Source organism: Pinisolibacter sp. (assembly GCF_036782435.1).
GTDB lineage: Bacteria > Pseudomonadota > Alphaproteobacteria > Rhizobiales > Ancalomicrobiaceae > CALBKH01.
This window is the reverse complement of record NZ_DAIPZB010000001.1, coordinates 161313-212198: the sequence shown is the minus strand read 5'-3', so window position 1 is coordinate 212198 and position 50886 is coordinate 161313. Positions and strand designations below refer to the sequence as shown.

The 50886-nt window shown below is 68.1% G+C and carries 47 protein-coding genes and 2 pseudogenes; 12 read left to right on the top strand and 37 right to left on the bottom strand.

Annotated features, from left to right (window positions below; genetic code table 11):
- Window positions 1-173 precede the first annotated feature (173 nt).
- Window positions 174-809: a hypothetical protein gene (locus tag V7Q42_RS00915; RefSeq protein WP_333821731.1), complete on the top strand. Its 636-nt coding sequence runs from the start codon at window positions 174-176 to the stop codon at window positions 807-809.
- A gap of 302 nt (window positions 810-1111) precedes the next feature.
- Here V7Q42_RS00915 and V7Q42_RS00910 read toward each other — a convergent pair whose 3' ends face one another.
- From V7Q42_RS00910 to xylF, 3 genes are all read right to left on the bottom strand, one after another.
- Window positions 1112-2278: a sugar ABC transporter permease gene (locus tag V7Q42_RS00910; RefSeq protein WP_333821730.1), complete on the bottom strand. Its 1167-nt coding sequence runs from the start codon at window positions 2276-2278 to the stop codon at window positions 1112-1114.
- A gap of 24 nt (window positions 2279-2302) precedes the next feature.
- Window positions 2303-3841, bottom strand: coding sequence for a xylose ABC transporter ATP-binding protein (locus V7Q42_RS00905; protein WP_333821728.1), 1539 nt, complete (start codon window positions 3839-3841; stop codon window positions 2303-2305).
- A 245-nt stretch (window positions 3842-4086) separates the two neighbouring features.
- Entirely contained in the window at window positions 4087-5082 is a 996-nt protein-coding gene (gene xylF, locus V7Q42_RS00900) for a D-xylose ABC transporter substrate-binding protein (protein WP_442958153.1), read from the bottom strand.
- Between the two features lie 295 nt (window positions 5083-5377).
- Here xylF and V7Q42_RS21415 point away from each other — a divergent pair.
- Both V7Q42_RS21415 and V7Q42_RS21410 read left to right on the top strand, forming a co-directional pair.
- Window positions 5378-5824, top strand: a pseudogene (locus V7Q42_RS21415) (hypothetical protein); the annotation flags it as partial.
- Between the two features lie 5 nt (window positions 5825-5829).
- A pseudogene (locus V7Q42_RS21410) lies at window positions 5830-6024 on the top strand (Lrp/AsnC ligand binding domain-containing protein); the annotation flags it as partial.
- Between the two features lie 278 nt (window positions 6025-6302).
- Here the strand turns inward: V7Q42_RS21410 and V7Q42_RS00890 are convergent.
- From V7Q42_RS00890 to V7Q42_RS00865, 6 genes are all read right to left on the bottom strand, one after another.
- Window positions 6303-6605, bottom strand: coding sequence for a hypothetical protein (locus V7Q42_RS00890; protein WP_333821722.1), 303 nt, complete (start codon window positions 6603-6605; stop codon window positions 6303-6305).
- A 4-nt stretch (window positions 6606-6609) separates the two neighbouring features.
- Window positions 6610-6966, bottom strand: coding sequence for a hypothetical protein (locus tag V7Q42_RS00885; protein ID WP_333821720.1), 357 nt, complete (start codon window positions 6964-6966; stop codon window positions 6610-6612).
- Window positions 6967-7013: 47 nt separating this feature from the next.
- Complete coding sequence (locus tag V7Q42_RS00880) at window positions 7014-9335, bottom strand: nitric oxide reductase activation protein NorD (protein ID WP_333821718.1); 2322 nt, start codon at window positions 9333-9335, stop codon at window positions 7014-7016.
- A 118-nt stretch (window positions 9336-9453) separates the two neighbouring features.
- Window positions 9454-10260, bottom strand: coding sequence for a CbbQ/NirQ/NorQ/GpvN family protein (locus V7Q42_RS00875; protein ID WP_333821716.1), 807 nt, complete (start codon window positions 10258-10260; stop codon window positions 9454-9456).
- Window positions 10261-10373: 113 nt separating this feature from the next.
- Complete coding sequence (locus V7Q42_RS00870; protein ID WP_333821714.1) at window positions 10374-10727, bottom strand: ribulose bisphosphate carboxylase small subunit; 354 nt, start codon at window positions 10725-10727, stop codon at window positions 10374-10376.
- A gap of 33 nt (window positions 10728-10760) precedes the next feature.
- A complete protein-coding gene (locus V7Q42_RS00865) occupies window positions 10761-12179 on the bottom strand; it encodes a form I ribulose bisphosphate carboxylase large subunit (protein ID WP_333821713.1) in 1419 nt (472 codons plus the stop codon).
- Window positions 12180-12324: 145 nt separating this feature from the next.
- On the opposite strand from V7Q42_RS00865, the gene V7Q42_RS00860 reads away from it, so the two are divergent.
- Window positions 12325-13266, top strand: coding sequence for a LysR family transcriptional regulator (locus V7Q42_RS00860; RefSeq protein ID WP_333821712.1), 942 nt, complete (start codon window positions 12325-12327; stop codon window positions 13264-13266).
- Between the two features lie 228 nt (window positions 13267-13494).
- Here the strand turns inward: V7Q42_RS00860 and V7Q42_RS00855 are convergent, their stop codons facing one another.
- The 7 genes from V7Q42_RS00855 to V7Q42_RS00825 all read right to left on the bottom strand — a co-directional run bounded on the left by V7Q42_RS00855 (window position 13495) and on the right by V7Q42_RS00825 (window position 21068).
- Window positions 13495-14448: a 3-keto-5-aminohexanoate cleavage protein gene (locus V7Q42_RS00855; RefSeq protein WP_333821711.1), complete on the bottom strand. Its 954-nt coding sequence runs from the start codon at window positions 14446-14448 to the stop codon at window positions 13495-13497.
- 52 nt (window positions 14449-14500) lie between these two features.
- Window positions 14501-15799, bottom strand: a complete 1299-nt coding sequence (locus V7Q42_RS00850; protein WP_333821708.1) for a TRAP transporter large permease — start codon at window positions 15797-15799, stop codon at window positions 14501-14503.
- Window positions 15796-16326, bottom strand: coding sequence for a TRAP transporter small permease (locus V7Q42_RS00845; RefSeq protein ID WP_333821707.1), 531 nt, complete (start codon window positions 16324-16326; stop codon window positions 15796-15798). The genes V7Q42_RS00850 and V7Q42_RS00845 overlap by 4 nt, the downstream gene beginning before the upstream one ends.
- A complete protein-coding gene (locus tag V7Q42_RS00840; protein WP_333821706.1) occupies window positions 16323-17387 on the bottom strand; it encodes a TRAP transporter substrate-binding protein in 1065 nt (354 codons plus the stop codon). The genes V7Q42_RS00845 and V7Q42_RS00840 overlap by 4 nt, the downstream gene beginning before the upstream one ends.
- Before the next feature lie 61 nt (window positions 17388-17448).
- Window positions 17449-19131: an FAD-dependent oxidoreductase gene (locus tag V7Q42_RS00835; RefSeq protein ID WP_333821705.1), complete on the bottom strand. Its 1683-nt coding sequence runs from the start codon at window positions 19129-19131 to the stop codon at window positions 17449-17451.
- Window positions 19132-19165: 34 nt separating this feature from the next.
- A complete protein-coding gene (locus V7Q42_RS00830; RefSeq protein ID WP_333821704.1) occupies window positions 19166-20119 on the bottom strand; it encodes a VOC family protein in 954 nt (317 codons plus the stop codon).
- An 85-nt stretch (window positions 20120-20204) separates the two neighbouring features.
- The gene (locus tag V7Q42_RS00825; RefSeq protein WP_333821703.1) at window positions 20205-21068 is read right to left on the bottom strand and encodes a fumarylacetoacetate hydrolase family protein; all 864 of its coding nucleotides are present in this window, start codon (window positions 21066-21068) and stop codon (window positions 20205-20207) included.
- Between the two features lie 122 nt (window positions 21069-21190).
- On the opposite strand from V7Q42_RS00825, the gene V7Q42_RS00820 reads away from it, so the two are divergent.
- Window positions 21191-22102, top strand: coding sequence for a LysR family transcriptional regulator (locus V7Q42_RS00820; RefSeq protein ID WP_333821702.1), 912 nt, complete (start codon window positions 21191-21193; stop codon window positions 22100-22102).
- Between the two features lie 450 nt (window positions 22103-22552).
- Here V7Q42_RS00820 and V7Q42_RS00810 read toward each other — a convergent pair whose 3' ends face one another.
- The 6 genes from V7Q42_RS00810 to V7Q42_RS00785 all read right to left on the bottom strand — a co-directional run bounded on the left by V7Q42_RS00810 (window position 22553) and on the right by V7Q42_RS00785 (window position 28893).
- Window positions 22553-23305 carry an ABC transporter ATP-binding protein gene (locus tag V7Q42_RS00810; RefSeq protein ID WP_333821701.1) on the bottom strand — a complete coding sequence of 251 codons (753 nt, stop codon included), beginning with the start codon at window positions 23303-23305 and terminating at the stop codon, window positions 22553-22555.
- Window positions 23302-25068: a branched-chain amino acid ABC transporter ATP-binding protein/permease gene (locus tag V7Q42_RS00805; protein WP_333821700.1), complete on the bottom strand. Its 1767-nt coding sequence runs from the start codon at window positions 25066-25068 to the stop codon at window positions 23302-23304. Before V7Q42_RS00805 ends, V7Q42_RS00810 begins: the two co-directional genes overlap by 4 nt.
- Window positions 25065-25931 (bottom strand): branched-chain amino acid ABC transporter permease, encoded by an 867-nt coding sequence (locus V7Q42_RS00800; RefSeq protein ID WP_333821699.1) that lies wholly within the window; start codon window positions 25929-25931, stop codon window positions 25065-25067. Before V7Q42_RS00800 ends, V7Q42_RS00805 begins: the two co-directional genes overlap by 4 nt.
- 90 nt (window positions 25932-26021) lie before the next feature.
- Window positions 26022-27206 (bottom strand): ABC transporter substrate-binding protein, encoded by a 1185-nt coding sequence (locus V7Q42_RS00795; protein WP_333821698.1) that lies wholly within the window; start codon window positions 27204-27206, stop codon window positions 26022-26024.
- A gap of 131 nt (window positions 27207-27337) precedes the next feature.
- Complete coding sequence (locus tag V7Q42_RS00790) at window positions 27338-27859, bottom strand: hypothetical protein (RefSeq protein ID WP_333821697.1); 522 nt, start codon at window positions 27857-27859, stop codon at window positions 27338-27340.
- Window positions 27856-28893, bottom strand: coding sequence for a helix-turn-helix transcriptional regulator (locus V7Q42_RS00785; RefSeq protein ID WP_333821695.1), 1038 nt, complete (start codon window positions 28891-28893; stop codon window positions 27856-27858). Before V7Q42_RS00785 ends, V7Q42_RS00790 begins: the two co-directional genes overlap by 4 nt.
- Window positions 28894-29026: 133 nt before the next feature.
- On the opposite strand from V7Q42_RS00785, the gene V7Q42_RS00780 reads away from it, so the two are divergent.
- The 7 genes from V7Q42_RS00780 (at window position 29027) to V7Q42_RS00750 (ending at window position 38055) form a co-directional block, all read left to right on the top strand.
- Window positions 29027-29515, top strand: coding sequence for a 4-hydroxylaminobenzoate lyase (locus tag V7Q42_RS00780; protein WP_333821693.1), 489 nt, complete (start codon window positions 29027-29029; stop codon window positions 29513-29515).
- A gap of 157 nt (window positions 29516-29672) precedes the next feature.
- Window positions 29673-31226 (top strand): benzoate-CoA ligase family protein, encoded by a 1554-nt coding sequence (locus V7Q42_RS00775; protein ID WP_333821692.1) that lies wholly within the window; start codon window positions 29673-29675, stop codon window positions 31224-31226.
- Window positions 31223-32041, top strand: coding sequence for an alpha/beta fold hydrolase (locus tag V7Q42_RS00770; RefSeq protein ID WP_333821691.1), 819 nt, complete (start codon window positions 31223-31225; stop codon window positions 32039-32041). The genes V7Q42_RS00775 and V7Q42_RS00770 overlap by 4 nt, the downstream gene beginning before the upstream one ends.
- Window positions 32042-32209: 168 nt before the next feature.
- Window positions 32210-33892 carry a 2,3-epoxybenzoyl-CoA dihydrolase gene (gene boxC / locus V7Q42_RS00765; protein WP_333821690.1) on the top strand — a complete coding sequence of 561 codons (1683 nt, stop codon included), beginning with the start codon at window positions 32210-32212 and terminating at the stop codon, window positions 33890-33892.
- Window positions 33893-33972: 80 nt separating this feature from the next.
- A complete protein-coding gene (boxB, locus tag V7Q42_RS00760; protein WP_333821689.1) occupies window positions 33973-35421 on the top strand; it encodes a benzoyl-CoA 2,3-epoxidase subunit BoxB in 1449 nt (482 codons plus the stop codon).
- 353 nt (window positions 35422-35774) lie between these two features.
- A complete protein-coding gene (gene boxA / locus V7Q42_RS00755) occupies window positions 35775-36968 on the top strand; it encodes a benzoyl-CoA 2,3-epoxidase subunit BoxA (protein WP_333821688.1) in 1194 nt (397 codons plus the stop codon).
- 67 nt (window positions 36969-37035) lie between these two features.
- Complete coding sequence (locus tag V7Q42_RS00750; RefSeq protein WP_333821687.1) at window positions 37036-38055, top strand: zinc-dependent alcohol dehydrogenase family protein; 1020 nt, start codon at window positions 37036-37038, stop codon at window positions 38053-38055.
- 63 nt (window positions 38056-38118) lie between these two features.
- On the opposite strand, the gene V7Q42_RS00745 is transcribed toward V7Q42_RS00750, so the two are convergent.
- The 15 genes from V7Q42_RS00745 to V7Q42_RS00675 all read right to left on the bottom strand — a co-directional run bounded on the left by V7Q42_RS00745 (window position 38119) and on the right by V7Q42_RS00675 (window position 50809).
- Window positions 38119-38415 (bottom strand): ferredoxin family protein, encoded by a 297-nt coding sequence (locus V7Q42_RS00745; RefSeq protein ID WP_333821685.1) that lies wholly within the window; start codon window positions 38413-38415, stop codon window positions 38119-38121.
- Window positions 38416-39037: 622 nt separating this feature from the next.
- Window positions 39038-40345 (bottom strand): FAD-dependent oxidoreductase, encoded by a 1308-nt coding sequence (locus tag V7Q42_RS00740; RefSeq protein ID WP_333821683.1) that lies wholly within the window; start codon window positions 40343-40345, stop codon window positions 39038-39040.
- Between the two features lie 21 nt (window positions 40346-40366).
- A complete protein-coding gene (locus V7Q42_RS00735; protein ID WP_333821682.1) occupies window positions 40367-41470 on the bottom strand; it encodes an electron transfer flavoprotein subunit alpha/FixB family protein in 1104 nt (367 codons plus the stop codon).
- A 15-nt stretch (window positions 41471-41485) separates the two neighbouring features.
- Window positions 41486-42337 carry an electron transfer flavoprotein subunit beta/FixA family protein gene (locus tag V7Q42_RS00730; protein ID WP_333821681.1) on the bottom strand — a complete coding sequence of 284 codons (852 nt, stop codon included), beginning with the start codon at window positions 42335-42337 and terminating at the stop codon, window positions 41486-41488.
- Window positions 42338-42531: 194 nt separating this feature from the next.
- Window positions 42532-43065 (bottom strand): methylated-DNA--[protein]-cysteine S-methyltransferase, encoded by a 534-nt coding sequence (locus V7Q42_RS00725; RefSeq protein WP_333821679.1) that lies wholly within the window; start codon window positions 43063-43065, stop codon window positions 42532-42534.
- A gap of 343 nt (window positions 43066-43408) precedes the next feature.
- Entirely contained in the window at window positions 43409-43798 is a 390-nt protein-coding gene (nifW, locus tag V7Q42_RS00720) for a nitrogenase stabilizing/protective protein NifW (RefSeq protein WP_333821678.1), read from the bottom strand.
- Entirely contained in the window at window positions 43795-44637 is an 843-nt protein-coding gene (cysE, locus tag V7Q42_RS00715) for a serine O-acetyltransferase (RefSeq protein WP_442958152.1), read from the bottom strand. Before cysE ends, nifW begins: the two co-directional genes overlap by 4 nt.
- A gap of 26 nt (window positions 44638-44663) precedes the next feature.
- Window positions 44664-45827, bottom strand: coding sequence for a homocitrate synthase (nifV, locus tag V7Q42_RS00710; protein WP_333821677.1), 1164 nt, complete (start codon window positions 45825-45827; stop codon window positions 44664-44666).
- 17 nt (window positions 45828-45844) lie between these two features.
- Entirely contained in the window at window positions 45845-47050 is a 1206-nt protein-coding gene (gene nifS / locus V7Q42_RS00705) for a cysteine desulfurase NifS (protein ID WP_333821676.1), read from the bottom strand.
- Window positions 47051-47323: 273 nt separating this feature from the next.
- Complete coding sequence (gene nifU / locus V7Q42_RS00700; RefSeq protein WP_333821675.1) at window positions 47324-48346, bottom strand: Fe-S cluster assembly protein NifU; 1023 nt, start codon at window positions 48344-48346, stop codon at window positions 47324-47326.
- Window positions 48347-48374: 28 nt separating this feature from the next.
- Window positions 48375-48695: a HesB/IscA family protein gene (locus V7Q42_RS00695; protein ID WP_333821673.1), complete on the bottom strand. Its 321-nt coding sequence runs from the start codon at window positions 48693-48695 to the stop codon at window positions 48375-48377.
- Window positions 48696-48852: 157 nt separating this feature from the next.
- Entirely contained in the window at window positions 48853-49413 is a 561-nt protein-coding gene (locus tag V7Q42_RS00690; protein ID WP_333821672.1) for a hypothetical protein, read from the bottom strand.
- A gap of 114 nt (window positions 49414-49527) precedes the next feature.
- Entirely contained in the window at window positions 49528-50217 is a 690-nt protein-coding gene (locus V7Q42_RS00685; RefSeq protein WP_333821671.1) for a nitrogen fixation protein NifQ, read from the bottom strand.
- Window positions 50218-50291: 74 nt separating this feature from the next.
- The gene (fdxB, locus tag V7Q42_RS00680; protein ID WP_333821670.1) at window positions 50292-50609 is read right to left on the bottom strand and encodes a ferredoxin III, nif-specific; all 318 of its coding nucleotides are present in this window, start codon (window positions 50607-50609) and stop codon (window positions 50292-50294) included.
- Window positions 50606-50809: a CCE_0567 family metalloprotein gene (locus V7Q42_RS00675; protein ID WP_333821669.1), complete on the bottom strand. Its 204-nt coding sequence runs from the start codon at window positions 50807-50809 to the stop codon at window positions 50606-50608. The genes fdxB and V7Q42_RS00675 overlap by 4 nt, the downstream gene beginning before the upstream one ends.
- Window positions 50810-50886 lie beyond the last annotated feature (77 nt).

The following is a 50886-nucleotide window of genomic DNA, read 5'->3' as shown; positions in this document are numbered from 1 at the left end:
ACACCCCAATCCATTGTGTTGATTGAGTGAATCACGTCAGATGACGGTCGTCGAGGGCTATCCGCGCACAGGTCTCATGAGCCTCTTCCCCCGCACGTCATCGGCGGTCGCGGCGATGGTGTCCGCGACCGCCTTTCGTCGTATCCTCGTCCATCGCCCGGCCGGAGATCCTCATGCCTCGCCGCAATCGCGTGACCCCTTTCGGAACTCTCGAAGCCGTGCCCGAGCGCGGTCGTCTCCTCGGCAATCGCGGCGACCTGCACGCCCACGACGGGTCGATCCGCCACGACTATCATTCGACCGAGACGCGGTGGATCACCTGCCGACTGTCGCACGGCCTGCTCGATCCGATCGTCTTCGACACGCCCGGGCGCTACACGCCGCTGTTCTTCGCCGACGAGGCGGTGGCGCTCGCCGCCGGGCATCGGCCCTGCGCCAGTTGCCGACGCCCGGCCTTCCTGCGTTATGCGGCGGCGTGGCAGCGCTCGCGCGGGCAGGACGAGGACGTGACGCCGCGCGTCGCCGAAATCGACGGTACGCTGGCCGAGGCGCGGTTCGCGGACGGCGTCAGGCGCAGCCATCGCCGGCGCCTCGGCGATCTGCCCGACGGCGTGTTCTTCACCCGCGAGGGCGCCGCCCACCGGCCGTTGCTGCGCTGGCGCGGTGGTGCGCGGCCGTGGTCGCACGGCGGCTACGGGCCGGCGGAAGAGGTCCACCCGGACGAAGAGGTCATGGTGTTGACGCCGGAGCCGACCGTCGCGGTGCTGGCGGCCGGCTACGAGCCTGAGGTGGTGATCGATCTCTGCTGAGGCGCGATCGATCGCCTTTCGCCCTCCCCCGTCGACGCGCCGATCGCCGGGTCGGCGCGTCGTTTCGTGTCCGGCGCCGGCCGCCGCGCCCACGAAACCGAGCCCGAGACGAAGAAAAGCCCCGGCCGGTCGCCCGGCCGGGGCAGGCGAGCGCGATCCCGCGCGCTCGGGAGGTCAGACCGGGGTGAACAAGTTTCGATCCGTTCGAAACTTCTTCGGCGAAGGCGAGCCCGAACGGGCGCCGGCCGGTCGGGCCGTAATGCTCATGAAAGCCGGACCCACCGAATTTCATGAGCCCGGTATCAACGGGTGTTGCCGGAGGAGACGATGTCCATCCACACGGCGAGCACCAGGATCAGGCCCTTGACGATCTGCTGCCAGAAGGTTTCGACGCCGAGCATCGACATGCCGTTGTCGAGGCTCGCCATGATGAGCGCACCGACGAGGGCGCCGATCACCGTGCCGATGCCGCCGCGCATCGAGGTGCCGCCGATGAAGCACGAGGCGATGGCGTCGAGTTCGGCGCCGGTACCGGCCGATGGCGTGCCCGCGGCGAGACGAGCCGTCGTGGTCAGGCCGGCGAGCGCGCACATCAGGCCCATCAGCGCGAAGACCATCACCTTGACGAGGTTGACGTCGACGCCCGACAGGCGCGTCGCCTCGAGGTTGGAGCCGACGGCGTAGATGCGCCGGCCGAAGACCGTCTTGTTGCCGATGATGGTGAAGACGCCGAGGATGACCAGCAGGATCAACACCGGCACCGGCACGCCCTGATAGCTGTTGAGCGTCAGCACGAAGCCGAGGATGACGGCACCGATGGCGCCGAGACGGGCGATCTCCATCGGCATCGAGGAAACCGGCAGGTCGTTCTTCCGGCGGCCGGCGCGGGTGCGGAAGGCGAGAACGACGAGCAGCACGAAGAGCAGCACGGCGAGGGCGTTGCCCATGATGCCGGGAAGGTAGCCTTGGCCGATGTACTTCAACTCCTCGGAGGCCGGGGCGACGGTGATGCCGCCGGTGAGGCCGAGCACGGCGCCGCGGAAGACCAGCATACCGCCGAGGGTGACGATGAAGGACGGGATGCCCTGGTAGGCGGTCAGCCAGCCGACGAAGGTGCCGATGGTGATGCCCAGCAGGATGACCACGGCGATCGTGCCGGCGAGCGGCCAGTGAAACAGGACGTCGAGCACCGCTGCGATGCCGCCGAGCAGGCCGAGGAGCGAACCGACCGAGAGGTCGATCTCACCGGCGACGATGATGAACACCATCGCCGAGGCGAGCATGCCGGTGATCGCCATCTGGCGCAGCAGGTTGGAGAAGTTGCGTGCCGTGAGGAACTGCGAGCCACCGAGATCGGCATCGTAGGTCATGGCCCCGAAGAAGGTCCAGATCACCGCGATGATCATGAGCAACGCGACGATCTTGTAGGTGGAGAGGAAGGTCCTCAGGTCTTTGCTCGAAAAGGTCATGACGCTCGTCCGATGTTCGCGCCCTCAGGCGGCGACCTGATCCTGCTTGCCGAGAGCGGCGGCGAGAATCTTCTCTTGTGACAGTCCGGTGTTGGGGAAGTCGCCTCTGAGACGTCCCTCCCCCATCACCAGGACGCGGTCGGAGATGCCGAGCACCTCGGGCAGTTCCGAGGAGATCATCAGCACCGCGACGCCCTGCTTGGCGAGTTCGAAGATCAGCTTGTAGATCTCGTACTTGGCGCCGACGTCGACGCCACGGGTGGGCTCGTCGAGGATGAGGACGCGCGGGTTCGGCAACAGCATCTTGGCGACGACCGCCTTCTGCTGATTGCCGCCGGAGAGCGAAGCGATGGGCAGGAGCGGCTGAGCGGTCTTGATCCGCATGCGGCGGATTTCGCCCTGGATCGCCGCCATCTCGGTCTCGGCGTCGATCAGGCCGCGGCGGGTGAAGCGACCGAGCACCGACATGGTGATGTTGTGGCCCACCCCCATCAGCGGCACGATACCGTGGCGCTTGCGGTCCTCCGGCACCATGCAGATGCCCTGGCGCACCGCGTCCCGCGGCGAACGTATCCGGATCTCCTTGCCGTCGAGCACGATCGTGCCCTGGTGAGCGCCTTTCCAGCAGCCGAAGAGGTGAGAGGCGAGTTCGGTGCGGCCGGCGCCGACGAGGCCGGCGACGCCGAGGACCTCGCCGCGGCGCAGCTCGAAGGAGACGTCGTCGACGAGCTTACGCGCGGTGTTGGAGGTGTCCCAGACGGTGATGTTCTTCGCGGCGAAGACGACCTCGCCGATCTCGTGTTCCTCCCGCGGGAAGAGGTTCTTCATCTCGCGCCCGACCATCAGGGTGATGATCTTGTCGGTGGTGAGGTCCGCCATCGGACGGGTCGCGACGTGGGTGCCGTCGCGGATGACCGTGACCGTGTCGGCGATCTCGGCCACCTCGTCGAGCTTGTGGGAGATGTAGACGCAGGCCATGCCGCGCGCCTTGAACTCCTTGACGAGGGAGAGCAGCGTCTCGGTCTCGGCGGCGGTGAGCGCCGAGGTCGGCTCGTCGAGGATGAGCAGCTTGGCGTTTTTGTTCAACGCCCTGGCGATCTCGATCAGCTGCTGCTTGCCGCCCGAATAGGCCATCACCGGCAGAGCGACGTTGATGTCCGGCATCTTGAGCTGCTTCATCAGCTCGGCGGCGCAGGCGTTCATCGCGTCGTAGTCGACGAAGCCGGCGCGGGTGGTCGGCTCGGAGCCGAGGAAGATGTTCTCGGCGACCGACAGATGCGGCACCATCATCAGTTCCTGATGGATGATGACGATGCCGGCCTCCTCCGTCTCGCGGATGTTGCGGGCGTGGAGTTCCTTGCCTTCCCAGAGGATGGTGCCCGACCAGGTTCCGGGCGGATAGACCGCCGAGAGCACCTTCATCAGCGTCGACTTGCCGGCGCCGTTCTCGCCGCACAGCCCGACACACTCGCCGGGACGCACCGCGAGATCGATGCCGTCGATCGCCTTGACGCCGGAGAATTCCTTGGTGATGCCGCGCATCTCGAGAAGATAGTCGGCCATGATCGCTGTCCTTCGCGTCGGCCCACGTCCGAAGATCCCCGAACCGCTCGCCCCCTCCACGGGACCACGATCTCGATCCCCGACACAAGCGGTGCCGGCGGAATCCGGCTCGGCCGTCCACCATCTTCGTCGCTGCGGAGCGGACGGCGGCGGTCGGTGGAGGCGGGACGACCGCGCGGGTCGCCTCGCCGTCCACCCGAAGAGGCCCACGACGGCCGGGAGGGCCGCCGCGGGACGCGGTTCACTCACTTACCGTCGACCTGTTCCTTGGTGTAGAAGCCGTCGGTGACGACCATGTCGACGTTGTCCTTGGTCAGCGGGACCGGGGTCAGCAGCAGGCTGTCGACCTGCTTCTTGCCGTTGTCGAGCTTGGCGTTGAAGGCCGGGGCCTGCTTCCTGACCATCTGGACCGTCAGCTTGGCCGCCTCGGTGGCAATCAGCTTCAGCGGCTTGTAGATGGTGACCGTCTGAGTGCCGGCCTTGACGCGCTTGATGGCGGCGAGATCGGCGTCCTGACCCGAGATCGGAACCTTGCCGGCCAACCCTTGCGCCGCCAGCGCCTGGATGGCGCCGCCGGCGGTGCCGTCGTTCGAGGCGACGATCGCATCGATCTTGTTCTGGTTGGCGGTCAGCGCGTTCTCCATGATCGACAGCGCGGCGGTCGGGCTCCATTCCGGCACCCACTGCGAACCGACGATCTTGACCTTGCCGGCATCGACGGCGGCCTTCAGCGCCTTCTCCTGGCCGGCGCGCAGCAACTTGGCGTTGTTGTCGGTCGGCGAGCCGCCGAGCATGTAGTAGCGGCCTTCCGGCTTGGCCTTCAGCACCGCCTCGGCCTGGAGATAGCCGACGCGCTCGTTGTCGAAGGAGATGTAGGCGTCGACGTCGGCATTGAGGATCAGGCGGTCGTAGGAGAGCACCTTGATGCCCGCCTTGTGCGCCTCGTCGACCACGGCGGTGAAGACCTTGGAGTTCATCGGAACGATGACGATCGCGTCGACCTTCTGCGCGATGAGGTTCTCGACCTGCTTGATCTGCTTCTCCTCGTTCGCATCGGCCGACTGCACGGAGACGGTGGCGCCGAGCTCCTTGGCGGCGGCGACGAAGTAGTCGCGGTCGCGAGCCCAGCGCTCGACGCGCAGATCGTCGATGGAGAACCCGATCACCGGCGCCGCCTCGCTGGCGTTGGCCAGGGACAGAGGCAAGCATACGGTCAGAGCCGTGAGAGAGCCGGTCAGCATGTGGATGAGTTTCATCGTCAGTCCTCCTGATGCCCTCTCGCGGGAGGGCGGATCCGCCGTTGACCGGCGGGCTCTTCGGATGTCGAGGCATCGCCGCCCGGCGGGCGCGGTGTCGTCGGAAGCGTCGGTCACGCGGAACGGAGCGAGGTGGGCCTCGGCCCTGGTGAGTGCCGCCTTCGGGGTCCACAGATTCCTCTATTTTTTGAGGTGCGCAACTCGAATTCGTTGCTGCATCGCGAAAATTCGGCGGTCTACCGGCAAAAATCAGGGGCTTTTCGTATGATGTTCGCCCCTCATGAGACATTTCGGCATGACCGATAGGTCGAAATCGAAGCGATCGACAGTCACGAAACGCGGGATTCGGCAGGACCGCTCGAGGTCCCTCGAGGTGCGTCACCTCGCCACCAGGGCCATCGTCCCTCTGCGCATGAGGCGCGCCCACCACGGCGGTACGACAGCTCTGCTTCGCGGACGCCCCTCTCGCCCGCGACGGCGCGCAGCGCCACCCGGCCCGGCTCCCGACACTCCGATCGTCGCGAACCCGAGCCTGCGCGAGGTGATCGCCGACATCGACGTGATCCGCGCGCTGGAGGCGCCGTCGGGGGAACCGGCGTGCCGCAACGCCACGGTCGAAGAAATCGGGGTGATCGCCGAGATACAGCATCGCTCGGACGGCGCACCGCCCGACGTCGACCCTCTCGATCTGTTCGAGATCGACATGGAGATCCACCGGGCGATCGCCCGAGCCTCGGCCACTCGCTCCGCGCCATCGACGACGTCGTCGGTTGCTGGATCGGCTCCGGCGACTGCGACGTCCAGATCGAGGTGGTGGCGCACGACATGGCGCATTTCTCGCAGATCATGCCGGCGCGGGTGCAGAACGTCCCCGGTGTGGCGGCGACGCGCTCGACCTTCATCCTCGAAGCTCTCGAGGATGGTTGAGCCGACGCCGATGCGGCGACGTCCGATGCGATCTCGGCGTGCCGAGTCGCTGCGGGCGGCGACCGGCAGCCGGTTCGACGGAAGCGGACGGCTCTCTCGGGACCGCCCGGGGCGATCGGACCGAAAACTCCAACTCCGAATGTTCCGGTGTTCAGGGACCGGACCACCCATGCCGGCACTTCATCGGCCGGCACGATCCTGTCGTCGTGACATGCGCGAGGTTCGCGAAAGAGGCGGGCGTCGGGATGGGCACCGTCGCTCGGACGGGAAATCGCCGATCAATCCTCGTCGCGCAGTTCGGGATCCCAGCCGGCGGCGCGAGCACGGGAGATGGCCTCCGCATAAATGCGACCATGGAGATCCCGTTGCGCATCGGGCAGGAGGCTCGGCAGGCCGCGATAGGGGGCCCAGGCCCGGCTCACCTGATCGGCGAGGCCCTGCAGCCGCCCCACCTCCCAGCCGGCACAGGTCTCGGTCTCGGGAATGAACCCGAACACGCGCGCGTCCATGACCGTGCGGCCGAAATCGGTGAGGCCACCGTCCCGATCGTCCAGGAGGCCGGGGTAGCTGCGTTCACTCATGGCGTCACCTTTCTCGCAGGCGAGTTTCGAGTTCTTCCGCCATGAGGGCAAGCGCCTTGTCGCGCACGGCCGAGGCCCCCTGGTGATAGTGCCGCACGATGCAGCGCACCGGTTCGTGGAGGCCCCGTCCCTGGTCGCGGAAGTCCGACCAGGCCAGCACGGGCATGTCGTGCCGCCCCGAATCCATCAGCACCCATGCGTCCTCCTCCAACAGGAGAGACATCGGTGCCAACCCCTCGAGGCCGAAGCACGCACCGCGATGCATGCGGCTGCGATAGCGCCGCCAGATGTTCCAGACGGCCGCGGGGACGCGCGAGGGATACGTGTCCAACACCGGCAGATCGTTCAGACGATCGTACATGCGTGTCACCCGTCGTCGTCACGTCGCATCGGCCGATCCGTCGGGCGTCAGCCGGTGAGTTCGACGAACAGCTGCGGAAGCCGTTCGGGAAGGCGCTCGACCCGGTCGACGATGGTGTAGCCGGCGGGTCCGAAGAGGCGCTCGACGTAGCGATCGGCGTTCGGATCCAGGGTCAGGCAGAAGGTGTTCACGCCCTGTGTGCGCAACTCCTCCACCGCCTTCTTGGTATCGTGGCGCAGGTATTGCGGATCGCGCTCGTCGACGTCGGCCGGCTCGCCGTCGGTGACGAGCAGAAGCAGCTTCTTCTTCTGCGGCTGATGCAGGAGATGACGCCCGGCATGACGCAGCGCCGTGCCCATGCGGGTGGAATAGCCGCCGCGCATGCCGGCGAGACGCCCTTTGGCCTCGTCGTCGAAGCGGCCTTCGAAGGTCTTGATCGGGTAGTATTTGACGTCGTGACGGCCGTCCGAGCAGAAGCCGTGGATGGCGTAGGGGTCGCCGATGTTGCCCACCGCGGTGGCGAGCAGAGCGGCCGCCTCGCGGGTCAGACCGATCACCGTATCGTCCGTCCCCTGAACCTTCTCGTTGGTGGATTCGGAGAGGTCGAGCAGGATCAGCACCGCCAGATCTCGCCGCTTCAACACGTAGCGCATGGTGATGCGGTTGTCGAAATCGAGGCCGGCGCGCAGGTTGACCATGGCGTCGACGGCGGCGTTGAGGTCCAGCTCGTCGCCGTCCTCGAGCTTGCGTTCGCGCATCACGCCCTGGGGGCGCAGACGGTCGACGATCTGGCGCAGGCGGCTGGCGATCGGCTTGTGACGACGAATGATGTCGTCGATGGTGTCGGGGTCTTCCTTCGGCATGCGCCGCTCGTAGAGCGTGACCCAATCCGGCCGATGAAGCTGAATCTGGTAGTCCCACTCCTGGTAATGGTAGGGATCCGACACCGGCTCCTTGCCGTATTTCTCGTTGAAGGTGGTGCCGTCGTCGTCATGGAGCACGCCGTCGAGGATCCACACCTCCTGAGCGTCGTCGCCGGCGGTCTCGACCTCCACCTCGTTGACGAATTCCATCAGCGAGACGCGTTTGCGCACCTGCTTCCGGCCCTGGAGGATCTCGACGCTGCGTTGCCAGGAGAACTCCTCGAACTGCCAGACGAAGCGGTTGTCGTCGCGATGGGGCAGACGCAGGCTCTCGAGCTGGCGCAACGACGGCAGCGCTCGGCGCTGCACCAACAGATGGTAGAGTTCCATCCCGAGGTGCCAGGAGAACAGGTTGTCGCCCCGGTTGGCCTCGATGCCGGCGTGGAAACGGGCGGCCAGTGCATCGAGATCGGCATCGCCGGTGGGCGTCTCGGCGTCGAGCAGGTGGAGGGCGAGCTTCTCGAGCCAGGCCTGCGCCTCGTGTTCGACCCGGCCCTCCTTTTCCGCGCTCAGCAGCGTGCGCCAGAGCAGCTTGAGACCCGGTAGGGCGCGCACGGCGTTGTATTCGACCCGCGCATCTTCGACGAGCCCGATGAGGTACATCTGCGCCGGGTTCAGTTCCTGGGCGGAAATCGGCGCCGAGGTATGAGCGACGTGGGCGGCGAGATGGGCGGCCACGGCCCGGTAGACGTCGATGCCCTTCAGGCCCGCCAGATCGTCCACGGCATCCGGCAGGTGAAGGATGTGGCCTTCCAGGTAGGGTTTGAATTCCGAACGGTCGGCAGCCGCCGGGCGCAGCCAGAAGTCGCGGCCCCACAGGGCGCGCAGATAGGCGGAGAGCTTGCGCTGGTTGTCGACGAACAGCGTGCCCTTGCGTTCCTTCTGCAGCATCGCCTGACTGTCGGCGGTCTGCAGAGAGAAATAGCACATCTGGTTCTTGAAATCGGTGCGATAGGCGTCGGCGCCGAAGAAGGCCCAACGCCGCAGGCCGCCGAGGGTCAACTTGGACAGGAGTTCGTCGAGGATGCCGAACATCGGCCGCAAGGCGCGCGGCGCGCGAGCGGCGAGTTGGTGCAGGAACTGGAGATAGGCGCGCATCAGGCCCATGTCGCCCAACCGGCGGGCGGCCGTGGGCAGGGCGGAGAAGAACAGGCCGATGACCTCGCCGGAGGTCATGGAGGAGAGCTTCATCGCGGCGAGGACGGCGTCCTTCACCACCTCGTCGCCGAGTTCCTTCGCCACCAACGGCATTTCCTGAAGGTAGGTGACGACGAGATCGTTGCCGCGCCCCAGGTTCGAGAGGCCCTTGGCACCCTCCAGATAATGCTGCAGCGCCCCGGCGCTCATCGTCCGCGCCGCTTCGTGGAAGGTGCCTTCCAGCACCCCGGTGAGCTCCGGGTTCAGGTGCTCGAGATATTCGCCGTACTGGTTCAGATCGATGGCCATGTCTGCTCCTGACGGTTTCGCCGGATCGACCGGAGACGGCAGCCGTGGCGGGAGCCGCGCCGGGCCACGTCCCCGGGGGAGAGGGGCGTGACCCGTGCGTGCCCTCGGGCTCGGGAGATCAGGCGAAGAAGGTTCCGACCGCGGCGTCGAGAGCGTCGCGCATGTCGGGATCGTCGGTGAGCGGACGCACCAGTGCGATCTGGCAGGCGTCCGTCGCCGGGATGCCCCTGCCGATCAGCGTGGCGGCGTAGACCAGGAGACGCGTGGAAATGCCCTCGTCGAGGCCGTGGCCCTTGAGGTTGCGCGACCGCGCCGCCACCTGGACCAGCTTCTCCGCGACGGCTCTGTCCACCTTGCCTTCGTGGGCGATGATCTCGGCCTCGATGGCGGGCTCGGGATAATCGAAGTCCAGCGCACCGAAGCGCTGCTTGGTGGACTGCTTGAGGTCCTTCATCAGCGACTGGTAGCCGGGGTTGTAGGAGATCACCAGCTGGAAGTCGGGATGGGCTTCGACCAGTTCACCCTTCTTGTCGAGCGGAAGGACGCGGCGATGGTCGGTCAGGGGATGGATCACCACGGTGGTGTCCTGCCGCGCTTCGACGACTTCGTCCAGGTAGCAGATGGCGCCGATCCGCGCCGCGGTGGTCAGTGGGCCGTCCTGCCAGCGCGTACCGTCCTTGTCGAGGAGGAAGCGGCCGATCAGATCGGCGGCGGTCATGTCTTCGTTGCAGGCCACGGTGATGAGCGGCTTGCCGAGCTTGAAGGCCATGTATTCGACGAAGCGCGACTTGCCGCAGCCGGTCGGACCTTTCAACATCATCGGCAGGCGGGCGTCGTAGGCGGCCTCGTACTGGGCGATCTCCTTGCCGACCGCCTTGTAGTAGGGCTCGGACTTGACGCGGTACTGGCTGGCGATGTCGGTCATGGCTTCACTCTCGCGTCGTTCGAACGGCCGGGGCGCGGAAACGCGGTCGCCCTTTCCCCGATCCGGGCGGGGAGACCCCACCGGAGCGGGGTCTCCGTTCACCTGTCCGAGCGTCAGGCGCCGGGACGGAACAGCAGCATGGCGGTGCCCTGGGTCTGGCGGGCGTTGTCGTAGCCGATCAACTTGACCAGATGCTTCGGGTTCGCCTTGTGGCAGGCTTCGCACTCCGCGAGGATGCGATCGACGTCGGTCTCGCCGAACATCGGCAGCTTCCACATGTACCAGTAGCAATGCATCGCATTTTCCGGCTCGCAGTGCTCGACGGCGGGGTTCCAACCCCGATCGACGATGTACTGCACCTGCTTGCGGATCTCATCGGTGTTCATCTGCGGCAGGTAGGAAAAAGTCTCGAACCGCTTGCTGGCCGGATCGCCCAGGCGAGAGTTGTAGTCCTGAAGGTTGCTCATAGCTGATTCCTTTCGATTGTCTGGCTTGACGGATCAACGGTGGCCGACGTCCAGCTTGTCGACGGTATCGAACTCGAACTTGATCTCTTTCCAGGTCTCCATGGCGATCTTCAGCTCGGGGGAATGCTGGGCAGCCCTGGTCAGGATGTCCTTGCCTTCCTTCTCGAGGTGACGGCCTTCGTTGCGGGCCTGGACGCAGGCTTCCAGCGCGACGCGGTTGGCCGCAGCGCCGGCGGCGTTGCCCCAGGGGTGACCGATGGTGCCGCCACCGAACTGGAGAACGGAGTCGTCGCCGAAGATCGAGACCAGGGCGGGCATGTGCCAGACATGGATGCCGCCGGAGGCGACCGGGAACAGGCCGGGCATCTGGCCCCAGTCCTGATCGAAGAAGATGCCCTTGGCGCGATCTTCCTTGGTGTAGCGGTCGCGCATCATGCCGATCCAGCCGAGGGTGGCTTCGCGATCGCCCTCGAGCTTGCCGACGACGGTGCCGGAATGGAGGTGATCGCCGCCCATCAGGCGCAGCATCTTGGTCAGGACGCGGAAGTTGATGCCGTGCTTCGGGTTGCGGTCGATCACCGCGTGCATGGCGCGATGGACGTGCAGCAGCATGCCGTTCTTACGGCACCACTTGGACAGGGAGGTGTGCGCCGCCCAGCCGAGGGTGATGAAGTCGGACATGATGATCTTGGAGCCGATCTCCTTGGCGTACTCGGCGCGCTCGAACATGTCCTCGACGGTCGGGGCGGTCACGTTGAGATAGTGACCCTTGTATTCGCCGGTCTCCGCTTCGGCCTTGTCGATGGCCTCCTGGCAGAAGGCGAAGCGATCACGCCAGCGCATGAACGGCTGCGAATTGACGTTCTCGTCGTCCTTGGTGAAGTCGAGACCGCCACGCAGACACTCGTAGACGGCGCGGCCGTAGTTCTTGGCCGACAGGCCGAGCTTCGGCTTGATGGTGCAGCCGAGCAGCGGGCGGCCGTACTTGTTCAGCTTGTCGCGCTCGACGTAGAGTCCGTGCGGCGGGCCGGGGTTGGTGACGACGAACCACAGCGGGAAGCGCACGTCTTCGAGGCGGAGCGAACGCACGGCCTTGAAGCCGAACACGTTGCCGACCAGCGACGTGAAGACGTTGACGATGGAGCCTTCTTCGAACAGGCCCATCGGATAGGCGATGAAGGCGTAGAACGCTTCGTCGTCGCCGGGCACGTCCTCGATCGCGTAGGCGCGGCCCTTGTAGTAGTACATGTCGGTCAGCAGGTCGGTCCACACCGTCGTCCAGGTGGCGGTCGACGATTCCGCGGCCACGGCGGCGGCGGCTTCCTCACGCGGCACGCCGGCCTGCGGAACGATCTTGAACACCGCCAGAACGTCGGATTCCTTGGGCGTGTACGTCGGCTCCCAGTAGGTTTCGCGGTATTCTTTGACGCCCGCTTGGTAAGTCTTGGCCATGCCACACTCCTCTGGATCGAAGGTTGGATTCCGGCACGCATTCACCGCCCCGCGGGTCGGTCCGATGCGCGATTGGGTTGACACTACCCGGCATCGAAAATTAATAACAATTATTTATTGATATGATCAGCATATACGGTGGTTTATGATCCGCAGATGGACCCTACAACAGATCCGGCTGTTCGAAGCCGTGGCACGCCACCGCAGCTATACCCGTGCGGCGGAGGAGCTACATCTCAGCCAGCCGGCGGTATCGATCCAGATCAAGCGTCTGGAGGAGAGCATCGGCATGCCGCTGCTCGAGCAGTTGGGAAAGAAGATCTTTCTCACCCGGGCCGGCGAAGAGGTCTATGCCACCGCGGTCGGCGTCCTGAACCAGCTGAAGCAACTCGCCGCCAGCGTGGGCGATCTCAAGGGGCACGTGGCCGGTCCGTTGTGTCTGGCCTGCGTGACCTCGGCCCAGTTCTTCATGCCGCACTTCCTCGGCCGCTTCCTGCGCGAGCATCCGGAGGTGCAGCCGCAGCTCAAGGTCACCAACCGCGAACGCGTCATCGAGCGGCTGATCTCGAACGAGGACGACTTCGTCGTCATGGGTCAGGTGCCGGACGGCCTCACGTTGAGTTCACGGCCGTTTCTCGAGAATCTCCTGGTTCCCATCTCCTATCGCGACCATCCGCTGGCGCACGAGCGCGACATCCCGCTCGAGCGCTTCGCGGCGGAGAACCATCTGATCCGCGAGGTCGGCTCCGGCACCCGGTCGGCGATGGAGGGGCTCGTGGCGGAACACCGCCGCTCGCTCAACGTCTACATGGAACTGGGATCCACCGAGGCGATCAAGCAGGCCGTCATCGCCGGTCTGGGTGTATCGGTGGTGTCGGCCAGCACACTGTCGGCGGAACTGGAGAGCGGCCGCATCGCGATCCTCGACGTGGTCGGCTTCCCCTTGCGCCGCACCTGGAACGCCGTCCACCTGGCCGGAAAGCACCTCTCCCTGACGGCCGCGACCTTCCTCGAATTCATGGTACGCGAAGGTGCGGCGGAGCTCGCATCGTTGCAATCCATCATGGCGGCAGCGCGGTCCGACTGAGCGGGGCGCCGCCGTGAAGGCGGGCGAGCAGGACTTCCCGAGACCCGGAGCCCGACCGGCAATCCGCCGAGACGGAAGGCGCGGCGCGTCCGGGGCCGCTCGACGAGCCCTCGGCGAGCGCCCCTCCCCTTCCGGCGCGGACCTTCCTGCGACAGCCGGAGCGCGAAGCGATCGCGCGCGCTTCGACGCCGAGCCGCGAGGCGGAGACGGCCGTGTTCCGCGGCTCCGTCAGAACGCGACGCGATCGCCGCCCTTGAGGGCGAGCATGGCGCGCGCTTCGGCCGGTGTGGCGACCTCCAGGCCCAATTCCTCGACGATGCGCCGGATCTTGGCGACCTGTTCGGCGTTGTTCGCCGCCAACTTGCCGCGGCCGATGAAGAGACTGTCCTCGAGCCCGACGCGGACCGAGCCACCGAGCATCGCCGCCTGGGTGCAGAACGGGATCTGGTGACGGCCGGCGGCGAGCACGGACCAGCGATAGTCCTTGCCGAACAGCTTGTCGGCGGTGCGCTTCATGAACGACAGATTCTCCGGGTCGGCACCGATGCCGCCGAGAATGCCGAAGATCATCTGGACGAAGAACGGCGGCTTCACCAGCCCGCGATCGACGAAATGGGCGAGGTTGTAGAGGTGGCCGACATCGTAGCATTCGTGCTCGAAGCGGGTGCCGTGGCCTTCGCCGAGCAGCTCCAGGATGCGGGCGATGTCGCGGAAGGTGTTGCGGAAGATGAAGTCGTCGGTGCCGCGCAGATAGGGCTCCTCCCAATCGAATTTCCAGTTCGAGTAGCGCTCCGCGAGCGGGAAGATGCCGAAGTTCATCGACCCCATGTTGAGCGAGCACATCTCCGGTGCTAGGCGCAGGGCCGCGGCCAGCCGCTGTTCGACCGTCATGTCGAGGCTGCCGCCGGTGGTGATGTTGAGGACGGCGTCGGTCGCCTGCTTGATCTGCGGCAGGAACGACAGGAAGTCCTCCGGATGCGGCGAGGGCCGGCCGGTCTCGGGATGGCGGGCATGGAGATGGAGGACGGCGGCGCCGGCCTCGGCGGCGGCGATCGCCTGGGTCGCGATGTCCTGGGGACGGTAGGGCAACGCGTCCGACATGGTCGGGGTGTGGATACCGCCGGTCACCGCGCAGGTGATGATCACCTTGGCGGCGGTGGGGGACTTCACGGGGTCGGCCATGGACGGGCTCCGAGGGGCGCGAGTGGGAGACGGCGATCGGCGAGCGGGCGGTTCACAGCGCCCGCGAGAGCCAGAGCGCCAGATCGGGATAGAGGATCAGCAGGACGATGAGCAGCAGCGGCGCGGCGAGGAACGGCAGAACGCCGCCGTACATGTCGCGCAGCGAGATCTCCGGCGATTGGGCGCGGATGACGAAGAGGTTCATGCCGATCGGCGGGTGAATCAACCCGATCTCGACGACGATCACCTGGAGCACCCCGAACCACACCGGATCGAAGCCGTTGGCGATGACCAGCGGCAGGAACACCGGGACGGTGACGAGCACCATGCCGATGCCCTCGAGGAAGCAGCCGAGGAAGATGTAGACGATCACCAGGAGCACCATCACCGTGGTCGGCGACAGGCTGGTGCCGCGGATCCAGCCGACCAGATTCTGGGCGATCGAGGTCTGCACCACGAAGTAGGAGAAGATCGTCGAGCCGACGACGATGAGGACGATGTTGGCGGTGATGCGCGCCGTCTCGCCGAGGCCGTCGAGGATGGCGGTGCGGCTCAGCGTCCGCCGCCAGAGCCCCAGCAGCAGTGCGCCGAAGGCGCCGACGGCCGCGGCCTCGGTCGGCGAGAACCAGCCGAACCAGATGCCGCCGAAGGTGACGGCGAAGAGCGTCGAGACGTCCCAGACGCGCAGGAGCAGTCGGCCGGTCTCGCGCAGTCCGCCGGCGGGGATGGCCGGCGCCGCCTTCGGCGCGAGGCGGGTCCAGACGAAGACGGTCGCCATGTAGAAGAGCGTGAGGAGGATCCCGGGCACCACGGCGGCGAGGAACAACTTGATCACCGAGAGCTGGGCGATGATGGCGTAGATCATCAGGATCAGCGACGGCGGGATGAGGATGCCGAGCGTGCCGCCGGCCGCCACCGCACCGGCGGCGAGGCCCGGCGCGTAGCCGTTCTTCAGCATCTCCGGGATCGAGATGCGCCCCATGGTGGCGGCGGTCGCCACCGACGAGCCGCAGACCGCACCGAAGGCGGCCGAGGCGCCGATCGCCGCCATGGCGAGCGAGCCGCGGGTCGAGGCGAAGACGGAGTTGGCGGCACGGAAGAGGTCGGTTGAGAGGCCGGCGAGCGTGGCGTAGGCGCCCATCAGCGTGAACAGAGGCAGCACCGACAGCGAATAGGCCGAAGCGAGTTCGAGCGGCACGCCACCGAAGACGAAGAGCGCCTTGGTGGTGCCCTCGAGCGCCACGTAGCCGGTGAAGCCGACGAGACCGAGCGCCACCCCGACGGGGACGCGGATCATGATCAGCACGACGAGCGAGGCCACGCCGAGGAGGCCGATGGTCGGGGCACTCATGAGGCCGCTCCCCCGTCCTTCGAGGCCGGGACCGGTCGACCGCCGAAGCGGCCGCGCAGCATACGCAGGATGCGGACGGCGACGACCAGCGTGGCGGCGACGAGCGCCACCTCGATCGCGGCGAGCAACGTCCAGATCGGCACCGGCACGTCGGGTTTGACGTCGCCGAAGCGCCAGGCGTCGGCGAGCGGGGTCAGGAGGGTGAAGACCAGGAGGCCGAGGAAGACCAGCGTGGCGACGTCACCGAGAAGGCGCAACCGGTCCAGCGTGCGTCGGCCGACGTTGTTGTCGAGAATGTCGACGCGGATCATCTCGTCGCGGGCGATGCAATCGGCGAGGGCGAAGAAGGCGACGAGGACGAGCAGCGTCTCGACGATCGCCACGGTGCCGTCGAGCGCGCGGTGGGCGACCGCGCGCAGGCCGACATCGGCGATCGTCCACAGCATCATCGCGGCCAGCGAGACGGCGCCCACCACCGTGAGGGCACGGACCAGGACGCCGACCGCCGGGTGCGGGGCGCGGTTCATTTCGCCCCCGCCGCGACGCGCGCCACGAGTTCGTCCCGGAAGGCCTTCAGCTCCGCACCCTTGGCGCCGGCGGCGGCGAAGACCTTGTCGGCGACGCCGAGGGTCGGGGTGCGGAAGGCTTCGGCCTCGGCCGCTGTCGGATCGACGATCTCCACCCCGGCGCCGGAGACATAGGCGCGGCCGGCGGTCTCGGCGTCGTCGTAGACCTTGCCGACCCGGCGCGCCGCGGCGACGCCGGTGGTGTCGTCGATCACCTTTCGCAGATCCTCAGGGAGGGAGCGGTACTTCTGTTCGTTCATCACCAGTCCGAAAGTGGCCGCCGTGGCGTTGAGCACCGTCACCGACTTCAGGCTCCGGGCGAGCTGGAAGGCCTGGGCGGCTTCGAAGTTGAACATCATGCCGTCGAGCGTTCCCTTGTCGAGCGCGTCGGCGACCTCCGACGGCGGCATCGCCACCGGGCTCGCGCCCCAGGCGGAGACCATCGCCGAGGTGACCGGGCCGTTGTGGCGAATGCGCATGCCGGCGAGGCCCTTGGGATCGCGCACCGCCGGCTTGTGCAGGTAGACGCCGACGGTCGGCGAGGTGACGACGTAGAGGATGCGGGTGCCCTCGTGCTCCTTGGCGAGCCGGCCGGAGAGTTCGGTCATCACCACCGAGGCCTCGGACACCGACATGGCCCTGGTGCCCTTGTCGGTCGCGTGGTCGAAGACGTAGGGAAGCTGAGCCACCTCGGTCAACGGGAAACGGCCGGGCAGCGCGCCGTGGAGGAAGAACGCGACATCGGCGACGCCGGTGCGGGCGAGGTCGAACTGGCGCGGCAGCGGACCCATCTGGCCGGCCGGGAAGACCGTCAGCTTGAGCCGCCCACCCGACTTCGCGGCGACTTCGTCGGCCCAGCGGATCAGCTCCTTCTGGATGGTGTGGCTCGGCGGCAGGTAGTGCGAGACCTTGAGTTCGATGGTCTCGGCCGCGGCCGGGCCGGTCAGGTTGAAGGAGGCCGCCAGAGCGCCGGCGGCCATCGTTGCGAGGGTTCGCCTCGTCATCTTGCGTGAAGGGACCATCGTCTTCTCCCTGTTGAACGTCGTCTTTCGGTCTTCGGATCTTTCCGGTCTTCTCGCCGGATCAGGCGGCCCGCCGATCGGCGACCGCGTGGCCGATGGCCCGAGCCAGGATCTCCTCGGCGCCCGCCGTCGGCCTGCCCCAGCGCCGCCAGGCGACGATCTGATCGGGGCGGACGAGGGCGAGGTCGGTCTCGTAGAGATCGTGAGCTTCGGGATCATGGCAGTCGACGACGGTCAGCGACAGGCCGAGCCGGCGCGCCGCGGCGACGAAGTCGTCGCCATCGGGCGGGTTCGGGCCGAGGCGCAGCAGCGTCCAGTCGAAGCCGAAGGTGTCGTAGAGCGAGCGGCCGTCGGCGAGCCAGACGTGTGGGGCGCGGCCGCCGGGGCGACCCGAGGGGGCATAGGCGGTCGGCGAATCGGGCGGCACCGGCGAGGCCTCTGCGGCGACGATCGGCGAGCCGTCGTAGCGTGCCCCGAGGGTGAAGCCGGGAATGTCGAACTCGGCGCGGGCATGACCGAGGAGATAGGCGCCGGCGCGGCGGCGGGCAGCCTCGCCGGCCGGTCCCTCGTCCTCGATCGCCGGGCTCGGTCGATAGAGGCCGATGGCGTCGGCGAAGCGGCGGGCGAAGCCGGTGTTGCGCAGGCCGATCGGCCGGCGCTCGCCCTCGTAGGTGTCGAGGAGGTCGGAGGGGGCGCCGCCGCGGATCACCGCCGCGAGCTTCCAGCCGAGATTGACCGCGTCTTCGATGGCGGTGTTGTAGCCCATGCCGCCGGTGGGGGTGAAGAGATGCACGGCGTCGCCGGCGAGGAACACCCGGCCACGACGATAACGGTCGGCGACCAGCATGCGGCCGGCGATCCAGGCGTCGCGGGAGAGTACCTCGACCGGGATGTCGATACCCATGCACTGGGTGAAGAGCGCCACCGCATCGGCGTCCGTCATGCCCTCGGCCGTCTCGCCGGGACGCAGCTGGGTGTGGAAGGCGAACTCCGAGACGCCGTCGACGGCGGCCATCACGGCGCGGCGCTGGTTGTTGAAGGCCCAGTACTGCCAGGCGCGGGGATGGCGGCAGACGTCGTAGAAGGTCGGGGCCTTCAGATAGAGCGCCAGCATATTGCCGCCCATGAAGTCACGCTCGATGCCGCCCTCGCCGCCGTAGGCGAAGCCGAGTTCGCGGCGGACGAGGCTGTGCGGGCCGTCGGCGCCGACGAGGTAGCGCGCCACGATGCGGCGGGTTCCCTCACCGCCGACCGGTTCGATCTCCGCCTCGACGCCGTCGGCGGTCTCGCGGAAACCGACGAGGCGACGGCCGTAGCGGATCGAGATGCCCGGCAGGGCGTCGGCGTGGCGGCGCATCACCGCCTCGACGAACTTCTGCGAGACACGATGGGCCGGCTCGGCCGCACTGAAGGAGCGATCGCCCTCTCTGACGCGCCGCGCCGCCTCCTTCGAACTCGGCAGTTCGAAACGGGCCAGTTCGTGGCCGGCGTAGCGGGTGAAATAGGCGACGTCGGTCGGGTGGTCGGCCGGCAGGCCGGCGGCGCGGATCTCCTCGACGAAACCGTGGCGTCGGAAGTGCTCCATGGTGCGCGCCTGGGTGGCGTTGGCCTGCGGGTTGAAGGCCGTCGTCGGCTTCTGGTCGACGAGGATCGCCGCGACGCCGCGGCGGCCGAGCTCGTTGGCGAGCATCAGGCCGCAGGGTCCGCCCCCGACGATCAGCACTTCGGTCGTCTCGATGGTCATGGTCGTCGTCTCACCGTGGCGTGGAGGATCGGGATCACAGTTCGGAGTTGTCGATCAGCCAGGGCGGCGGGTTCGGACCCCAGATGTAGAAGCTGTCTTCGGGCGGATTGTCGGCCGCCTGCCAGTCGAAGTCGGCGGGGATGTAGTCGATGTCGGCGGAGTACTCGCAGAGGCTCCCCCAGGGATCGCGGACGTAGTGGAAGTAGTTGGAGCCGAGGACGTGTCGCCCCAGACCCCAGCCCTCGGTGTAGCCCTTGTCGGCCATGTGCATGGCGGCGAGGCCGATGTCGTGGATCGAGCCGACGTCCCAGGAGAGATGATGCAGCCCCGGACCGCCGGACTTGGCGAGCGCCAGCATGTGGTGATCGGACCCGTGCATGCCGTGCATGAAGGCGACGCCGTCGCCGGAGCGGTCGGAGAGCCTGAGGCCCAGCACCCGCTCGTAGAAGGCGATCGAACCGAGCACGTCGGTGGTGAAGACCAGAATGTGGGAGAGCCGGCGCGGATGGACCCGCGGGGCGGTGCGGCGCGATTCCGAACCCTGGCGGCCCGGGCCGACGCTGCGCGCGTCGAATGGCGACTTCTCGTCGGGGGACGACTTGTCGGCGACGCGGATCTCCATCGCCATGCCGTCGGGATTGAGGAACCACAAGCCGTCCGACGCGACGCCCGACGGCGGATCGATGCGTTTCACGCCCTGATCCTCGAGGCGCCGGCGGAACCCGTCGATGTCCTCGGCGTAGGCGCCGAAGGAGAGATGCGAGAGCTTCTTCTTGCCGCCCTCGACGATCTCGCCCCAGCGATGGCCGTGGCCGAAGGTGTGGAGGCCGAGCGCCGCGCCCTCCTCCCGGACGTCGAGGCCGAAGGCGGAATAGAAGGCCTGCGCCGGGCCGAGGTCCGGCACCGTCAGCCGGAACCCGTCGATCGAATGCACCCCGAATTCGCCCGGTCGTCCGGGCGTGACGTATCGTCCGCGGATCTCGGTCACTGGACTCTCCCTGAATTTCGTCCCGTCGGGCGGGCTTCTTCGCGCCGAGCCGTTCCGCTCGGTCGTGCGGTTGGCGCGGCGGCCCTCAGCCGACCTCGTCGACGACGCGGTTGGCGAGAATGCCGAGACCTTCGATCTCGACTTCGCAGATGTCGCCGGGCTTCATCCACAGGGGCGGCTTGCGCGCCGCGCCGACGCCCGACGGCGTGCCGGTGACGATCAGGTCGCCGGGCTCGAGGGTGATGCCCTCGGAGATGATGGCGATCAGCGAGGCGACGTCGAAGATCAGATCATCGGTCGAGGCGTGCTGGACGACGGCGCCGTTGAGGCGCGTCTCGAGCGCCAGGCCACGGCCGCCGGGCGGCAGTTCGTCGGCGGTGACGACCAGGGGGCCGAAGGCGCCGGTGGCGTCGAAATTCTTGCCCATCGTCCATTGCGGCGACTTGAACTGATAGTCGCGCACCGAGACGTCGTTGAAGATCGACCAGCCGAAGACGTGGTCGAGCGCCGTCTCGCGCGGAATGTGACGGCCGCCCTTGCCGATGATCGCCACCAGTTCGCCCTCGTAGTCGAACTGGTCGGAGACCTTCGGCCGCACCACCGGGGCGCCGTGGCCGACCAGCGTGGACGTGAAACGGGCGAACAGGGTCGGATAATCCGGCTGCTTGAAGCCGCTCTCGGCGGTGTGGTCGGCGTAGTTGAGACCGACGCAGACGATCTTGCCCGGGCGGGCGAGCGGCGGCAGCCATTCGACCGCGGCCGGATCGACGGGGGTGCCGGCGGCGAGCGCCGCGGCGGCGGCGGCGAGGCCGGCCGCATCGAGCCCGATCAGCGTTTCGATGCCGCCGGGGTATCCGGCATCGGTCTCGTGCAGCCCGCGATGAACCCCGTTCGCGTCGACGATCGCCATGCCGCGTCCCGCCGCGTCCCGGAAGACTCCCACCCGCATCGTTCGTTTCCTCGCCTTCGATTGCGTCGTTTCGACATACGCAATTTACCGAAGCCGGCGATGATCGATAGTGACCAGATCGATCCGCTTGATACCGAAATCGTATCGCTTAGAGTGGGGACATGAAGCTCACCCAATTGCGCGACATCACCGCCATCGCCGAGCACGGCAGCCTGCGCGCCGCCGCCCGCCAACTCGGCCTCGCCCAACCGGCGCTGACCCGCAGCGTCCACGATCTCGAACACGAACTCGGTGCCGCCCTGTTCGAACGGCGGGCGCGCGGCGTGGTGCCGACGGCGGTCGGCGCGGCCTTCGTCGCCCGGGCCCGGGCGATCCTCGCAGACGTCGAGCGGGCGCGGGAGGAGGCCGAGGAGATCGGCGGCGCCGGGACCGGCAACGTCGTGGTCGGCCTGTCGGTGGCGGCCCATCTCGCTCTGCTGCCGCGCGCCATCCGGCGCTTCCGCACCCGCTATCCGCTGGCGCGGCTGAGCCTCGTCGAGGGGTTCTTCCCGGCCCTCGAGGGCGAACTCAAAGAAGGCGAGATGGATTTCTGGGTCGGCCCGGAGCCGGAACGGGCGCCGTCGTCCGATCTGGTCGTCGAGCGGCTCCTCGACAATACCCGGGTGGTGATCGGGCGCGCCGGTCACCCGCTCGCCGGCGCGACCTCGCTCGCCGAGCTGATCGAGGCGGAATGGGTGACGACCTCGATCACCCACCGAGCGGCCGAAGAGCTCGGCACGCTCTTCGCCGCGCACGGGTTGCCGACGCCGCGGCTCGGCATGCAGACGCGCTCGGCGCTGAGCATCTTCATGGCGATCCTGTGCTCCGATGCGCTCGGCATGCTGCCGGTCCAGGTCGCCGAATACGCCACCAGGACCGGCCTTCTGGTGCGTGTGCCGGTGCGCGAGATCCTGCCGGCGCCGACGATCGTCATGGTTCGGCGTGCCGGTCTCACCCTGACGCCCGCCGCGCAATGGTTCTGCGACTGCTGCCTGGCCGCCGCACGGACGCCGATCGCGGCTCCGTTGGTCTGAGCGATCCGGCGCGGCGATCCTGGTGGTACGGGAGTTGCGCCGACTTCTCGGCCGGGCTCGATCTCTCCGAGACGACCGGGACGAGCACGATCCCGAGCCGTGCGTAGATCGCGCCGTTCGTGATGCCGTCCTGGCCGAGAATGAGCAGAAACGTGCCGTCCACCGGACGTCGCCCCCCATTCGTCCGACCGGGCTCACGAGTTCCGAAGCGGAGGACCGATGCGGTCGCGACCGCCGGTTTTCCGCACGGAACGGGGGAGATCGCCGCGGCACTCGGCATCCAGAGGCCGAATTTCGTCGCCACGCTCGACGCGCCCGAGCGGCGCGGCCGCGCCGAGCGGATGCGCTCGACCACCGGTCGCCGCTCGCACGCCATCGTGCTCACCGACGACGGCCGGGCGCTGCTCCATCGGTTGACGGCGCCGCCGCCGCCGCCGGTGAGGCCCGGGATCAGACGCCGAGCCACCGATGCACAAGATCGGGATCCGCCTTCAGATCCTCGGTCGTCCCTTCGAAGACGATCTCGCCCTTGGCGAGCACGACGTGGCGATCGGCGAGGTCGAAGAGATCCTCGAGGTTCTTGTCGACGACGACGATCGACATGCCGGTCGCCGCCACCGCCCGGATCGTCGCCCAGATCTCGTCGCGCACCTTGGGGGCGAGCCCCTCGGTCGCCTCGTCCAGCATCAACAGTTCCGGATTGGTCATCAGGGCGCGGCCGATCGACAGCATCTGCTGTTCGCCGCCGGAGAGCTGGTCGCCCCAGTTGTCGCGCCGTTCTGCGAGGCGGGGGAAGAGATCGAGGACGCGGGCGAGCGTCCATTCCGCCTTGCCGTTCGGGCCGCGGCGGGCCGGCAGCGTCAGGTTCTCGAGCACCGTCAGATTGGGGAAGATGCCCCGCCCCTCCGGCACCAGGGCGATGCCGGCGCGCGAGATCACCGCCGGCCGCGCGCCCGAAAGCTCGCGCCCGGCGAAGCGGATCGACGCCGTCGGGCCACCCGAGAGGAGGCCGGTCAGGGTGCGCAGCAGCGTCGTCTTGCCCATGCCGTTGCGGCCGAGAAGGCTCACCGTCTCGCCTTCGCCGACGCGGAAGGCGACGTCGCGCAGGCAGGGCGTGCGGCCGTGGCAGGTGGCGATCGCGGTCGCCTCGAGCAGGGACCGGGCCGCTGCGGCCGGGGCATCGGCGACGAGAGCGAGGCTCATGCGGCATCCTCCAATCCGGCGAAGCGGCCGAGATAGGCCTCGCGCACCCCGGCGTCGCGGCGGATGTCGTCGGGCGAGCCGTGGGCGATGAGGCGACCGTTGACCAGCACCGAGATGGTGTCGGCACAGGAGAAAACGGCATCCATGTCGTGCTCGACCAACAGGATGGTGTGGTCGGCGGCGAGGTCGCGCAGCAGCGCGGTGAGCCGCGCCGTCTCCTCGGGTCCCGAGCCGGCGAGCGGCTCGTCGAGGATGAGCAGGCGGGCGCCGGAGGCCATCAGCATGGCGATCTCGAGCTGGCGCTGTTCGCCGTGGGAGAGCGAGGTGGCGACGCGATCGGCCCGATCGACGAGGCCGACGGCGGCGAGTGCATGGGCGACCGCCCTCTCCTCCTCCGCCCGGCTCGCCCCCGCCGACCCACGTGCCTGCGCGGCGACGGCGCAGTTCTCGGCGACCGTCATCTTGCCCAGGATGTTGGTGCGCTGGAACGACCGGCCGATGCCGCGACGCGCCTTGGCGGCTGCCGAGAGGCCGGTGATGTCGGACCCGTCGAGCCGGATGGTGCCGGCGGAGACGGGCAGCGCCCCGGTGATCAGGTTGGTGAAGGTGGTCTTGCCGGCGCCGTTCGGCCCGATCACCGCATGGATGAGATTGGGAGCGAAGGCGACCGAAACCTCGGAGACCGCGGAGAGACCTCCGAAGGAGCGACTGAGGCCCGCCACTTCGAGCATCGGCGCCGGCGTCGTGGCCGCGGCTTCGGCGCGATCGGCGTCGGAGGGCGCCCGCCACGGGCGGGCGGGCCGCGCCGGGAACAAACCGGCGAGGCCCTTCGGCGCGCCGAGGACGGCGGCGATGAGGAACACGCCCATGGCGATCGGCCAGTGTTCCGACACCAGTGGGCCGACCCAGTGGCCGCTCTTCAGCACCTCTTCGGCGAGCGAATAGACGACCGCGCCGAGGATCGAGCCCCACAGCGTGCCGACGCCGCCGAGCACCACCATCATGATGGCGAGGCCGGACTCGCGCCAGCCGAGGATCTCGGGCGGTACGAAGCCGTCGATCGAGGCGAAGAGCGCCCCGGCGAAACCGGCGAGCGTGCCGGCGACGACGAAGGCGGCCCACTTGTAGCGCTGGCCGTCGAAGCCGAGGGCGTTCATCCGCGTCTCGTTGGCGGCGAGCCCCTGCAGCACCCGGCCGAAGCGCGAGCGCACCAGCACGAGCACCAGGGCATAGGCGGCGACGAGGCCGGCGAGCGCGAACCACAGCAGCGTGTTGCGGTTCTGGAAGTCGAGGACGGTGCGGCCGGCGATCTCGAGATAGGGCTTCACGTCGATCGAAGCGCCGTCGGAGCCGCCGGCGATGCGGGTGTCGTGGAACAGCGCGAACATCATCTGCGAGGCGGCGAGCGTCACCATGATGAAGTAGAAGCCGCGCGTCCTCACCGCGAAGAAGCCGACCACGGCGGCGCCCAGCCCGGCGAGGCCGCTCGCCGCGGCGAGCGCGACGAGGAGGTTCGCGCCGTCGTCCGTCGGCGTGACGAACCACACCGCATAGGCGCCGAGGCCGAAGAAGGCGGCATGACCGAAGCCGACCAGACCGGTGACGCCGATCAGGATGTCGAGGCTCATGACGAAGATGGCGACGGCGAGGATGCGGGTGGCGAACTTCACGGTGTAGAGGCCGGCCATCCACGGCAGCGCCGCGAAGACGGCGACCGCGACGACGAGCAGCAGCAGCACCGGCCACGAGGGAAGACGGATCATCGGACCATCCTCCCGAAGAGACCGCCGGGCCGGGCGACCAGCACCGCCGCCATCATGGCGTAGACGACGACGCCGGCGAGGTTCGGCAGGAAGACCTTGCCGAGCGCATCGGCCACGCCGATCACCAGCGAGCCGAGGAAGGCACCCTTGATCGAGCCGATGCCGCCGATGACGACGACGACGAAAGAGATGATCAGGATGCGCTCGCCGATGCCGGGATAGACGCTTTCCACCGGGGCGGCGAGCATGCCGGCGAGGGCGGCGAGCGCTGTGCCGGCGGCGAAGACCACCCGGTAGAGCAGGCGCGAGTCGAAGCCGAGCAACTCGGTCATCTCGCGATTGGACTCGCCGGCGCGGATCAGCCGACCGATCTTGGTCTTCTGGATCACCAGGAACATCGCCGCGGCGAGGGCCGCGCAGATGGCGGTGAGCGCCAGCCGGTAGACCGGATAGGCGAGCGTGTCGGTGAGGCGGATCGACCCCGAGAGATAGGACGGGATCGGCACCGAATGGGGATAGGAGCCCCAGCCGATGCGCTGCACCTCGTTGAAGATCAGGATCAGGGCGAAGGTGAGCAGCACCTGTTGCAGGTGGTCACGGGCGTAGAGATGGCGCACGAAGGCCCATTCGATCACCGCGCCGAAGGCGACCGCCAGCGGAATGCCCAGCGCCACGGCGAGGAAGACGTCGCCGGTCATCTGGGTCAGCGTCAGCGCCATATAGGCACCGAGCATGTAGAACGACCCGTGCGCCAGATTGATCACGCCGAGGATGCCGAAGACGAGCGTCAGCCCGCTCGCCGCCAGGAAGATCAGGAAGCCGTACTGGATGCCGTTGAAGATCTGGACGAGGACGAGGTCCATGGCGCGCCTGGTTCCGATGACACACGGTCGAGGGAGATCGCAGGCGGCAAGCCGGCGATCTCCGTCTCGAGATGAACGAGAGGCGAAGCCTCAGGCGCGGCAACCCTTGCCGCTGTCGGCGAGCATCGCCGCCGCCATGCCGGTCATCCGGTTCTTTCCGTCCTTCAGTTCGCGCGCATAGAAATTCTGCTTGGGATTGCGCGAGGCCGAGAACTCGAAGGGACCGCGGGGCGAGGCGAACTTCGCCGCCGCCATGGCGGCATGCATCGCGTCCTTCTTGGCGGTGTCGCCGCCGACGGCCTTCAGGCCGATGTCGAGCACCTGCATGGCGTCCCAGCCCTGCACCGCATAGACGTCCGGGGCGATGCCGTGAGCAGCCTGGAAGGCGGCGATGAAGGCCTTGTTCTCGGGATTGTCGAGACCGTCGGCGTAGTGCAGCACGGTACGGATGCCGTCACCGGCCGCGCCGACCGCCTTCTCGACGCCGTCGGTGAGGAAGCCCGGGCCCCACAGCGGCACCGAACCGGCGAGACCGGCGGCCGCATAGTCCTTGATGAACTTGGCGGCACCGCCGCCGGCGAAGAACGAATAGACCGCCTGCGGCTTGGCAGCGGCGATCTCGGCCAGCGCCGACTGGAACTCGACGTCCGGGAACGGCAGGGCGATGTCCTTGGTGACCTTGCCGCCGCCGGCCTCGAAGGCCTCCTTGAAGCCCTTCACCATCTCCTCGCCCGCGGCGTAGCGCCAGGTGCAGGTGACCGCTTCCTTGATGCCGGCGGCGAGCATCGCCTGTCCGGTGGCGAAGCCGATCTGGCCGTTGGCGAAGGAGGTGCGGAAGATGTTGGGGGCGCACATGGCGCGGGTGATGGCGTCGGCACCGGCGTTCGGCACCAGGGTGGTGACCCCGGCTTCGCGGGCGATCTTGACCATCGCCGCGGCGACGCCGGAATGGACGGTGCCGATCAGCACGTCGACGTTCTCGCCGAACACCAGCTTGTTGGTCAGCTCGGTCGCCTTGGGCGGCGCCGATTCGTCGTCGAGGGCGACGAAGGTGATCTCGCGCCCGGCGAGCGAACCGCCCTTGCCGGCGACATGGAGCTTGGCGGCGCGGGCGATGGCCTCGCCGAGCGGGGCGAAGGTGCCGCTCGACGGCAGCAGCAGGCCGATCTTGATCGGACCGGAGGCGGCGCGCGCGGTGCGCACGAAGGGCGCGGCGAGCGTCACGGTACCGGCCGCGAGCGCGGTGGACAGAAATTCGCGTCTGGTCGACGACATGGGGCGGTTCCCTCCCGAGGTGAGCGTTCGGCGCGATCGTTGGACCCGGGGTCTCTGCCCCGCGCGCCACTCCCGACGAGATGCACTTTATTTCATATCGAATTCAGGTCAACCCGACGATGCAGTATTGTTCATGTAGCGAACGCGGCGACCCGGAGGTCCGAATGGTCGGCCGATCGCAACGCGATCATCGCCGGACGCGGCCAGTCGACGACCAGTCGGTCGATCTGGTCGTCGAGGCCGGGGAGATCGAGGGCGTCGTAGAACACCGGTCGGTGTGAGCGCGCGATGAAGCCGTGGAAGAGATCGTGGACGTCGTAGTCGTAGACGAGATCGCCCGGCGCCACCCCCGGCCGGCGTGCCAGATAGCGGCGGAAGCCGCGAAAGCGGGCGCGTCCGCCGGGTTCGGCGGCGAAGACCAGAATGGCCCGCCCCGAGCCGAGGCGGGTCCCCTCCTGCATGCGCGAATAGGCCCGGTCGTGACCATGGGCGACGAGCGATTCGAGCGAGGGGTGTTCGGGGCAGCGGTCGCGCGGATCGAGGGTGAGGCGCAGCGCCCACACCGGCTCGTCTCGGCCGAGGCCGCGCGCCGCCAAGAGATCGGCGAGCGGGCGACCACGGAAATCCGGAGGATCGAACGGCGGCTCGCTCACCCCTTGGCGCCGCGATTACGCGACTGCCAGGGGCAGCCGACCGCGCAATAGGACTGGATCAGCGAAAAGAGACGGGTCGAGCTCGCCTCCACCGAGACGCCCGAGGTGTCGAGCTGAGCGCGGGCGCGGGCGTAGAGCGGTTCGCGGCTCGACAGGATGGTGATGAGTTCGGCCATCGCCGCCTTGTCGTTGGCCATCGGCCGGAGGTCGCCCTGCTCGCGCACCCGGCTCATGTGTTCGGCCGGCGAGGTGCGCACCCAGATGGTGAAGAACGAGGCGAGCAAGAGGTCGAATGTCACCGGCTCGCCGACGATGCCGCCGCCGGTGGCGAGCAGCATCGGCCCGGGCTGGTCGATCAGCCGCTTCAGGGTGGCGCGTTCCAGGCGGCGATAACCGTCCTGACCATAGAGATTGAGGATCTCGGTGATCGAGAAGCCGTGCTCGCGCTCGATCTCCTTGTTGAGTTCGACGAAGGGCCAGCCGAGGCGCTCGGCGGCCAGATGGCCGAGGGTCGACTTGCCGGCGCCGCGCAGGCCGATCAGCGCCACCCGATCGACGGCGATCCGCGAGTCGGGGACGACCCGCGGCCCGGTCGGCCGTTCGCCGGCGAGCAGCGCCTTGACCTCGCCGACCACGTCGGGGGTCGCGGAGCGCAAGAGATCGCGGATCACCAGCCAGTCGGGATTGTCGGCGCCCTCGGCGCCGATCAGGTCCTCGATCGGCGCGCCGGTCGCCTCGGCGACGCGGCGCAGCAGCATGATCGAGACGTTGCCCTGGCCGCTCTCGAGCTGGGCGATGTAACGCTCGGAGATGCCGGAGACGCCGGCCAGCACCTTGCGCGACATGCCGCGCAGCGCCCGCATGCGCCTGACACGCTGACCGAGCTCCACCAGGAAGGCCTCGTCGGCGTCGGCCCGCGCCTCGCGCGAGGTCCGTCGGATGCCGCTGCCGGTGACGCCGCGACCGCCGTCGCCGGCCTCCGCCACGGTTGCATCGGACGGGAAATTCTCACCCTCGGTCGTTTCGTCGGTCATGGTGCTCGTTACCTCGCCATGAAAAATAGTACACGAAACCCTTGACGGCAACCGATCGGCCACGGCATGTGAATGTGCATTATAATTCCATCCACGCTTTCGGGCGAAGGATGGTCGGGAGGGAACATCCGACATGACCGCACAGACCACGACGTCGGCGCAACGGGAATTCGCCGCCGCGATCGGCGAAATCGCCGCAGCGATCGGCGAGGCGGCGCTCGACGACGATCTCGCCGCGAAACTCGACGCCGAATTCCCGCCGAGCGGCGCGAAGTTCCGCCGCATCGCCGAGTTGATCGAGATCGGTGACGGCGAGGGCTGGATCTGTCCGCGCGAGCACGGCGGCATCCGGTTCGGCCGGGTGATCAAGCCGGGCGCCGAGGCCGGACGGTTCTCCGTCGACGTGGTGCTGATGGAGAGCGTGCGCGGCCCCCATCACGTCCATCCGCAGGGCGAGATCGGGATGATCATGCCGACCGTCGCCGAACCGAATTTCGACGGTCATCCCGAGGGTTGGTACGTCTATGGCGCCGGCACCGCGCACCATCCGACGGTGACCGACGGCTCGGCCTACGTGCTCTATCTGCTGCCGAACGGCGCGATCGAGTTCACCGGCGCGTGATACGAGATCCGGCGGATCGCGATTTCGCGACGCCGGAATCGACTCGTCGAAAAGCCCTTGTTCCGACAGGCCTTTCGACGAACGGAATACGAAATTCGGATCGATCGAGCCGAATTTCGTATGGGCCCCCTTCCCTCTTCCATCCGGAGACCGGCTCATGACCGAACCGCTCTACGAGACCGCCGTCTACAACGCGGTCAGCGACCTCGTCGACGTGCATCTCACCGCCGGCCGCGCCGACAAGGCCGCCTTCATCGACCCCGCCCGCACCCTCACCTACGGCGAACTCGCCGCCGAGACGCGGCGCATGGGCAATCTCCTCGGTCGTCTCGGCCTCGTCCGTGAGGACCGGGTGGCGATGATCATGCTCGACACGGTCGATTGGCCGATCGCCTTCCTCGGCGCGATCCGCGCCGGGCTGGTGCCGATCCCGCTCAACACCCTGCTCGCCGCCGACCAGTACGCCTACATGCTCGCCGACAGCCGGGCGAAGGCGCTGATCGTCTCGGCGCCGCTGTTGCCGCTGGTCGAGACCCTACTCGCCGACCTGCCGGCGCTGAAACACGTGCTGGTCGCCGGCGGCGACGCCGGAGCGCATATCGCCTTCTCGGCCGAACTGGCGAAGGAGAGCGACGCCTTCGCCACCGTCGACACCCACCCGGACGAGACCGCCTTCTGGCTCTACTCCTCCGGCTCGACCGGCGCGCCGAAGGGCACGCGCCACATCCAGACGTCGCTGATGGCGACCGCCAAGCTCTACGGCCAGAACATCCTCGGCATCCGCGAGGACGACGTCGGCTTCTCGGTGGCGAAACTCTTCTTCGCCTACGGGCTCGGCAATTCGCTGTCCTTCCCGCTGTCGGTGGGCGCCACGGTGATCCTCAATCCCGGACGCCCGACCCCGCAGGTCGCCTACGAGTTCCTGGAGAAGTATCAGCCGACGATCTTCTTCGGCGTGCCGACGCTCTATGCGGCGATGCTGCACGATCCCGGCCACGCCCATTCGACCGGTTCGGCCCGGCTGCGCATCTGCACCTCGGCCGGCGAGGCGCTGCCCGAGCACATCGGCACGTCGTGGCGCGGTCGCTTCGGCGTCGACATCCTCGACGGCGTCGGCTCGACCGAGATGCTGCACATCTTCCTGTCGAACCGGCCGGGCGACATCGTCTACGGCACCTCCGGCCGCGCGGTTCCCGGCTACGATCTCAGCCTCCGCGGCGACAGCGGCCACGACTGCGCCGCCGGCGAGATCGGCGAACTCTACGTGCGCGGCCCCTCGGCGGCGGACGGCTATTGGAACCAGCGGACCAAGAGCCGCACGACCTTCCAGGGCGACTGGACCAAGACCGGCGACAAATACGTGCGCGACGACAACGGCCGCTACACCTACTGCGGCCGCGCCGACGACATGTTCAAGGTCTCGGGCATCTGGGTGTCGCCCTTCGAGATCGAGGCGGCGCTGTCCAGCCACGACGACGTGCTCGAGGCGGCGGTCGTGGCGCATGCCGACGAGGAAGGGCTCCTCAAGCCCAAGGCCTTCATCGTGCTCAAGGATATGGCCCATCCGGACGACCTCGAGACGCGGCTCAAGGAGCACGTCAAGAAGACCGTCGGCATGTGGAAATACCCACGTTGGATCGAGGTGGTCGACGCGCTGCCGAAGACCGCGACCGGCAAGATCCAGCGCTTCAAGCTGCGCGAGGGGCCGTGATGCTCGCCGCGCGCGGCTTCCTCGACGTCGCCGGCAAGCGGCTCGAATACGCCCATCTCGGGCCACAGCCGAGCGAGGCGCCGACGCTGGTGCTGCTCCACGAGGGGCTCGGCTGCGTCGGGCTGTGGGGGGATTTCCCCGATCGGCTGCAACGGGCGACGGGCTGCGGCGTCTTCGTCTTCTCGCGCGCCGGCTACGGGGCGTCCGACCCGGTCGAGTTGCCGCGGCCGCTCGACTACATGCAGCGCGAGGCGCGGGAGATGCTCCCTCCCCTCCTCGACGCCATCGGGCTGCGCTCCGGCGTGCTGGTCGGCCATTCCGACGGCGCGTCGATCGCCGCGGTGCATCTCGGGCAGATTCGCGATCCGCGCATCGAGGCGGCGGTATTGATCGCTCCGCACTTCCTCGTCGAGGACATGTGCGTGGCGGCGATCGCCGAGGCGAAGATCGCCTACGAGACCACCGATCTCCGCTCGAAGCTCGGGCGCTGGCACGGGAACGCCGACGTCGCGTTCCGTGGTTGGAACGATGCCTGGCTCGATCCCGCGTTCCGGTACTGGGACATCCGCGAGGCGCTGGAGACGGTCTCCCGGCCGATGGCGGTGATCCAGGGGGCGGATGATCAGTACGGTACGCTCATCCAGGTCGAGACGGCGGTGGAGCTTTCGCCGGCGCCGGTGATCACGACGATCCTGGCGGGGGTGAAGCATTCGCCGCATCGCGAGGCGGCTGATGCGACCGTCGAGGCCATCGTGCGCTTCTTCCGCGCCTTCCCGGATCTCTCGGTCTCGCGTGCGCCGGAGGTGGCGCGATGACCCGTCCCGAAGGTCGCGTCGCGGGCCGTCGGGGTCACCGCCGCGAGGCGGTTCCGTTACGACCGCGAACATGCATCAAAGTGCAGCTTCTTAGAAGATTCTCACTGGACAGTGCACAATAGTGCATTATTGTTCATCCCAATTCAGAACCGACCCGAGGGTGGAAACATGGCCGACGAGGCTCGCAAGCTGGCGAACGGCGCCACGCGCATCGACTTCCAGACCGATCCGAGCCGCTGGAAGCACTGGAAGCTCTCCTTCGACGGCGACGTGGCGACGCTCGCCATGGACGTCGACGAGAACGGCGGGCTGTTCGAGGGCTATCAGCTGAAGCTCAATTCCTACGACCTCGGCGTCGACATCGAACTCGCCGACGCGTTGCAGCGCCTACGCTTCGAGCATCCGGAAGTGAAGGTGGTGCTGATGCGCTCGGCCAAGCCGCGCGTCTTCTGCGCCGGCGCCAACATCCGCATGCTCGCCGGTTCGGAGCACGCCCACAAGGTCAACTTCTGCAAGTTCACCAACGAGACCCGCAACGGCATCGAGGACTCGTCCGAATTCTCCGGCATCAAGACGATCTGCGTCGCCAACGGCTCGACCGCCGGCGGCGGCTACGAGCTGGCGCTGGCCGCCGACCACATCATGCTGGTCGACGACGGCTCGTCGTCGGTGTCGCTGCCCGAGGTGCCGCTGCTCGCGGTGCTGCCCGGCACCGGTGGGCTGACCCGCGTCGTCGACAAGCGCAAAGTGCGCCGCGACCACGCCGACGTCTTCTGCACCATCGAAGAGGGCATCAAGGGCAAGCGCGCCGTCGACTGGCGTCTGGTCGACGAGATCGTGCCGATGACCCGGCTCGAGGAGACGGTCGCCGCCCGCGCCGCCGAATTCGCCTCGCGCTCGACCCGCGGCGGGGCCACCCCGGGCGTCACCCTGAAGCCGCTCGACCGCACCTTCCGCGTCGACGGCATCGACTATTCGCTGGTGACCGTCGACATCGACGGCCGCGTCGCCACGATCACCCTCGAAGGCCCGAGCGAGGCGCCGCCCGTCACGGTCGCAGATCTCGCGGCGCAGAGCTCGGACGCCTGGGTGCTGCGCATCGCTCGCGAACTCGACGACGCCATCCTCGACCTCAGGAACAACGCCTTCGAGATCGGCACCTTCGTCTTCAAGTCGAAGGGCGACGGCGGCCGTGTCGCCGCCTGGGACGATTTCCTCGAGGCCAACAAGGGCGACTGGCTGGTCAACGAGATCCGCCAGTACTGGAAGCGGGTGCTGAAGCGCGTCGACGTCACCTCGCGCACTCTGGTGGCGCTGGTCGAGCCGGGTTCCTGCTTCACCGGGCTTCTCGGCGAACTCGTGCTCGCCGCCGACCGCTCGTACATGCTGATCGGCTCGTTCGAGGGCGACAACCGTCCGGCGCCGGCGATGGCGCTCACCGCGGCGAACTTCGGCCCCTATCCGATGAGCCACGGGCTCACCCGGCTCGAGAACCGCTTCCTGGCGACCCCGGAGAGCGTCGAGGCGCTGAAGGGGAAGATCGGTGCGGCGATCGAGGCCGAGGAGGCCGAGAAGCTCGGCCTCGTCACCTTCGCTCTCGACGACATCGACTGGGCCGACGAGGTCCGCGTCTATCTCGAGGAGCGCACCTCCTATTCGCCGGACGCGCTCACCGGCCTCGAGGCGAACCTCCGCTTCGCCGGGCCGGAGACCATGGAATCCAAGATCTTCGCGCGCCTCACCGCCTGGCAGAACTGGATCTTCCAGCGTCCCAACGCGGTCGGAGAGGAGGGCGCGCTGCGCCGCTACGGCACCGGTCTCAGGCCCACCTACGACATGCGCCGCGTCTGATTTCTCCTCGCCCGTGCGCCACGCCACGGGCGAGACACCGGAACCCACGAGGGACCGAAGCGTCCCCCAAGGAGGAAACGATGGCCGATACGATCAACGTCGACTACTCGACCAAGGTGCCCAACAACGTCGATCTCGCCAACGACCGTCAGGTGTTGCGCGCGCTCGAGAGCTGGCAGCCCAACTACGTCGAGTGGTGGAAGGATATGGGCCCGGAAGGCTTCCAGAACGCGCTGGTCTACCTGCGCACCGCCGTCTCGGTCGATCCGCAGGGCTGGGCCAAGTTCGACTACGTCAAGATGCCGGACTACCGCTGGGGCGTGCTGCTGGCGCCGAAGGAAGAGGGCCGCAAGGTCAACTTCGGCAAGCATCTCGGCGAGCCGGCGTGGCAGGACGTCCCCGGCGAATATCGCGCGATGCTTCGCCGGCTCATCGTCATCCAGGGCGACACCGAACCGGCCTCGGTCGAGCAGCAGCGTCACCTCGGCGCCACCGCCCCGTCGCTCTACGACATGCGCAACCTGTTCCAGGTCAACGTCGAGGAAGGCCGGCATCTGTGGGCGATGGTCTACCTCCTCCACAAGTTCTTCGGCCGCGACGGCCGCGAGGAGGCGGACGAGCTTCTGCGTCGCCGCTCCGGCTCGAAGGAGACGCCGCGCATGCTCGGCGCCTTCAACGAGGAGACCCCGGACTGGCTGTCCTTCTTCATGTTCACCTTCTTCACCGATCGTGACGGCAAGATGCAGCTCGAGTCCCTCGCGCAGTCGGGCTTCGATCCGCTGTCGCGCTCCTGCCGCTTCATGCTCACCGAAGAGGCGCACCACATGTTCGTCGGCGAGACCGGCGTCGGCCGCACCATCGAGCGCACCTGTCAGGCGATGAAGGCCGCCGGCATCACCGACCCGAACGACATCTCGAAGATCCGCGAACTCGGCGTCATCGACCTGCCGCTGATCCAGAAGAAGCTGCACATGCACTATCCGCTGACGCTGGACCTGTTCGGCGCGGAGATCTCCACCAACTCGGCCAACTACTACAACGCCGGCCTCAAGGGTCGCTTCGGCGAGACCAAGATCGAAGACGATCACCAGCTCACCGACGCCACCTATCCGGTGATGAAGTTCATCGACGGCAAGATCGTCGAGGAGCACGTGCCGGCGCTGACCGCCCTCAACATGCGCCTGCGCGACGACTATTCCGCCGACTGCGCCAAGGGCGTCGAGCGCTGGAACAAGATCATCCAGAAGGAAGGCATCGACTTCCGCCTGGAGCTGCCGCATCAGGCCTTCAACCGGCAGATCGGCGAGTTCGCGCCGATGCAGGCGACGCCGAAGGGCATCATCCTGTCGGACGCCGACTGGGCGGCCAAGAAGGACGACTATCTGCCGTCGCGCGACGACCTCGCCTTCCTGAACACACTGATGAAGCAGGAGTTGGAGCCGGGCCGCTACGCCGGCTGGATCAACCCGCCCAAGGTCGGCATCGACAACAAGCCGGGCGACTTCGAATACGTGAAGATCGCGGCGTGACGAGGCCGGTTCGTTCGCCCGTCGAAAGGCGGGCGATCGGTGGTTTCGTTTCACTCCAGCGAGCGGGGAGCGGGTCATGACCGCGAGAGTCTTCTTCGCGGCCAGCTCCAGCCCCCTCTCCCTCCAGGGGGGAGGGGACGATGGGGCAATCCACTCGCGCTTCACGGGCTCTGTTCCGTGTTGATGTCCCGAGATGCGGACGCCCTCTCCTCCTGCGTCCTCTCCCCCCTGGAGGGGGAGAGACAGAGAGGGGGGGGCACTGGACGTCCACTCGGTACGATCCGGCATCCCTGATCCCGTCCCGTCGCCCCACCAACCCGGCCCACCACTGCAGCCCCTCTCCGGAGCCACTCATGAACGCCCCCGCCGTCGTCAAGCAGCACCTGATCGACCCCGAGATCTGCATCCGCTGCAACACCTGCGAGGAGATGTGCCCGATCGACGCCATCACCCATGGCGACGACAACTATGTGGTGGACGCCTCCATCTGTAATTTCTGCATGGCCTGTATCGCCCCCTGCCCCACCGGCGCGGTCGACAACTGGCGCATGGTCACCGCACCGTGGCCGGTCGACGAGCAGCATGGCTGGCAGGAGTTGCCGGCGCAGCCCGATCTCGGCGGGGCTTCCCTCGGCGCCTTCGAGGCGATCGAGGACGAGGTCGACGCCATCATCGCGGCCGCCCACGGCGGCGCCGGCGGCAAGTCGGTGGCGCCGCGCTCGGCGTCGAAGCCCTCGGTCAACCTCTACAACCGCGCCAAGCCGGCGATGGCGACCGTCACCGGCACCTACCGGCTGACGTCGGAGGATTCGGAGACCGACATCCGCCACATCATCCTCGACCTCGGCGACACGCCTTTCCCGGTGCTCGAGGGCCAATCGATCGGCATCATCCCGCCGGGGACCGGCGCCGACGATGCGCCGCATCGTATCCGCCTCTATTCGATCGCCTCGCCGCGCCACGGCGAGCGGCCGAACCACAACAACCTGTCGCTGACGGTGAAGCGGGTGCCGGGCGGCCTCTGCTCCAACTACGTCTGCGATCTGAAGAAGGGCGACAAGGTCGCCGTCACCGGACCGTTCGGGGCGACCTTCCTGATGCCGGACGACCCGTCGGCCAACATCGTCATGGTGTGCACCGGCACCGGCTCGGCCCCGTTCCGCGGCATGACCGAGTGGCGCCGGCGCACCCAACCGGGCGCGCCGGGCAGGATGGTGCTGTTCTTCGGGGCGCGTCGGCCGGAGGAGCTGCCCTATTTCGGACCCTTGCAGAAGGTGCCCGAGGCCCTGCTCGCCAAGCATTTCGCCTGGAGCCGGGTGCCGGGCGAGCCGAAGGTCTACGTCCAGGACCTGATGCGACGCGAGGCGGCGACCATGGTCGACCTGCTGAAGTCGGGCAAGACCCACCTCTATCTCTGCGGCCTCAAGGGCATGGAGGCGGGCGTCGACGAGGCGCTGGCCGATGCCTGCCGTGGCGCCGGCCTGCACTGGGACGCGCTGCGGCGGACCATGCGCGAGGAAGGCCGCTACCATGTCGAGACCTATTGATCAGGACGCGTGACCTCCCCACCGCGACGTGGTGAGATCGCCCGACCTCGCGCCGAATGGAGCTCCCATGCCGACCACCCGTGTCCTCGAATGTCCCGCCTTCGGCCTCGACAATCTGCGGATCGAGACCCGCGAGATCGGTGAACCGGGGCCGGGCGAGGTGCGGCTGCGGCTGGAGATGGCGAGCCTCAACCGACGCGATCTGTTGCTCGTCGAAGGCGCCTACAACCCGAAACAGAAATTGCCGGTGATCCCCTGCTCTGACGGTGCCGGGGTGGTCGAGGCGATCGGACCGGGCGTCACCCGCGTCGTCCCGGGCGATCGGGTTGTCCTCCACTTCTTCACCGGTTGGATCTCGGGCGAACCGACGACGGAGAAACTCGCCACGGCACTCGGCGGCCCCGGGGGCGACGGCACGCTCGCCGAGCGGATGATCGTCTCGGCCGAAGCCGTGGTGAAGCTGCCCGACACGGTCGACACGGCGACCGCCGCGACCCTGCCCTGCGCCGCGCTCACCGGCTGGTCGGCGATCGTCGATCTCGGCCGGGTGCGTCCCGGCGACACCGTGCTGATCCAGGGCACCGGCGGAGTCGCCCTCTTCGCGTTGCAGTTCGCGGTGGCGGCCGGCGCCCGGGTCTTCGGGCTCACCTCGTCGGCGGAACGCGCCGCGGTGATGCGCCGGCTCGGGGCGAGCGAGGTGCTCAACTATCGCACCGAGCCGAAATGGGCGAACGCGGTGCGCGATCTCCCCGGCGGCCGTATCGATCTCGTCGTCGACATCGGCGGCGCCTCGACGCTCGACCAGTCGATCCGCTGCGTCCGCCCCGGCGGCACGGTGGCGCTGATCGGCGTCCTCGGCGGCAACTTCGCCACCTTCAATCTGTCGCTGGCGGTGATGCGGCAGGTCCGCCTGCAGGGCATCACCTGCGGCGACCGCGAGGCCTTCGAGGCGATGCTGCGCGCCATCACCGTCGACGGCATCGATCCGATGATCGACAGCCGCTTCCCTCTCGCCGAAGCGCCGGCCGCCTTCGCACGGATGAAGGCCGACGCCCACGTCGGCAAGATCCTGGTCGATCTGACCTGATCGAAGACCGAGAGATCCGGACGGCCCACCGGCCGTCCGAAGAGCCGAGCGATCGGGGCCGCCTCAGCCGAACTTGAACAGCACGCCGTAGCCGCCGCGCGGATAGTTCCACTCGATCTCGCCCGAGGCTTCGCACAGCACCCGGCAGGTGCCGCATTCCATGCAGCCGTCGGGGGTGATCTCGACCTGGCCCTTGTCGTTCTCCTCGTAGCACTTGGCCGGGCACACCCGGGTGAGCGACAGGAGCCGCGGGCTCGGTTTGTCGTGTGGCAGCACCCGGATGTGGGGGCGGCCGGCGTCGACCAGATAGCGGTTCTGGTAGAGCTTGTCCTCGACGCGGGTCTCGATGGCGACCGTCATGGTTCCGTCCTCCGATGCCGGGCGCGGGTCCGGTGTCCGACACGGGAGCCGCAGGGATTGTCGGGTTTCGGACCGGGAGGCCCGGTCCATCGTCTCTCATGCGAGTTCCGTGCCGGTTGCTCTCGAGCCGCCCCGTCTTTCCAGGGCAATCGCATTTGGCGGTGAGCGCGGAATTGGACGAGCCCGGCCTTTGTCGTCCTCTCCTCCTCGGAGGGGGAGAGACAGAGAGGGGGGCTCCGAGGTTGCTTCGAACTCCGAATTCGAGGGGGCGCCCTGCCCCCCCCTCCCTGTCCCTCCCCCTCCAGGGGGGAGGGAACGCACCGGGCGCCGCCGGTCGAGCGAACGGACGCCGTGTCGGCAGCCGCCCCCCATCCCAAATGCGATTCCCCTGCCCGGCTTTCCCTTCTCCCCTTGCGGGAGAAGGTGGCCGAAGGCCGGATGTGGGGTCTGGGCCTCTCCCCGACGCTCGGCGTTCGCCGTCTCGATCCGGTTGCCGCTTCGCGGCGCCCCCTCATCCGCCCTTGCGGGGCACCTTCTCCCGCGAGGGGAGAAGGAAGAGGGGGCCGGCGAAAGGCCGGTGTGCGGAGCCGTGCGAGGGGCGGCCGGTCCGCCCGCCCCATCCTCACCGCCAGGCGAAGGCGAGCTTCACCGCGTCGGAGATCAGGCCGAGGCGCGAGCGCTTGGCGATGAAGGCGCGCATCGTCGACTTCTCCTTCTCCAGCTTCGGCGTGCCGTCGACGCGCAGATAGGTCTGCGCCGCCTGGCTGATCAGCTGCGGATAGGACATGAAGAAGTTCTTCGAGTTGGTGTGGAACAACCCGGGGATGTCCTTGTATTTCTTGAGATCCTTCATCAAGAAGGACTCGTCGAGGAGGTCCTTGTAGAGCTTCAGGTTGTCCTTGGTCATGGCGTCGCGACCGGCCTTGAGGCGATGGATCGCTTCGCCGGCGAGGCGGCCCGAGGTCATGGCGAGGTTGGAGCCCTCGCGATGGACGGCGTTGTTGAAGTGGGCGGCGTCGCCGACCACCACCCAGCCGTCGCCGTAGAGCTGCGGGATCTCCTTGAAGCCGCCCTCCGGGATCATGTGCGCCGCATATTCCTTGCACTCGGAGCCGGCGATGAGCGGCGCGATCGAGGGATGGTTCTTGAACTCCTCGAGCATGTCGTAGGGGCTGATGCCGGTCTCGGCGAAGTCGGAGACGAGGCAGCCGAGGCCGACCGAGATGCTCTCGCGGTTGGTATAGAGGAAGCCGAGGCCGGTCATGCCCTTGGAGAAGGTGCCGACCATCTCGATGACGCAGCCTTCGTCACCCTTGAGGTTGAACCGGCTCTCGATGGTCTCGGCCGGCAGGAAGTGCATCTCCTTCACGGCGAGCGCCACGCTCTCCGGCTTCGGCGGTTCGCGCAGGCCGGCGCGGGTGCCGAGCAGGCCGTTGACGCCCTCGGCCAGCACGACCACGTCGGCCTGGATGACGCCGCCCTTGCGGTCGGTCTTCACCCCCAACACCTTGCCGGCGCTGTCGACCAGAAGATCGGTGACCGTCGTCTCGGTCAGCAGCGTGACGCCGACCTCGCGGCACTTGCGCGAGAACCACTTGTCGAACTGCGCGCGCACGATGGTGTAGCGGTTCGGCTTGTCCTCGTTGAAGTCGTCGGAGCGGTACTGCATCGCGGTGTGGCCGCGATCGTCCATGATCCAGAAGCGCTGTTCGATGATGTGGCGCTCGAGCGGCGCATCCTCGCGGAAGTCGGGGATGATCTTCTCGAGCATCGAGGCGTACATGATCGCCCCTTGCACGTTCTTCGAGCCGGCATACTCGCCGCGCTCCAGTTGCAGCACCTTCAGGCCGCGCGAGGCCATGGTGTAGGCGGCGGCGTTGCCGGCCATGCCCGCACCGATCACGATGGCGTCGAACCGCTCGTCGATCATGGTCGATCTCCTCGGATAGCGTCAGCCGGCGAGCCGGTCGCGGTTGTGGGGCGAGAGGCGGCGAGTGAAGGCCTCGGTGAGGGCGGGCAGGAAGCGGATCGCGTCGGTGACGAGCCCGACATGGGCGAAATCGAAGATCGGCGCGTTCCTGTCGGTGTTGACGGCGACGATGAGATCCGCGCCCTCGACGCCCACCCGGTGCTGGATCGCGCCGGAGATGCCGGCGGCGATGTAGAGCTTCGGCCGGATGGTCTTGCCGGTCTGGCCGATCTGGCGCTCGGCCGGCATCCAGCCCTTCTGGACGATCGGCCGCGAGCAGCCGTATTCCGCCCCGAGCGCGGCGGCGAGGTTCTTCACCAGCTGCATGTTCTCGACCGCGCCGAGACCGAGGCCGCCGGCGACGACGATGTCGGCATAGGCGAGGTTCACCTTGCCGGTCTGGCGATCGGCGACGAACTCCAGGATCTTGGTGACAATGTCCTCTTCCGCCATGTTCAGCGGATGGGACACGATCTTGCCGATCGGCTTGTCCTGCCTCGCCGGCATCGACATGACGCGCGGGCGCACCGTCGCCATCTGCGGCCGGAAGTTCAGCGTGTAGATGGTGCAGAGCAGCGAGCCGCCGAAGGTCGGACGGGTCGCGGCGAGCGACTTGTCGGCGTCGACGGCGAGTTCGGTGCAGTCGGCGGTGAGGCCGGTGAGCAACGTCGTCGCCACCGAGCCGGCGAGATCGCGGCCGAGGGTGGTGGCGCCGAGAAGCAGGATCTCCGGCTTGTAGGTGTTCACGAGATCGGTGAGGCCCTTGGAGAAGGGCTCGTTGCGATAGTCGGCGAGGAGGGGATCCTCCATCAGATAGACGAGGTCCGCGCCGTAGGCGAAGGTCTCGGCGATGGCGTGGTTGGTCCCGTCGCCGGCCGGGCCGAGGACGACGCCGGCGAGTTCGACGCCGAGCTGGTCGGCCAGCTTACGGCCTTCCCCGAGCAGCTCGAACGACACCGGATGAACGACGCCGCGTTCGATCTCCATGAACACCCAGACACCCTTGTAGGCCTTGAAGTGTTCGGAAAGCTCCTTCTTCATTCCGGCGCGGCCGCCGGCGGCGGGAGCGGCAGGTGCAGTCGACATGGGGGCCTCCCGTCCTCAGAGCGTTTCGTGGAGTTCGACGAGTTCGGTCTCGAGCGCCGGCAGGCGGCCGAAGATCTCGGCGATGAGCGCGTCGGCGGTGTCGATCGCCGCCGGCTGCAGTTCGATCTGCTCGGCCTTCTCGGCGCGCGGCGAAGGCGCGAAGACGCGCTTGACCACCGTCGGCGAGCCGCGCAGGCCGCACTTCAGGATGTCCTCGATACCGGCGTCCTTGGCCGACCAGGTGACGACCTCGGCGCGGGCGGCGCGCAACGCGTCGGCCATCGAACCGCGGCGCATGTCGTTCGTCCCCTCGAGCATGGTGATCAGCACCGGCAGCCTGGTCTCCAGCACCTGGATGCCGCCCTCGGCGCGCCGCTCGACGGTGATCTTGCCGGCGTCGAGCTTCAATTCGCGGATCTTCGAGACGTAGGTCAGCTGCAACAGGTTCTGCCGCTTGGCGATGCCGGGGCCGACCTGGGCGGTGTCGCCGTCGATGGTCTGCTTGCCGGTGAAGACGATCTCCGGCTCGCCGAAGACCTCACCGATCTTCGCGATCGCCGCGGCGAGCGCGTAAGATGTGGCGAGCGTGTCGGAACCGGCGAAGAAGCGATCGGTGAGCAGCACCGCGCGATCGGCGCCGTAGGTCAGCGCCTTGCGCAAGGAGTCCTCGGCCATCGGCGGGCCCATGGTCAGCACCGTGACCTCGCCGCCGTGGGTGTCGCGCAGGCGCAGCGCCTCTTCGAGCGCGAAGAGGTCGTAGGGGTTGATGATGGTCGGTACGCCCTGACGCATGATCGTGTTGGTCACGGGGTGCACGCGGATCTGCGCGCTATCCGGAACCTGCTTGATGCAGACGACGATGTGCATGTCGCCCCTCCTCGGAAATCCACGCCGGTCTGGATCGCAGCCGGCCTCGGATGTCCTTGAGCACGGGCCGTGCCAAGCGGAATTCCGACGAAAAGTCAGATGGTTGACGATTTTGCGAAGAATCGTCGCCGCTGCGCCGGGCGAGACATTCGTGTCGGGCGTGTCGGAAAGCCGACAGCGCTGTTCGCGGCCGCTCACTCCTCGGGGAGGAGCCCCGGCAACATCGGCGCGCCGCCGTCGAGGTCGACGCCTTCCATCCTGAGCAGCTTGCGCTTGGTGCGCACGCCGCCCGGCGCCGAGAAGCCGCCGAGTGCCCCGCCAGCCGCCAGAACCCGGTGGCACGGCACGACGATGACCCACGGATTGCGCGCCATCGCGCCGCCCACCGCCTGCGCCGCGCCCGGCGCTCCGGCGCGGGCGGCGAGTTCGCCGTAGGTGACGGTGGCGCCGCGCGGTATGCGGCGAAGCTCGCGGTAGATCGCGACGTCGAGCGCCGAGAGGCCGGTGTGGTCGAGGAAGAGGGAGGAGAAGTCGACGGCTGCGCCGGTGAAATAGGCCGTGAGCAGCCGCACCGCTTCCGCCGCGACCGGCGGCAGAGCCCGCTCGCCCACCGTGTCACCCCCGGCCTCCAGTTCGAGTAGGCGCACGCGCGAGAGCCCCCGCGCCGTCCACGCGACGGCGACGGGTCCGAAGGCGGTGGCGAAACGGTGGGTGCCGTCGGTGGACACGGATGAGACTCCGAGCGGAGGAGAGCCCCACCTCTATCCTCGGCGCGGTAGGGTGCAAAGAGCGAAGCGAATTGCACCGTTACCACGAACCCGAATGCCCTGGGCGATCCCTTTCGGACGTCGCCCGTGGTCGTCGGCCCGAGACGGAGCACACCACAGGTGCAATTCGCCTGCGGCTCATGGCAATGGTGCGCAGTCGTTCACGGCGTCGCTCCGCGGCCTTCCCTTCTCCCGCAAGGGGAGAAGGAAGAGCGCGCGGTCGCGCGCAGAACGAACCGGAGAGCACCAGGCCGAGCCCGGCGATGACGCAGAAGAGGCCGAATATGCGATCCGTGACTACCCTTCACTTCTCGATCGGGTTCAGGATCTCGTCGAAATCGACGAAAGCCGTTCCCGGCTTCACCGGGCGCGACGGATCGTGGTCCTTGAGGACCTTGAACACCCGCTCCTTGAGCGGCGACGAGGTGACGAAGTCGTCGTAGGCGCGTTCGAGGAAGGTGCGGGCGCGGGCGGCGACCACCCGGTCGGGCATGTCGTCGAAATCCTCGCTCGCCAGATACTGGCCCATGCGCTTCAGGATGTGGAGGCGCGCCGGGGCGAGCACCTCGGGTGCGAACTTGACCTTCAGCTCGGTGAAGAAGTCCTCGGCCGACGAGCACTGCTTCAGGCGGGCGAGAATATCCTTCACCACCACGGCGTTGGAGATATCGCAGGACGAGACGGATTCGGTCATGGCCGGCTCCCTTGGGCTGAGGAGGCATCGGAGGGGCCGGCGCCGTCGGCGTCGGCGGGGCTCCCGGTCTCGGTGGAGGTCATGCGCGCGGGCATCACCTCGAAGGCGACCGAAGGTTCGCGATCGCCGGCGAGGCGGGCGAGCCGCATCTCCAGGAATTCGATGCGGTCGACCAGCGCGGCGATGGCCTCGCCGACCGGGTCCGGCATCAGATGATGTTCGAGGTCGATGCGCCCGGCGATGCGGCGGCGGTCGGCCGAGGCCTTGACGATCTTGCCGGGGATGCCGACCACGGTGGTTTCCGGCGGCACGTCGTCGATGACGACGGAGTTGGCACCTATGCGTGCGCCCGCCCCCACCGTGATCGGCCCGAGGATCTTGGCGCCCGCGCCGACGAGGACGCCGTTCTCGAGCGTCGGGTGGCGTTTGCCCGGGGCCCAGGAGACGCCGCCGAGGGTGACGCCGTGATAGAGGGTCACGTCGTCGCCGATCTCGGCGGTCTCGCCGACGACGACGCCGGCGCCGTGATCGATGAAGAAGCGCCGGCCGATGGTCGCGCCGGGATGGATGTCGACATTGGTGAGGAATCGGCCGAGCCACGACAGGAACCGCGCCGGAAAGCGCCGCCCTCGCACCCACAGGGCATGCGCCAGCCGCTGCCAGATGATCGCGTGGACGCCGGGGTAGGTGAGCACGATCTCGGCGGTGAAACGGGCCGCCGGGTCGCGCGCCTTCACACAGGCGACGTCCTCGCGGATCATCGCCCACACCGAAGGCGTCACGCTCGTCGGCCGTGCCGCGAGGGGCGCGACGGCCGGGCCGGTTTCCACCATCGTCATCGGTCGCTCCTCGCCGGCGCCATCGCTCACACTCGCCCCCAGCCGAAGACGCCGAGGGTCATCGTGTGCCCCTCGTCCTCGATCAGATCGTCGTGCAGTTCGACCAGCACCTCGATCGGCATCGGCCGCTTGTGGCGGACCGCCCAGCGCTTCACCCGCGTCAGCAGCCGCGGATAGACGCGGTCGTCGAGATCGATGCCGCGGTTGGCCAGCGCGTGCGCGATCGCCGTGCGTCCGGAGTGCTTACCGATGGCGAAGCCGTGGTCGCGGCCGAGGCCGCGCGGGTCGACGCCCTGGTAGGTGTCGCGGTTCCACAGGAGCCCGGCGACGTGGAGGCCCGACTCGTGGGTGAAGACGTCGGCACCGACGACCGCCTTCTGCGGATGGATCGGCCGGCCGGAAGCCGTCGCCACCACGGCGGCGAGATCGCAGAGCTGGGTGAGATCGACGCCGGTCCGATGACCGAGCCGATCGCAGGCGAGCGCCAGTTCCTCGAGCGCCGCATTGCCGGCGCGCTCGCCGATGCCGCCGACCGTCACCGAGACGTGGGTCGCGCCGGCGCGGATGGCGGCGAGTGCATTGGCGGTGGCCAGCCCGAGGTCGTCGTGGGTGTGGATCTCGAGGGCCAGATCGGTCTCGGCGACGAGGCGGGCGATCATGTCGTGGGTGGAAAAGGGATCGAGGACGCCGACGGTGTCGGCGAGCCGCACCCGGAATGCGCCGAGGCGCTCGACGGTGGCGAGCACCGCCTTCAGATGATCGAGCGACGCGCGCGAGGCATCCTCGCAGCCGATCGCCACCCGGAACCCCGTGTCGAGCGCCTTCGGCACGAAGCGCTCGATGCGCCGCAGCGCCTCGGCGCGATCGATGCCGAGCTTGGCGGCGAGCTGCACGTCGGAGGCGGGGATCGACAGGTTGACGGTTCCGACGCCTGCGCGCTTCGCCGCGTCGAGGTCTGCGTCGGTCATCCGGCACCAGGCCATGACGTCGAGCGGCAACTGCGCCGCGACGATCGCCCTGATGGCCTCGATCTCGTCCGCCCCCATCGCCGGCGTCCCGGCCTCGATCTCGGTGACCCCGACGCGCGCCAGGCTTTCCGCGATCTCGACCTTCTCGGCGGTCGAGAAGGCGACGCCGGGCGCCTGCTCGCCGTCGCGCAGCGTCGTGTCGTTGAGGTGGACGCGGGCCATGGGCTCACCCCTCGGGTTCAGGCGTAGACCGGGTTGAAGGTCGCCGGCGCCTCGTTCGCGCCCTGCCAGAAGGGCGAGAGCGCGCGCAGCTTTTCGATGATGCCGGGCATCACCTCGAGCACCCGGTCGACGTCGGCGTCGGTGTTGTCGCGGGAGAAGGAGAAGCGGATCGCCCCGTGCGCCGCGGTGTAGGGAATGTTCATGGCGCGCAGCACGTGGCTCGGCTCGAGCGAGCCGGAGGTGCAGGCCGAGCCGGACGAGGCGGCGATGCCCTCGCGGTTCATCAAAAGCAGGATGCCCTCGCCCTCGACGTATTCGAAGGCGATGTTCGAGGTGTTGGGCAGGCGCTCGGCCGGATTGCCGGTGACGAACGAGTTGGGGACGCGCTGGAGGAGGCCCTTCTCCAGCCGATCGCGCAAGGCCGCGACGCGGGTCTCCTCGTCCGCCATGTGGAGGGCAGCGAGTTCGGCGGCCTTGCCGAGGCCGACGATGCCGGGGGTGTTCTCGGTGCCGGCGCGACGGCCGCGCTCCTGGTGGCCGCCCTTGATCAGCGAGCGGAAGCGAGTGCCACGGCGGACGTAGAGCGCGCCGATGCCCTTGGGGCCGTGCAGCTTGTGGCCGGAGAGCGACAGCATGTCGATGACCGTCGACTTCAGATCGATCGGCACCTTGCCGACCGCCTGGACGGCGTCGGTGTGGAACAGCGCGCCGACCTCCTTGGCGAGTTCGGCGAGTTCGGCGACGGGGAAGATCGTGCCGGTCTCGTTGTTCGCCCACATGATCGAGACGATCGCGGTCTTCTCCGAAAGCGCGGCGCGATAGGCGGCGATGTCGAGCAGGCCCCGGCCGTCGACGGGGATGACGTGGACCTTGATGCCGCGGGTCTTCTCGAGGTGGCCGCAGAGAGACAGGACGGCGGGATGCTCCACCGCCGAGGTGATGATCTCGTCGCGATCGGGCGAGATCTCCAGCGCCGAGAGGATCGCCATGTTGTCGCTCTCGGTGCCGCCGGCGGTGAAGACGATCTCGTGATCGAATTCGGCGCCGAGCAGGCTCTGGAGCTGGGCGCGGGCGCTCTTCACCGCGCCGCCGACGCGGGCGCCGAAGGCGTGCATCGAGGAGGGATTGCCGAACTGCTCGGTGAAGAACGGCAGCATGGCCTCCACGACGGCCTCGTCGCAGCGCGTGGTGGCGTTGTTGTCGAGATAGACCGGGGTGGTCATGGGGATTTCTCCTCGTGATCGTCTTGTTCGCTCGAAGCCGCTGCCGCCGCGCCCCCTCATCCGCCCTTCGGGCACCCTCTCCCGCGAGGGGAGAAGGGAGGGCGGCTGCGATCGGCGCAGACGTTCCTCGGTGAGGTCGTCGGATTTCGAAAGCCGTCGCGGCGGGCTCGGAAGCCGACCGCGGTCTCCCCCTTCTCCCCTCGCGGGAGAAGGTGCCCCGGAGGGGCGGATGAGGGGGGCGCGAGCCGAAGGCGAGCCCCACCCCTCGCCGCCTCACTTCACCGGGACCACCCTCAGCGGCAGGCCGGTCGCGGCGATCAGCTTCTCCTGGACGCCGTTGATCGTCAGCGACGCCTGCTGGCAGCCGACGCAAGCGCCGGAGAGCTTGACGACGACGTTGTTGCCGTCGACGTCGATCAGTTCGCAGTCGCCGCCGTCGAGCTTCAGATATGGGCGGATGCTCGCCAGCGTCTCTTCGATCAGTTTGATCTTCTGGATCGTGGTGAGCCGCGGCGCCGTGGCGGCCGGGGCCGGCGGAGCCTCGATCGGCCGCTCGAGCACGATCGTACCGGCCGCGGCGCGTTCGAGGTCGGCGAGGGCGATGATCGGCTTCGGCTCGACGTTCGGGGTCTCGGCGCCCTTCGGCCGGGTCTTCTGCTTCATCGTCCGAGCATCCATCGCGCCGACCCGGTAGGCTTCGTCGAAGGAGATCAGGCCTTCCGCCACCATCTCCTCGTTGACGCGCGCCAGCACCGCCTCGATGCCTTCGAAGCAGGTGAGACAACCGCCGCCGGCCTTGGTGTAATGGGTGATCTGCTCGGGGGTCGTCAGCTTGTTCGACCGCACCGCACGCTCGATCATGCCCTCGTCGACGCCGAAGCACTTGCAGACCAGCGCGCCCTCTTCATGGTCGTCGCGCCACTCGACGCCGCGATAGTCGGCGACCGCCGCCTGCAGCGCTTCGTAGCCCATCACCGAGCAGTGCATCTTCTCCGGCGGCAGGCCGCCGAGGAAGTCGGCGATGTCCTGGTTGGAGATCCGCAGCGCCTCCTCGAGCGTCTTGCCGAGGACGATCTCGGTCAGCGCCGACGACGAGGCGATGGCCGAGCCGCAGCCGAAGGTCTGGAACTTCGCCGCCTCGATCACTTCGGTCTCGGGGTTCACCCGCATCATCAGCTTCAGCGCGTCGCCGCAGGAGATGGCGCCGACCTCGCCGACCGCATTGGCATGCTCCAGCACGCCGGCGTTGACGGGGTTGAAGAAGTAGTCCTTGACCTTGTCCGTGTAGTCCCACATGGGCCGGTGCTCCTACGCGTCAGGGAAATCAGCCGAACGACTTGCCGCACGAACACTTCGCGGTGGCGTTCGGGTTGTCGAAGACGAAGCCGGAGCTCTCGAGCCCGGTGACGAAGTCGACGGTCATGCCGGAGACCAGCGCCTGGGAATTGGCGTCGACGAAGAGCTTGACCCCGCCCTGGTCGATGACGGCGTCGCCGTCGCGGATCTCGGCCTCGAGGCCCATCATGTATTTGAAGCCGGCGCAGCCGCCCGCCTCGACCATGATGCGCAGGCCCTCGGCCGGACGGGTGGCGCGGGAGAGCGCGGTCTTGACCGCGGTGACGGCACTGTCGGTGAGCTGGATCATGAGGAAACCCTCCTGCTCGAGTTGGTCGAGAAGGGTTTCGCAAGCCGCGTGCCAGACGCCATGTGACTGACATCGCGAGCCTTTTCATTTCGGAGGGCTGTCCGGAATCCGACAGGGGCGCCTTTGCGACATGTCGGAAGAGCGACGACGTCGCCTCTCAGGTCGTCGTCGCGTCTGCGATGTCGGGTCTCTGCCGCGTCGCTGCGGCGGCGAGCCGTGCGCGGATCTCGTCCCGTTTCGCCTCCGCGCTCGCCCGATCGCGATGGCACGACAGGCGCCAAGGACGGCCGATGCCGAAACGCGCCTCGACCTCCCAACCCGACGGCCCGTCGCTCCAGGCGTTCTCGACCACCTCGACGCCGACGAGATCGGCGACGCGCCTGCTGCGGTCGAAGACGATGCCGAAACCGCCGCGCCCGCGTTCGACGATCAGGCGTCGATCGAAGTCGACCTCGACGCTGCGCGAGACACCGAGCAGCGCCGCGACCAGACACGGCAGGCCGACCGCCAACGCCCCGGCCGAGATGAACCAGAACGGCACCTTGCCGAGTTCGAAGGCATGACCCGGCCGGACGAGCAGGTCCCACGGCGCCAGAAAGGTCGCCGCGCCGAAGCCGGCGAGAAGAATCCGCGCCGACCAGGTCAGCGGCTCGTCGAAGCGCAGGCGATCTGTGGCGAGTCCGGTCGGGACCGGAGAAGCGGAGGTTGCGTCCGTCATGGCGAGACCATGGCGCGCCTCCATGAAGAAAGCGCGAAACTCGGCTCGGCAATTGCGGACAACGGCGACGAAATTCTCGCCGCGGCCCGATTCTCACCCGCACCCGGAGGTCGCTCACTCCGCCGCGATCGCGGCGGTACCGAGGTCGACGACGCGGCGGGCGGCGGCCATTCGGCTCTCGCCGTCCTCGGCCCCGAAACAGGCGGCGAAGTCGTTGCACGCGGCGCAGGACGGCGCGGTGCAAAGGGTGAAGCCCTCGGCTTCGCAGAGCTTGCGATAGAAGTACTTCTTCCACTTCATGTTCGACGTGTTGCCGGCGTGCAGCGTCGGAAAATGGCGGGCGAGCAGCCGGTTGAGTTCCGAACGGTCGAAGAGGCCGAGGTCCTGCCACAGGTGATCCGGCCGCATCGCCCGGCGGGCGATCAGGCGCGCCAGGAGCGCCCCGACGTCGGCCGCCGTCGTCCACGACGCCACCGCCGTCGCCCCGACGCCGCGGGCCGCCGACGGCCGGCGGTGGGCGTCGAGGAGATCGCGCAGCATCTCCTCTTCCGCCTCCGGAACCGGTGCGGCGAGGGGCGCGCCGAAGCTCCATTCGACATCGGTGAAGGGGAACCAATGGTCGGTCACCGCTTCGAGCATCGCGGCGTCGAGCCCCGTCGCGGCGGCGAGATCGCCCTCCCCGTCCGCCACCTCGGCCGCCGCCGCCGCGAGCACGCAGGCGAGCACGTGGGCGTCGAAGATCTCCTCGGCGTCGCACGTCGGCCGAAGACCGGCCATCAGGCGGGACTGGAGGCGGTGGGGCATGGCGAAGCTCCGGTCGAGCGAGATCGAGAGGGCGAGGGTGGGATCGATCGGGCGGGGTCCCGCCCGACCCGGTCTCAGGCGGCGACCTTGTCGGCGGCGACGTGAGTCTGGCAGTTCTTGGGGCAGACGCGGGCGCAGGCGCCGCAGCCGATGCAGTTGCCGGCCTGATCGACGACCATGATCATGCGGTTCAGCTCGCCGTCGAAATCCTCGTCCTCGCCCTCTTCGCACTTGCCGAGGATCTCGCCTTCGTCGTCGACGCCGTGGAGATGCATGACGTCGCGCGAACAGACCTTGTAGCAACGGCCGCAGCCGATACAGGTCGCGCCGTCGATCGACACGAGGTATTCCGGCATCCAGACGGAGCCGTCGCGGGTGGTGAAGTCGGTCATGCGGCGGCCTCCAGGCTCTTCAGTTTCGCCCGCGCCGCGTCGAGTTCGGCATAGGCGTCGTGGGTCGCCTGCGCGACCTCCATGATGGTCTGCCAGGCGACCGGCAGTTCCTCGGAGAGGTCGTGCAGGTTCATCTTGGCGTTGGTGGCTCTGGCCGAGAGCTTCTTGATCTCGGCCTTGAGCGCGTCGACGTCGGACATGGTTCACTCCTTCGGTCGATCTCGATCGACCTCGAGAACGGGCGGGCGGTCGATCGCGATCGACCCTGAGAACGGGG

What these genes read in the sequence shown, in the direction of transcription:
- V7Q42_RS00915 (WP_333821731.1), top strand. Translation starts at nt 174, where the DNA reads ATGCCTCGCCGCAATCGCGTGACCCCTTTCGGAACTCTCGAAGCCGTG.
- V7Q42_RS00910 (WP_333821730.1), bottom strand. Translation starts at nt 2,278, where the DNA reads ATGACCTTTTCGAGCAAAGACCTGAGGACCTTCCTCTCCACCTACAAG.
- V7Q42_RS00905 (WP_333821728.1), bottom strand. Translation starts at nt 3,841, where the DNA reads ATGGCCGACTATCTTCTCGAGATGCGCGGCATCACCAAGGAATTCTCC.
- xylF (WP_442958153.1), bottom strand. Translation starts at nt 5,082, where the DNA reads ATGCTGACCGGCTCTCTCACGGCTCTGACCGTATGCTTGCCTCTGTCC.
- V7Q42_RS00890 (WP_333821722.1), bottom strand. Translation starts at nt 6,605, where the DNA reads ATGAGTGAACGCAGCTACCCCGGCCTCCTGGACGATCGGGACGGTGGC.
- V7Q42_RS00885 (WP_333821720.1), bottom strand. Translation starts at nt 6,966, where the DNA reads ATGTACGATCGTCTGAACGATCTGCCGGTGTTGGACACGTATCCCTCG.
- V7Q42_RS00880 (WP_333821718.1), bottom strand. Translation starts at nt 9,335, where the DNA reads ATGGCCATCGATCTGAACCAGTACGGCGAATATCTCGAGCACCTGAAC.
- V7Q42_RS00875 (WP_333821716.1), bottom strand. Translation starts at nt 10,260, where the DNA reads ATGACCGACATCGCCAGCCAGTACCGCGTCAAGTCCGAGCCCTACTAC.
- V7Q42_RS00870 (WP_333821714.1), bottom strand. Translation starts at nt 10,727, where the DNA reads ATGAGCAACCTTCAGGACTACAACTCTCGCCTGGGCGATCCGGCCAGC.
- V7Q42_RS00865 (WP_333821713.1), bottom strand. Translation starts at nt 12,179, where the DNA reads ATGGCCAAGACTTACCAAGCGGGCGTCAAAGAATACCGCGAAACCTAC.
- V7Q42_RS00860 (WP_333821712.1), top strand. Translation starts at nt 12,325, where the DNA reads ATGATCCGCAGATGGACCCTACAACAGATCCGGCTGTTCGAAGCCGTG.
- V7Q42_RS00855 (WP_333821711.1), bottom strand. Translation starts at nt 14,448, where the DNA reads ATGGCCGACCCCGTGAAGTCCCCCACCGCCGCCAAGGTGATCATCACC.
- V7Q42_RS00850 (WP_333821708.1), bottom strand. Translation starts at nt 15,799, where the DNA reads ATGAGTGCCCCGACCATCGGCCTCCTCGGCGTGGCCTCGCTCGTCGTG.
- V7Q42_RS00845 (WP_333821707.1), bottom strand. Translation starts at nt 16,326, where the DNA reads ATGAACCGCGCCCCGCACCCGGCGGTCGGCGTCCTGGTCCGTGCCCTC.
- V7Q42_RS00840 (WP_333821706.1), bottom strand. Translation starts at nt 17,387, where the DNA reads ATGGTCCCTTCACGCAAGATGACGAGGCGAACCCTCGCAACGATGGCC.
- V7Q42_RS00835 (WP_333821705.1), bottom strand. Translation starts at nt 19,131, where the DNA reads ATGACCATCGAGACGACCGAAGTGCTGATCGTCGGGGGCGGACCCTGC.
- V7Q42_RS00825 (WP_333821703.1), bottom strand. Translation starts at nt 21,068, where the DNA reads ATGCGGGTGGGAGTCTTCCGGGACGCGGCGGGACGCGGCATGGCGATC.
- V7Q42_RS00820 (WP_333821702.1), top strand. Translation starts at nt 21,191, where the DNA reads ATGAAGCTCACCCAATTGCGCGACATCACCGCCATCGCCGAGCACGGC.
- V7Q42_RS00810 (WP_333821701.1), bottom strand. Translation starts at nt 23,305, where the DNA reads ATGAGCCTCGCTCTCGTCGCCGATGCCCCGGCCGCAGCGGCCCGGTCC.
- V7Q42_RS00805 (WP_333821700.1), bottom strand. Translation starts at nt 25,068, where the DNA reads ATGATCCGTCTTCCCTCGTGGCCGGTGCTGCTGCTGCTCGTCGTCGCG.
- V7Q42_RS00800 (WP_333821699.1), bottom strand. Translation starts at nt 25,931, where the DNA reads ATGGACCTCGTCCTCGTCCAGATCTTCAACGGCATCCAGTACGGCTTC.
- V7Q42_RS00795 (WP_333821698.1), bottom strand. Translation starts at nt 27,206, where the DNA reads ATGTCGTCGACCAGACGCGAATTTCTGTCCACCGCGCTCGCGGCCGGT.
- V7Q42_RS00785 (WP_333821695.1), bottom strand. Translation starts at nt 28,893, where the DNA reads ATGACCGACGAAACGACCGAGGGTGAGAATTTCCCGTCCGATGCAACC.
- V7Q42_RS00780 (WP_333821693.1), top strand. Translation starts at nt 29,027, where the DNA reads ATGACCGCACAGACCACGACGTCGGCGCAACGGGAATTCGCCGCCGCG.
- V7Q42_RS00775 (WP_333821692.1), top strand. Translation starts at nt 29,673, where the DNA reads ATGACCGAACCGCTCTACGAGACCGCCGTCTACAACGCGGTCAGCGAC.
- boxC (WP_333821690.1), top strand. Translation starts at nt 32,210, where the DNA reads ATGGCCGACGAGGCTCGCAAGCTGGCGAACGGCGCCACGCGCATCGAC.
- boxB (WP_333821689.1), top strand. Translation starts at nt 33,973, where the DNA reads ATGGCCGATACGATCAACGTCGACTACTCGACCAAGGTGCCCAACAAC.
- boxA (WP_333821688.1), top strand. Translation starts at nt 35,775, where the DNA reads ATGAACGCCCCCGCCGTCGTCAAGCAGCACCTGATCGACCCCGAGATC.
- V7Q42_RS00750 (WP_333821687.1), top strand. Translation starts at nt 37,036, where the DNA reads ATGCCGACCACCCGTGTCCTCGAATGTCCCGCCTTCGGCCTCGACAAT.
- V7Q42_RS00745 (WP_333821685.1), bottom strand. Translation starts at nt 38,415, where the DNA reads ATGACGGTCGCCATCGAGACCCGCGTCGAGGACAAGCTCTACCAGAAC.
- V7Q42_RS00740 (WP_333821683.1), bottom strand. Translation starts at nt 40,345, where the DNA reads ATGATCGACGAGCGGTTCGACGCCATCGTGATCGGTGCGGGCATGGCC.
- V7Q42_RS00735 (WP_333821682.1), bottom strand. Translation starts at nt 41,470, where the DNA reads ATGTCGACTGCACCTGCCGCTCCCGCCGCCGGCGGCCGCGCCGGAATG.
- V7Q42_RS00730 (WP_333821681.1), bottom strand. Translation starts at nt 42,337, where the DNA reads ATGCACATCGTCGTCTGCATCAAGCAGGTTCCGGATAGCGCGCAGATC.
- nifW (WP_333821678.1), bottom strand. Translation starts at nt 43,798, where the DNA reads ATGACCGAATCCGTCTCGTCCTGCGATATCTCCAACGCCGTGGTGGTG.
- cysE (WP_442958152.1), bottom strand. Translation starts at nt 44,637, where the DNA reads ATGACGATGGTGGAAACCGGCCCGGCCGTCGCGCCCCTCGCGGCACGG.
- nifV (WP_333821677.1), bottom strand. Translation starts at nt 45,827, where the DNA reads ATGGCCCGCGTCCACCTCAACGACACGACGCTGCGCGACGGCGAGCAG.
- nifS (WP_333821676.1), bottom strand. Translation starts at nt 47,050, where the DNA reads ATGACCACCCCGGTCTATCTCGACAACAACGCCACCACGCGCTGCGAC.
- nifU (WP_333821675.1), bottom strand. Translation starts at nt 48,346, where the DNA reads ATGTGGGACTACACGGACAAGGTCAAGGACTACTTCTTCAACCCCGTC.
- V7Q42_RS00695 (WP_333821673.1), bottom strand. Translation starts at nt 48,695, where the DNA reads ATGATCCAGCTCACCGACAGTGCCGTCACCGCGGTCAAGACCGCGCTC.
- V7Q42_RS00690 (WP_333821672.1), bottom strand. Translation starts at nt 49,413, where the DNA reads ATGACGGACGCAACCTCCGCTTCTCCGGTCCCGACCGGACTCGCCACA.
- V7Q42_RS00685 (WP_333821671.1), bottom strand. Translation starts at nt 50,217, where the DNA reads ATGCCCCACCGCCTCCAGTCCCGCCTGATGGCCGGTCTTCGGCCGACG.
- fdxB (WP_333821670.1), bottom strand. Translation starts at nt 50,609, where the DNA reads ATGACCGACTTCACCACCCGCGACGGCTCCGTCTGGATGCCGGAATAC.
- V7Q42_RS00675 (WP_333821669.1), bottom strand. Translation starts at nt 50,809, where the DNA reads ATGTCCGACGTCGACGCGCTCAAGGCCGAGATCAAGAAGCTCTCGGCC.